The 56,776-nt window shown below is 65.5% G+C and carries 50 protein-coding genes and 2 tRNA genes (1 of these 52 cut by a window edge); 35 read left to right on the top strand and 17 right to left on the bottom strand.

Features of this window, described 5'->3' with window-relative positions:
- Together iolD and ACLMAL_RS17150 are read left to right on the top strand one after the other, a co-directional pair.
- Positions 1 to 1,636 carry the 3' portion of a 3D-(3,5/4)-trihydroxycyclohexane-1,2-dione acylhydrolase (decyclizing) gene (iolD, locus tag ACLMAL_RS17155; protein ID WP_411999967.1) on the top strand. Its footprint begins 248 nt before the window's first position, so the window shows 1,636 of its 1,884 coding nt (coding positions 249-1,884); its start codon lies beyond the left edge, outside the window; its stop codon occupies positions 1,634 to 1,636.
- 104 nt (positions 1,637 to 1,740) lie between these two features.
- The gene (locus ACLMAL_RS17150; RefSeq protein WP_411999966.1) at positions 1,741 to 2,124 is read left to right on the top strand and encodes a VOC family protein; all 384 of its coding nucleotides are present in this window, start codon (positions 1,741 to 1,743) and stop codon (positions 2,122 to 2,124) included.
- Here ACLMAL_RS17150 and ACLMAL_RS17145 read toward each other — a convergent pair.
- Positions 2,121 to 2,306 (bottom strand): hypothetical protein, encoded by a 186-nt coding sequence (locus ACLMAL_RS17145; RefSeq protein WP_411999965.1) that lies wholly within the window; start codon positions 2,304 to 2,306, stop codon positions 2,121 to 2,123. The two genes, ACLMAL_RS17150 and ACLMAL_RS17145, sit on opposite strands and share 4 nt — an antisense overlap.
- A 586-nt stretch (positions 2,307 to 2,892) precedes the next feature.
- On the opposite strand from ACLMAL_RS17145, the gene ACLMAL_RS17140 reads away from it, so the two are divergent.
- Complete coding sequence (locus tag ACLMAL_RS17140) at positions 2,893 to 3,666, top strand: TetR/AcrR family transcriptional regulator (RefSeq protein WP_411999964.1); 774 nt, start codon at positions 2,893 to 2,895, stop codon at positions 3,664 to 3,666.
- Between the two features lie 366 nt (positions 3,667 to 4,032).
- Positions 4,033 to 4,236 (top strand): cold-shock protein, encoded by a 204-nt coding sequence (locus ACLMAL_RS17135; RefSeq protein WP_040693519.1) that lies wholly within the window; start codon positions 4,033 to 4,035, stop codon positions 4,234 to 4,236.
- A 74-nt stretch (positions 4,237 to 4,310) separates the two neighbouring features.
- Here the strand turns inward: ACLMAL_RS17135 and ACLMAL_RS17130 are convergent, their stop codons facing one another.
- Positions 4,311 to 4,958: a dihydrofolate reductase family protein gene (locus ACLMAL_RS17130; RefSeq protein WP_411999963.1), complete on the bottom strand. Its 648-nt coding sequence runs from the start codon at positions 4,956 to 4,958 to the stop codon at positions 4,311 to 4,313.
- Positions 4,959 to 5,080: 122 nt separating this feature from the next.
- Between ACLMAL_RS17130 and ACLMAL_RS17125 the strand changes: the two genes are divergently transcribed.
- Positions 5,081 to 5,575, top strand: a complete 495-nt coding sequence (locus ACLMAL_RS17125) for a winged helix-turn-helix transcriptional regulator (RefSeq protein WP_411999962.1) — start codon at positions 5,081 to 5,083, stop codon at positions 5,573 to 5,575.
- A gap of 449 nt (positions 5,576 to 6,024) precedes the next feature.
- On the opposite strand, the gene ACLMAL_RS17120 is transcribed toward ACLMAL_RS17125, so the two are convergent.
- Positions 6,025 to 6,858, bottom strand: a complete 834-nt coding sequence (locus tag ACLMAL_RS17120; protein WP_411999961.1) for a DNA polymerase beta superfamily protein — start codon at positions 6,856 to 6,858, stop codon at positions 6,025 to 6,027.
- Positions 6,859 to 7,680: 822 nt separating this feature from the next.
- Here ACLMAL_RS17120 and serA point away from each other — a divergent pair.
- On the top strand, positions 7,681 to 9,279 hold the full coding sequence (gene serA / locus ACLMAL_RS17115; RefSeq protein WP_411999960.1) for a phosphoglycerate dehydrogenase: 1,599 nt from the start codon (positions 7,681 to 7,683) through the stop codon (positions 9,277 to 9,279).
- Between the two features lie 724 nt (positions 9,280 to 10,003).
- Positions 10,004 to 11,011 carry a 3-isopropylmalate dehydrogenase gene (locus tag ACLMAL_RS17110; protein WP_328404270.1) on the top strand — a complete coding sequence of 336 codons (1,008 nt, stop codon included), beginning with the start codon at positions 10,004 to 10,006 and terminating at the stop codon, positions 11,009 to 11,011.
- Between the two features lie 1,219 nt (positions 11,012 to 12,230).
- Here the strand turns inward: ACLMAL_RS17110 and ACLMAL_RS17105 are convergent.
- Entirely contained in the window at positions 12,231 to 13,427 is a 1,197-nt protein-coding gene (locus ACLMAL_RS17105; RefSeq protein WP_411999959.1) for an MFS transporter, read from the bottom strand.
- A gap of 401 nt (positions 13,428 to 13,828) precedes the next feature.
- Here ACLMAL_RS17105 and ACLMAL_RS17100 point away from each other — a divergent pair, with 401 nt between their 5' ends.
- The 4 genes from ACLMAL_RS17100 (at position 13,829) to ACLMAL_RS17085 (ending at position 16,622) form a co-directional block, all read left to right on the top strand.
- The gene (locus ACLMAL_RS17100) at positions 13,829 to 14,605 is read left to right on the top strand and encodes a fumarylacetoacetate hydrolase family protein (RefSeq protein WP_411999958.1); all 777 of its coding nucleotides are present in this window, start codon (positions 13,829 to 13,831) and stop codon (positions 14,603 to 14,605) included.
- A 116-nt stretch (positions 14,606 to 14,721) separates the two neighbouring features.
- Positions 14,722 to 16,209, top strand: a complete 1,488-nt coding sequence (gltX, locus tag ACLMAL_RS17095) for a glutamate--tRNA ligase (RefSeq protein WP_411999957.1) — start codon at positions 14,722 to 14,724, stop codon at positions 16,207 to 16,209.
- A gap of 120 nt (positions 16,210 to 16,329) precedes the next feature.
- Positions 16,330 to 16,401: transfer RNA gene (locus tag ACLMAL_RS17090), tRNA-Gln, on the top strand.
- Positions 16,402 to 16,549: 148 nt separating this feature from the next.
- Positions 16,550 to 16,622 (top strand) — tRNA-Glu (locus ACLMAL_RS17085).
- Positions 16,623 to 17,287: 665 nt separating this feature from the next.
- On the opposite strand, the gene ACLMAL_RS17080 is transcribed toward ACLMAL_RS17085, so the two are convergent.
- From ACLMAL_RS17080 to ACLMAL_RS17070, 3 genes are all read right to left on the bottom strand, one after another.
- Positions 17,288 to 17,473, bottom strand: a complete 186-nt coding sequence (locus tag ACLMAL_RS17080) for a DUF5302 domain-containing protein (protein ID WP_328404262.1) — start codon at positions 17,471 to 17,473, stop codon at positions 17,288 to 17,290.
- A gap of 173 nt (positions 17,474 to 17,646) precedes the next feature.
- Positions 17,647 to 18,147: a PPOX class F420-dependent oxidoreductase gene (locus tag ACLMAL_RS17075; protein WP_411999956.1), complete on the bottom strand. Its 501-nt coding sequence runs from the start codon at positions 18,145 to 18,147 to the stop codon at positions 17,647 to 17,649.
- A 33-nt stretch (positions 18,148 to 18,180) separates the two neighbouring features.
- The gene (locus ACLMAL_RS17070) at positions 18,181 to 18,882 is read right to left on the bottom strand and encodes an IclR family transcriptional regulator (protein ID WP_411999955.1); all 702 of its coding nucleotides are present in this window, start codon (positions 18,880 to 18,882) and stop codon (positions 18,181 to 18,183) included.
- Between the two features lie 166 nt (positions 18,883 to 19,048).
- Between ACLMAL_RS17070 and leuC the strand changes: the two genes are divergently transcribed.
- The 3 genes from leuC (at position 19,049) to ACLMAL_RS17055 (ending at position 22,007) form a co-directional block, all read left to right on the top strand.
- Complete coding sequence (gene leuC / locus ACLMAL_RS17065) at positions 19,049 to 20,473, top strand: 3-isopropylmalate dehydratase large subunit (protein WP_411999954.1); 1,425 nt, start codon at positions 19,049 to 19,051, stop codon at positions 20,471 to 20,473.
- Positions 20,474 to 20,579: 106 nt separating this feature from the next.
- Positions 20,580 to 21,188: a 3-isopropylmalate dehydratase small subunit gene (gene leuD, locus ACLMAL_RS17060; RefSeq protein ID WP_328404254.1), complete on the top strand. Its 609-nt coding sequence runs from the start codon at positions 20,580 to 20,582 to the stop codon at positions 21,186 to 21,188.
- Between the two features lie 156 nt (positions 21,189 to 21,344).
- Entirely contained in the window at positions 21,345 to 22,007 is a 663-nt protein-coding gene (locus ACLMAL_RS17055) for an HU family DNA-binding protein (RefSeq protein ID WP_328404252.1), read from the top strand.
- A gap of 75 nt (positions 22,008 to 22,082) precedes the next feature.
- Here ACLMAL_RS17055 and ACLMAL_RS17050 read toward each other — a convergent pair whose 3' ends face one another.
- From ACLMAL_RS17050 to cofC, 3 genes are all read right to left on the bottom strand, one after another.
- Complete coding sequence (locus tag ACLMAL_RS17050; RefSeq protein ID WP_412000150.1) at positions 22,083 to 23,027, bottom strand: NUDIX hydrolase; 945 nt, start codon at positions 23,025 to 23,027, stop codon at positions 22,083 to 22,085.
- A gap of 20 nt (positions 23,028 to 23,047) precedes the next feature.
- On the bottom strand, positions 23,048 to 25,210 hold the full coding sequence (locus ACLMAL_RS17045) for an RNA degradosome polyphosphate kinase (RefSeq protein WP_411999953.1): 2,163 nt from the start codon (positions 25,208 to 25,210) through the stop codon (positions 23,048 to 23,050).
- Between the two features lie 160 nt (positions 25,211 to 25,370).
- Complete coding sequence (gene cofC, locus ACLMAL_RS17040) at positions 25,371 to 26,069, bottom strand: 2-phospho-L-lactate guanylyltransferase (protein ID WP_328404247.1); 699 nt, start codon at positions 26,067 to 26,069, stop codon at positions 25,371 to 25,373.
- 31 nt (positions 26,070 to 26,100) lie between these two features.
- On the opposite strand from cofC, the gene ACLMAL_RS17035 reads away from it, so the two are divergent.
- On the top strand, positions 26,101 to 27,111 hold the full coding sequence (locus tag ACLMAL_RS17035; protein WP_411999952.1) for an NAD(P)H-dependent glycerol-3-phosphate dehydrogenase: 1,011 nt from the start codon (positions 26,101 to 26,103) through the stop codon (positions 27,109 to 27,111).
- Positions 27,112 to 27,188: 77 nt separating this feature from the next.
- Positions 27,189 to 28,289 carry a D-alanine--D-alanine ligase family protein gene (locus ACLMAL_RS17030; RefSeq protein ID WP_411999951.1) on the top strand — a complete coding sequence of 367 codons (1,101 nt, stop codon included), beginning with the start codon at positions 27,189 to 27,191 and terminating at the stop codon, positions 28,287 to 28,289.
- 154 nt (positions 28,290 to 28,443) lie between these two features.
- Here the strand turns inward: ACLMAL_RS17030 and ACLMAL_RS17025 are convergent, their stop codons facing one another.
- Complete coding sequence (locus tag ACLMAL_RS17025) at positions 28,444 to 29,049, bottom strand: DUF3515 domain-containing protein (protein WP_412000149.1); 606 nt, start codon at positions 29,047 to 29,049, stop codon at positions 28,444 to 28,446.
- 482 nt (positions 29,050 to 29,531) lie between these two features.
- On the opposite strand from ACLMAL_RS17025, the gene thiL reads away from it, so the two are divergent.
- From thiL to ACLMAL_RS17005, 4 genes are read left to right on the top strand one after another with little or no spacing between them, the layout of a single operon-like run.
- A complete protein-coding gene (gene thiL, locus ACLMAL_RS17020) occupies positions 29,532 to 30,656 on the top strand; it encodes a thiamine-phosphate kinase (protein WP_412000148.1) in 1,125 nt (374 codons plus the stop codon).
- An 11-nt stretch (positions 30,657 to 30,667) separates the two neighbouring features.
- A complete protein-coding gene (locus tag ACLMAL_RS17015) occupies positions 30,668 to 31,351 on the top strand; it encodes a uracil-DNA glycosylase (protein ID WP_411999950.1) in 684 nt (227 codons plus the stop codon).
- 40 nt (positions 31,352 to 31,391) lie between these two features.
- On the top strand, positions 31,392 to 31,652 hold the full coding sequence (locus ACLMAL_RS17010; RefSeq protein ID WP_411999949.1) for a hypothetical protein: 261 nt from the start codon (positions 31,392 to 31,394) through the stop codon (positions 31,650 to 31,652).
- A gap of 56 nt (positions 31,653 to 31,708) precedes the next feature.
- On the top strand, positions 31,709 to 32,572 hold the full coding sequence (locus ACLMAL_RS17005; RefSeq protein WP_411999948.1) for an alpha/beta fold hydrolase: 864 nt from the start codon (positions 31,709 to 31,711) through the stop codon (positions 32,570 to 32,572).
- 12 nt (positions 32,573 to 32,584) lie between these two features.
- On the opposite strand, the gene ACLMAL_RS17000 is transcribed toward ACLMAL_RS17005, so the two are convergent.
- From ACLMAL_RS17000 to rpmB, 3 genes are all read right to left on the bottom strand, one after another.
- A complete protein-coding gene (locus tag ACLMAL_RS17000) occupies positions 32,585 to 33,364 on the bottom strand; it encodes an enoyl-CoA hydratase/isomerase family protein (RefSeq protein WP_411999947.1) in 780 nt (259 codons plus the stop codon).
- Positions 33,361 to 33,867, bottom strand: coding sequence for an N-acetyltransferase family protein (locus ACLMAL_RS16995; RefSeq protein WP_411999946.1), 507 nt, complete (start codon positions 33,865 to 33,867; stop codon positions 33,361 to 33,363). The genes ACLMAL_RS17000 and ACLMAL_RS16995 overlap by 4 nt, the downstream gene beginning before the upstream one ends.
- A 91-nt stretch (positions 33,868 to 33,958) precedes the next feature.
- Positions 33,959 to 34,150 carry a 50S ribosomal protein L28 gene (rpmB, locus tag ACLMAL_RS16990; RefSeq protein ID WP_039799620.1) on the bottom strand — a complete coding sequence of 64 codons (192 nt, stop codon included), beginning with the start codon at positions 34,148 to 34,150 and terminating at the stop codon, positions 33,959 to 33,961.
- Positions 34,151 to 34,501: 351 nt separating this feature from the next.
- Here rpmB and ACLMAL_RS16985 point away from each other — a divergent pair, with 351 nt between their 5' ends.
- Together ACLMAL_RS16985 and recG are read left to right on the top strand one after the other, a co-directional pair.
- On the top strand, positions 34,502 to 36,382 hold the full coding sequence (locus ACLMAL_RS16985) for a DAK2 domain-containing protein (RefSeq protein ID WP_412000147.1): 1,881 nt from the start codon (positions 34,502 to 34,504) through the stop codon (positions 36,380 to 36,382).
- A gap of 4 nt (positions 36,383 to 36,386) precedes the next feature.
- Positions 36,387 to 38,678, top strand: a complete 2,292-nt coding sequence (gene recG, locus ACLMAL_RS16980; protein WP_411999945.1) for an ATP-dependent DNA helicase RecG — start codon at positions 36,387 to 36,389, stop codon at positions 38,676 to 38,678.
- Between the two features lie 94 nt (positions 38,679 to 38,772).
- Here recG and ACLMAL_RS16975 read toward each other — a convergent pair whose 3' ends face one another.
- Positions 38,773 to 40,185: a short-chain fatty acyl-CoA regulator family protein gene (locus ACLMAL_RS16975; protein WP_411999944.1), complete on the bottom strand. Its 1,413-nt coding sequence runs from the start codon at positions 40,183 to 40,185 to the stop codon at positions 38,773 to 38,775.
- A gap of 137 nt (positions 40,186 to 40,322) precedes the next feature.
- Between ACLMAL_RS16975 and ACLMAL_RS16970 the strand changes: the two genes are divergently transcribed.
- Positions 40,323 to 41,846, top strand: a complete 1,524-nt coding sequence (locus tag ACLMAL_RS16970) for an MmgE/PrpD family protein (RefSeq protein WP_411999943.1) — start codon at positions 40,323 to 40,325, stop codon at positions 41,844 to 41,846.
- 35 nt (positions 41,847 to 41,881) lie between these two features.
- Here the strand turns inward: ACLMAL_RS16970 and ACLMAL_RS16965 are convergent, their stop codons facing one another.
- The gene (locus tag ACLMAL_RS16965) at positions 41,882 to 42,055 is read right to left on the bottom strand and encodes a DUF1737 domain-containing protein (protein WP_328404225.1); all 174 of its coding nucleotides are present in this window, start codon (positions 42,053 to 42,055) and stop codon (positions 41,882 to 41,884) included.
- A 26-nt stretch (positions 42,056 to 42,081) separates the two neighbouring features.
- On the opposite strand from ACLMAL_RS16965, the gene prpB reads away from it, so the two are divergent.
- From prpB to ACLMAL_RS16950, 3 genes are all read left to right on the top strand, one after another.
- Positions 42,082 to 42,990: a methylisocitrate lyase gene (gene prpB, locus ACLMAL_RS16960; protein ID WP_411999942.1), complete on the top strand. Its 909-nt coding sequence runs from the start codon at positions 42,082 to 42,084 to the stop codon at positions 42,988 to 42,990.
- A gap of 5 nt (positions 42,991 to 42,995) precedes the next feature.
- Positions 42,996 to 44,132, top strand: coding sequence for a bifunctional 2-methylcitrate synthase/citrate synthase (locus ACLMAL_RS16955; RefSeq protein WP_412000146.1), 1,137 nt, complete (start codon positions 42,996 to 42,998; stop codon positions 44,130 to 44,132).
- Positions 44,133 to 44,251: 119 nt separating this feature from the next.
- On the top strand, positions 44,252 to 44,623 hold the full coding sequence (locus ACLMAL_RS16950) for a nuclear transport factor 2 family protein (RefSeq protein WP_411999941.1): 372 nt from the start codon (positions 44,252 to 44,254) through the stop codon (positions 44,621 to 44,623).
- A 49-nt stretch (positions 44,624 to 44,672) separates the two neighbouring features.
- On the opposite strand, the gene ACLMAL_RS16945 is transcribed toward ACLMAL_RS16950, so the two are convergent.
- Positions 44,673 to 45,383 carry a MerR family transcriptional regulator gene (locus ACLMAL_RS16945; RefSeq protein WP_411999940.1) on the bottom strand — a complete coding sequence of 237 codons (711 nt, stop codon included), beginning with the start codon at positions 45,381 to 45,383 and terminating at the stop codon, positions 44,673 to 44,675.
- A gap of 267 nt (positions 45,384 to 45,650) precedes the next feature.
- Here ACLMAL_RS16945 and ACLMAL_RS16940 point away from each other — a divergent pair, with 267 nt between their 5' ends.
- The 9 genes from ACLMAL_RS16940 (at position 45,651) to ACLMAL_RS16900 (ending at position 56,395) form a co-directional block, all read left to right on the top strand.
- Positions 45,651 to 46,103, top strand: a complete 453-nt coding sequence (locus ACLMAL_RS16940; protein ID WP_411999939.1) for a hypothetical protein — start codon at positions 45,651 to 45,653, stop codon at positions 46,101 to 46,103.
- Positions 46,104 to 46,155: 52 nt separating this feature from the next.
- A complete protein-coding gene (locus ACLMAL_RS16935) occupies positions 46,156 to 47,052 on the top strand; it encodes an ROK family protein (RefSeq protein WP_411999938.1) in 897 nt (298 codons plus the stop codon).
- 240 nt (positions 47,053 to 47,292) lie between these two features.
- Positions 47,293 to 48,441: a GAF domain-containing protein gene (locus ACLMAL_RS16930; RefSeq protein ID WP_411999937.1), complete on the top strand. Its 1,149-nt coding sequence runs from the start codon at positions 47,293 to 47,295 to the stop codon at positions 48,439 to 48,441.
- Positions 48,442 to 48,511: 70 nt separating this feature from the next.
- Positions 48,512 to 49,516 carry a conjugal transfer protein gene (locus ACLMAL_RS16925; protein ID WP_411999936.1) on the top strand — a complete coding sequence of 335 codons (1,005 nt, stop codon included), beginning with the start codon at positions 48,512 to 48,514 and terminating at the stop codon, positions 49,514 to 49,516.
- A gap of 19 nt (positions 49,517 to 49,535) precedes the next feature.
- Complete coding sequence (locus ACLMAL_RS16920; protein ID WP_411999935.1) at positions 49,536 to 49,796, top strand: hypothetical protein; 261 nt, start codon at positions 49,536 to 49,538, stop codon at positions 49,794 to 49,796.
- Positions 49,793 to 50,296, top strand: a complete 504-nt coding sequence (locus ACLMAL_RS16915) for a hypothetical protein (RefSeq protein WP_411999934.1) — start codon at positions 49,793 to 49,795, stop codon at positions 50,294 to 50,296. The genes ACLMAL_RS16920 and ACLMAL_RS16915 overlap by 4 nt, the downstream gene beginning before the upstream one ends.
- On the top strand, positions 50,296 to 52,824 hold the full coding sequence (locus tag ACLMAL_RS16910) for an ATP-binding protein (RefSeq protein WP_411999933.1): 2,529 nt from the start codon (positions 50,296 to 50,298) through the stop codon (positions 52,822 to 52,824). The genes ACLMAL_RS16915 and ACLMAL_RS16910 overlap by 1 nt, the downstream gene beginning before the upstream one ends.
- 182 nt (positions 52,825 to 53,006) lie before the next feature.
- Positions 53,007 to 55,391, top strand: a complete 2,385-nt coding sequence (locus ACLMAL_RS16905; protein WP_411999932.1) for a hypothetical protein — start codon at positions 53,007 to 53,009, stop codon at positions 55,389 to 55,391.
- A gap of 335 nt (positions 55,392 to 55,726) precedes the next feature.
- Entirely contained in the window at positions 55,727 to 56,395 is a 669-nt protein-coding gene (locus tag ACLMAL_RS16900; protein ID WP_411999931.1) for a hypothetical protein, read from the top strand.
- Positions 56,396 to 56,776 lie beyond the last annotated feature (381 nt).

Here is a 56,776-nt window from a genome sequence, read left to right as displayed (position 1 = left end):
GGTTGCGACCTCCTCCATCGGGCCGGGCGCACTGAACATGGTGACGGCGGCCGGTGTTGCGCATGCGAATCGGCTTCCGCTGCTGCTGCTTCCCGGTGACACGTTCACCACACGCGCGCCGGATCCGGTGCTGCAGCAGGTGGAGCATTTCGGCGACGGGACGCTCACGGTGAACGACGCCTTTCGGGCCGTGAGCCGCTATTTCGATCGAATCACCCGGCCCGAGCAGTTGCTCGCAACGCTGCCCCAGGTGGCGCGGGTCCTCACCGACGCGGCTGATGCCGGGCCGGTGACACTGGCGCTGCCGCAAGACGTCCAGGCCGAGATCTACGACTTTCCGGAGTCGTTCTTCGAACCGGTCGTGCATCGCGTGGTCCGGTCCCGCGCGGATCAGCGATCCCTGGCCGATGCCGCTGCGGTGCTGCGGGCGTCGTCGCGGCCGCTGCTGGTGCTCGGCGGCGGAGTTCGCTACTCCGGAGCGGCCGCAGAAGCGGTGGAACTCGCTGAGCGGCACGGGATCCCGATCGTCGAGACGACGGCGGGCCGCACCTTGATCCCGCATCAGCACCCCCTGTATGCCGGACCGCTCGGCGTCACCGGCTCGGCTTCGGCCAACACGATGGCCGGCGCGGCCGACCTGGTGCTCGCGGTGGGCACCCGGCTACAGGACTTCACGACGGCGTCCTGGACGGTGTTCGCCCCCGACGCCACTCTGATCACGATCAACGCGGCCCGCTTCGACGCTGTCAAACACGGCGCGCTCGCGGTCGTGGGTGATGCCGCTGCGGCGCTCCGGGATCTCGCTGTGCAGCTCGACCCGAATACGCTCGGGCAGCACGAGATTCGACGCTCAGGTGACGCCGACGCCGAGTGGCGAGTCGATGCCGACTGGACGGCACGAGCGGCCGCGGTGCGCACCGAATGGGACGCCCACATCGACACGTTGCGCGCCCCGACCACCGGCCTGCCCACCTACGCCCAGGTGGTCGGCGTCGTCAACGAGCTGAGTGGGCCGGACGACTACGTCATGACCGCCTCCGGCGGCCTGCCCGGCGAACTCGTCGGCGGCTGGCGCGCCACCGGCGGCGCACCGACCATGGATGTCGAATACGGCTTCTCCTGTATGGGATACGAGATCGCAGGCGCCTGGGGCGCGGCAATGGCACACGACGGCCTGGTCACCACCATGCTCGGCGATGGTTCCTATCTCATGCTGAACTCCGAGCTGTTCTCGGCGGCCTTCGCCGGCCACCCGCTGGTCGCCATCGTTTGCGACAACGACGGCTACGCGGTGATCGCCCGGCTGCAGGAAGGCCAGGGCGGCGAACCGTTCAACAACTTCTACGCCAACTGCCGCACCAACCACGCCGAACCACCACGAGTCGACTTCGCCGCCCACGCGCGCGCCCTGGGCTGCGCCGTATTCACGGCCACCGACCTGGACGAGGTCCGCGACGCCTACGCCGAGGCCCGCACCGCCGCCCGCGACGAGTCGCGCCCGACCGTGCTGGTGGTGCGCACCGAGCCGTGCGCATGGACCGAAGCCGGAGCCTGGTGGGAGGTCGGTGTGCCGGAGCACCTCTCCGGCCGAGCGGCGTACGAGGAATCGAAGGCGCGCCAGGTGCGGTATTTGTAGTCGGCAGTGCAGGCGGTGCCGGTCGTGCGCCCGCAACTGGCGATCGGCGGTGACACCGGACGAAAATATCCGTTCGGGTCGGTTCGGGCGGGTAGCCTCCGCCTATGGGCCCCCTTGCGGATGCCGAAGTTGTCGCTTTTGTGCCGTCGTCGGACCTGACTCGGTCCGGCAAGTTCTTTGCGGAGGTCCTCGGTCTGACGATCGTGGAGGCGACGTTGTATGCGGTGGTCGCGCGCGGTGCGGGCACGACGGTCCGCATCACCCTGGTGAACGAGCTTGCTCCGCAACCGTTCACTGTGCTCGGCTGGGTTGTGCCCGACATCGGCCGAGCCGTCGCCGATCTGACCGAACACGGGGTGGTGTTCCTCCGCTACCAGGGGATGCCTCAGGACGTCGTCGGGGTGTGGGCTTCGCCGAGTGGTGACAAGGTTGCCTGGTTCGCCGACCCGGACGGAAATGTGCTGTCCCTGACCGAGTTTGCCGGCTAGCTGGTTACCGGTGCCTGCTGAGGTGTTGTCGTCAGTGTGCACCCGACCGCCAGAATCCACAGCATGGTGAGGCCGCCGACGGAGGCCGTCGTGCCCCAGCCGTTCGCCGCATAGAAATCGGCCGGTGTGTTCCCGAAGAACAGCGACGGGACGAACGCGATGTTGATCAGGGCAAGTACCAACGCCGACCAGCCGGCCCAGCGCGGTCCGCAGTATCGCGAAGCCGAAGGTCACGAAGAACAACGTCTCGAGCAGCCGGGAGATCGTGCCGTACAAGATGTAGGTGCCGCTGACCGTGATGGTCGGATCGATCGGTTCCGGCGCTTCGATCACAGCACCGACCTCCAGGCCCATCGAGACGAAGGCGACCGTCAGCCACATCAGTCCCGCAGTGGCGGCGACGGAACCGACCCATGCGTAGTCGGTCTGCTTCAGCAGGTAGCCCAGACCCGACATGAAGGCGACGAGCAGGGTAAGCCCCGTGAGCCCGAACATGCTGCGGGTCAAGACATTCGAGTCGGGCGGCGCACCGTCGTAGACGAAGTACAGCGGCAGTTCGATCAGGGTCAGAACGGCCGCGACGAGACCGGCTATTCCGGTAGTGCGCCGTATTGCGTTGATGTCCATGTGCTCTCGCTTTCGAGGAGTCCCGGATCGGCCGCCGACATCGTCGATAGACCAGATCCGTAGATAGTATATGACTTATACTATAAGTCGCATGTTAAAGTTTGGCGATGCCTTGACCAGTGGAAATGGAGGTTCACGGCGATGTCCGGGGAGAAGCTGCCCGACCAGCTCGTGCGCATGTGGCGGCTGCCGATCGGGCCGCGGCTCGGCCGGCCCGCGGAACTGGACGTGGACCGAGTTGTCGGCACGGCGGTCACACTCGCCGACCGCGCCGGACTCCAGGGCGCGACACTGCCGAAGATCGCTGCGGCACTGGGTGTTACGCCGATGTCGCTGTACCGCCACATCGGCTCCAAAGACGAACTGAACGATTTGATGGCAGACCTCGGCTTCGGCCCGGCGACGGAACTCGCCGTCTCGCAAGGGGAATGGCGCGCGGATCTGCGGCGCTGGGCACTCGCGCAGCTCGAAGTCTTCCGCCGCCACCCTTGGTTGACCCAGTTGCCGATCAGTGGCCCGCCGCGTGGGCCCAACGCGATCGACTGGATGGACGCCGGCCTGCGCGCGTTACGCGCCACAAGGTTGGACTGGGCCGCCAAGGTCGGTGTCATCATGGTCGTCAGCGGCTATGTCCGGCAGGGTTTTGTGCTGGCGCACCAACTCGAACATGGCAGCCGAGCTGCCGGTCTCGACCAGGCGCGGGTCGAACAGAATTATGGCCGTGACCTGGCTCGTCTTGTCGATCCCGACCGATACCCGGATGCCGCACAGCTCTTCGGATCCAATATTTTCCAACCGCCGCCTGTCGTCGAGGGAAGCGACGATCACGATTTCACCTTCGGCCTCGAACTCATATTGGACGGCGTTGCCGCCGCCGTTCTCGACGCGGAGCAGGGGGAGGGCGACGCATCGTGATCCGCCGCGAATCTCATGGGTTCGGTGGCCGCGGCGAGCACACTTTCGTGGCGCCGCGCAGCCGGCGCCTGCCGCACACGGCGCGCCCACGTCCGACGCGGTAATCGTTGTGCGACCGCAACATTGCGATCTCGGACCGGTCTCGAACTAGCCCGTTTGTTGCCTCCGCCCGCCGTCAGAGCCGTTTCCGTGAGATGCGCATCGGACTCGGGTTCGCTACCACAGCGCCCAGGGAACGTCGGTTTACTCACAGTGGGAGGTGTCAGATGTGGAGGAATTCGTCGGATGATGGCATTGTTGACGTCGAGATCGGGCTTATCAAAGTGATCTGCCCGGCTCGCCTACAGGAAGTAAGAAGTAAAGAACATGGCTCAAGGCAGTGTGAAGTGGTTCAACAGCGAAAAGGGCTTCGGCTTTATCGCCCAAGACGGAGGCGGCCCTGACGTCTTCGTGCATTACTCGGCCGTCAGCGGCTCGGGTTTCCGGTCCCTCGAAGAGGGCCAGCGCGTGGAGTTCGAGATCGGCCAGGGCCAGAAGGGTCCGCAGGCCCAGGACGTCCGCGCTATCTGATCAAGCGTGACTTCTGAGAGGCTCGCACCCGGCAGGGGGTGCGGGCCTCTTGCCATATCCGGGGGCGGATCGGCTCAGGAGATTTTGGCGAACTGGACGTGGGTGACGGTGGGGGAGCTCACGATTGACGTGCATTCGTATCCGGGCAGTGTCCCGAGCTCGTCGTAGAGTCGTTCGCCCGCGCCCAGCAGGATCGGGACGACGGCCAGGTGCAACTCGTCCACCAAGCCGGCAAGCAGGAACTGCCGGACGGCCGATGCGCCGCCCGCCAACCGCACATCCGCGCCATCGGCAGCTTTGAGCGCCTGGCGCAACACTTCCTCCGGGGTCTCGTTCACGAAGTGGAACGTGGTGCCGCCCGCCATCGAGACCGAAGGCCGCTGGTGGTGGGTCATCACGAAAGTGTCGTGGTGGTAGGGCGGGTTGTCGCCCCACCAGCCGGTCCATTCGTGGTCTGTCCATGGTCCGCGGATCGGTCCGAACATGTTGCGGCCCATGATGGTTGCGCCGATTCCGACGTCGCCGGCCACGACGAAGTCGTTGTCGATGCCGGTGTCGCCGTCGGCGTCCTCGCCGCCCATCGAGCGACCGTATTTCGTGGCGAACGCCCAATCGTGCAGCCGCATGCCGCCTTCGCCGAGGGGGTTGTCGTGACCTTGGTTCGGTCCTGCGACATATCCGTCCAGGGAGATCGCGAGGTTGTGTACGCGCAGCTTCGGCATGATGACTCCTCCGTCAGGTGATTGCATTTTGCAATCGCTTGTGGAGTACTGTAAGCACAACTGGTTGTATATTGCAATCAGAAGTATCGAGATTCTTTATCGGCATGAGAAGGGAGCACCACATGCGCGACGACGGACGCTCGGGTTGCCCGATCAACGCGACCATCGAGGTGATCGGCGACCGGTGGACGCTGCTGGTGCTGCGCGACGTGATGTTCGGCAACCGGCGATACTTCCGCGAGTTGCTGGCCGGATCCGAGGAGGGCATCGCGTCGAACATCCTGTCCGACCGGCTCAAGCGCCTCGTTGCGGCCGGACTGCTCAGCCGCGAAGACACCCGCCCCGGCCAGAAAGCCGAGTACCGGCTGACCGAACCTGCCATCCAGCTGGTGCCGATCATGGCCCACCTCGGTGCGTGGGGGCTGCGGCACCGGCCGACGACGAAACGCCTCCGAGTACGCGCCGAACTGCTCGAGGAGGGTGGCCCGCAGCTCTGGAGCGAGTTCATGGACGAACTGCGCGAATCACATCTCGGTATCCCGCGGCCCGATCCGAGCGGGCCGCGGGCGACGGAACGACTCGCTCAGGCCTACGCTGCGGCGACCGCCGAATCGTAGTGCCGCACTGCTCGACTCGGACGCGGATGTTGGCGACGTGGCTTGGACGCCGATGCTGCAGGCGTGGCTTCGATGCCGATGCTGCAGGCGTGACTTGGACGCCGATGTCGTCGACGCGATTTCGGCGCCGGTCGTGCAACCTGTAAACCCCGCGTCATTAAGGAACGTTCGTCGACAGTCCGTGCGGCGACGGTGGTGGTCGGACCATCCTGCGGCACGACGTCTCTCGTTGGTCCTGACGCGACCGGCCAGTTCCGGGACCAGCTCCGACCCACCCACACACATACCGCAGCGTGCGCTGCGCACAACTAACCGAGGCGCGCCGACCTGCTCCGGCGGCGGAGCTCCAGTCGCCCCCGGCATCCCATGCCACAGCCGCCCCGGTCCGCGCTACCGCAACCGGTCCCGCTCGCACTCGCCGAACTGGATGGCATCGGAATCTGCGACCTTCAGGAGACCGGCGTTACCTCGGGTGGTGTGACCGCAACGACTTCCTTCTGGAAGAAGTCCGCGGTCACCGCGTGTACGCGCGCCAGGTCGCGGTCCGGGGTCTTCGGGAAAGCGGCTGCGGCGCGGTCGAATTCGGCGGCGATGAAGTCGGCGATCGGCGCGGGAACGGTGCCACTGCCCATTTCGCGGGTGCGTGACTCGAGCTCGGTGAGCTCGGCGACGGTCGCGATGAGATCCGCGGGCAGATCGCACTGCTCCAGTAGTGTCGGCAGATGCATGGGCGCAACGGCAGCGTCGGGATGCTCCCGCAACCAGCGCAGCGCTATCGCCGGGCGGAGCGAATAGAACACCTTCTTCAACGACCGGTGCTTGTCGAACAGCGACCATTGCCTGCTGCCCAGGTGTAGGTAGTGGCGGGCCACCTGGTTGCGATCGGCGACCTCGGTTGCCAAGGCGCGCAGCTCATCACGGAAGCGGGCGTCGCCGCGGTACGCGATCGGCGACATCAACCACTCGATCAACACGGCATTGCCCTTCACCAACAGTCGCAATGCCTTGGCCAGATCCCAGCCGTTCACATCCAGCAGACCGGCCAGCGGAGTCTCGATTACGTCCCTGGTCCGCCACGGCGACAGGTAGGTGTCGAGGTTCGCCACGTAGACGAACCGGCAGTCGTAGTCCGAATCGGGGGAGGGGAAACCCCATGCCCGGCTGCCGCTCTCGATCGCCAACCGCACCGTGACCCGATTCTCCTGCTCGACCCGATCGAGCTCGGCGTCGATGGATCCGACGACCGTCGGGTCCATGGAGTCGGGGATCGCGCGCAGAGACATCCGCCGATGCTATGTGCCGGTGATTGCGCTGTGCGGCCTATTTTCGCTCTGACCGGTTCGAAGCGCCTGCCGAGTGCTCGACCGGTTGGGTCGGGTGCTCGGCGGTGCTGCGGCCGACTTGTCGACTCGCGCTGGATATTTCACGCTGCATGTCGTCCGGCGTGTGTAATCGGCGTGTTCGTCCGAGTTTCCATCGGACGTGAACAGTGGCATTCTCAGGCAATTGCCAAGTTCCCCTTAGGTATTCGCAACATAGATCCTTTGCCAGGCTAATTATGGACATTGAAAACCAGCGTTGACCTGGTACATCGGCATAGGGGCTGCTCAGGATGTTTATGGACGGTTGTCCAGCTCACGATTGAGATCAAAATGTAACCTGGGTCACATTATTGCAGAATTCCGTAACCGGATTTAAGGGAGCCCCGATGTGCATTGTGTTAGCCAGTCAGACTGGATTTCGTTCGACGAGAGGTAAGAAATGATCCCCGTTATCATCGACACCGGTAGTGCCGCCCTGAACGGTCTTCTGAGCACTGGCAGTGCGGCTCTGCACGGCATCCTCAGCACCCTGTGGACCGGTTCTTTCGGCGGCTGAGTAAGTATGACGGTCGATTGACCCGACTTCCAGCAGGCCCCTTGCGCCCATCGGCGCCGGGGGCCTGCTGTATTTCCGGGTCGAGTCGAGCGCGGACATGCCGCTGTGCAGGCTCATCGATCGCACTGACGGCGGCCGCCTGCCGGGGGGTAAAAAGCCGCGAACCCGCGCCCACTAAGCTGAACGGCGGTAATTGCCGCCCCCTTTCTCCCCAGGAGTACTCCACCGTGAGCCAAGCAGGCCGTCCTGTTGTTCTGATCGCCGACAAGCTCGCCCAGTCGACCGTCGATGCGCTTGGTGACGGTGTCGAGGTGCGGTGGGTCGACGGACCCGATCGCCCGGCGCTGCTCGCCGCGGTCCCCGAGGCCGACGCACTGCTCGTGCGCTCCGCGACCACGGTCGACGCCGAGGTGCTCGAGGCGGGCAAGAACCTGAAGATCGTCGCGCGCGCAGGCGTCGGCCTCGACAATGTCGAGGTCCCCGCCGCCACCGAGCGCGGCGTCATGGTCGTCAACGCGCCGACCTCCAACATCCACACCGCCGCCGAGCACGCCGTCACGCTGCTGCTCGCCGCCGCTCGCCAGATCCCGGCTGCCGACGCGACCTTGCGCGAGCGCACCTGGCAGCGCAGCAAGTTCAACGGTGTCGAGATCTTCGACAAGACCGTCGGCGTCGTCGGCCTCGGCCGCATCGGCCAGCTGTTCGCCGCGCGCCTTGCCGCCTTCGAAACCAAGATCATCGCCTACGACCCCTACGTGTCGCCCGCCCGCGCCGCACAGCTCGGCATCGAGCTGCTGAGCCTGGACGAACTGCTCGAGCGCGCCGACCTGATCTCCGTGCACCTGCCGAAGACCCCCGAGACCAAGGGCATCATCGGCAAGGAAGCCATCGCCAAGACCAAGCCGGGTGTGATCATCGTCAACGCGGCCCGCGGTGGACTCGTCGACGAGCAGGCGCTCGCCGATGCCATCAAGTCCGGGCACGTGCGGGCCGCCGGCCTCGACGTGTTCGAGACCGAGCCGTGCACCGACAGCCCGCTGTTCGAGCTGCCGCAGGTCGTGGTGACCCCGCACCTCGGCGCCTCCACCTCCGAGGCGCAGGACCGCGCGGGCACCGATGTCGCCAAGTCCGTGCTGCTCGCGCTGGCCGGTGAATTCGTGCCGGGCGCCGTGAACGTCACCGGCGGCTCGGTCGGCGATTCGGTTGCACCGTGGCTGGATATCGTCCGCAAGCAGGGCGCGCTGCTCGGTGCACTGTCCAACGAGCTGCCGGTCAGTCTCGAGGTTCAGGTGCGCGGCGAGCTGGCCTCCGAAGATGTTGCGGTGCTGGAGCTTTCCGCGCTGCGCGGCGTCTTCTCGGCACTGGTCGAAGACCAGGTCACCTTCGTGAACGCACCCGCGCTCGCCAAGGATCGCGGCATCAGCGCCCAGGTGACCACCGCGTCGGAGAGCCCGAGCCACCGCAGCGTCGTCGATCTGCGCGCGGTATTCGGCGACGGCAGCACGCTGAACGTGGCGGGCACCCTGACCGAGCCGCAGCTGGTCCAGAAGATCGTCAACATCAACGGCCGCAACTACGACATGCGCGCCGAGGGCCTGAACCTGGCCGTCCTGAACTACGAGGACAGGCCGGGCGCGCTGGGCAAGATCGGCACCAAGCTCGGCGAGGCGGGGATCGACATCCTTGCCGCGCAGCTGAGCCAGGATGTCGACAAGGAAGGCGCCACCGTCGTGCTGCGCGTCAACCGTGACGTCACCCCCGACGTCCAGACCGCCATCGCCGAGTCCGTCGGCGCAGGCAAGGTCGTCCAGGTCGACCTGTTCTGATCGATCGGCCGAGGCGCGAGCGATCGTAGTTGTCCCGGCCCTGTCGAGAACCCCGATGCGCGCCGTCACCAATGGTGACGGCGCGCAACGTATGAACGGGCCCACCGAGCGGTGACTGCCTGGAGCAACGCAGCGCGGGCACAAACCGTGCAGCGACGGCCGTGGTCGGTGCGCAGTTGGTGGCGGCTTAGTTGGGTTGTTGGGGCGGTTGCCGGCTACGGCATCCGTGGGCGGTGGTCCGTGGTGCGCAGTTGGTGGCAGCTTCGCCGGGGTTGTCGGTGGTTTGCGGCTATGCACCGTCAGCGATGGCCCGTGAGTGCGGAGCTGGTAGCAGCCCCTCGCCGGATCGTGGGGTGGGCTATGTCTACGGAGCTGCGGGGTGGCTCATGGCGTGCGGAACCGGTGGCAGCCTCGCGGGGTCGTGAGGTGGTGACGTCTACGGAGCCATGAGCTGTGGCCCGTGGCGGATGCGAGCCGGCATCGGATACGTCTCGTCATCATGGCGCTTTGGCCGACCGACCCGCAGCATGACCGCGCCCGACGACGGACCGTCGTGATGCACCAAGTACGGTGATGCTGCTGCTGTTCGCTCGATGGGATACGTGCGGACGCATGGCGTCGGCCCGGGTTCGCGAAGGCATCCGAATATCAGGGCGGGCGCGTACAGCTCGCCGTGAACCCGGCGACGCCGGTGACCGGCAATACTGAACGGAGCATTGTTGTCATGAAGCTTGCTGTCATCCCCGGTGACGGAATCGGTCCCGAGGTCATCGCCGAGGCACTGAAGGTGCTCGACGTGGTGGTGCCCGGCGTCGCGAAGACCGAGTACGACCTCGGTGCCAAGCGCTACCACGCGACCGGTGAGATCCTCCCGGATTCGGTGCTGCCGGAGCTCAAGCAGCACGACGCGATCCTGCTCGGTGCGATCGGCGATCCGTCGGTGCCCAGCGGTGTGCTCGAGCGCGGGCTGCTGCTGCACACCCGGTTCGCGCTGGACCACCACGTGAACCTGCGGCCGTCGAAGCTGTATCCCGGGGTGACCAGCCCGCTGTCCGGCAATCCCGACATCGATTTCGTCGTCGTGCGTGAAGGCACCGAAGGGCCGTACACCGGCACCGGCGGCGCGATTCGGGTGCGGACCCCGCATGAGGTCGCCACCGAGGTCAGCACCAACACCCGCTTCGGCATCGAACGCGTCGTGCGCTACGCCTTCGCCAAGGCACAGGCCCGCCGCAAGCACCTCACCCTGGTGCACAAGACCAACGTGCTGACCTTCGCCGGTTCGCTGTGGCAGCGCACCGTCGACGAGGTCGCCACCGAGTTCCCCGACGTGCAGATCGCCTATCAGCACATCGATGCCGCGACCATCCACATGGTCAACGACCCGGGCCGCTTCGACGTGATCGTCACCGACAACCTGTTCGGCGACATCATCACCGACCTCGCGGCCGCGGTGAGCGGTGGCATCGGCCTGGCAGCCAGCGGCAACATCGACGCCTCCGGCACCAACCCGAGCATGTTCGAGCCCGTACACGGCAGCGCCCCCGACATCGCCGGCCAGTCCAAAGCCGACCCCACTGCCGCCATCCTGTCGGTCTCCCTACTGCTCAACCACCTCGGCAATACCGAAGCAGCCACCCGGATCGAGTCCGCAGTAGCCAAGGACCTCGCATCCCGCACCGGCACCGCCTCCACCACCGAGGTCGGCGACCGAATCGCCGCCGCAGTCTGACCAACCTCCCACCCCCCGCGCCGAAACCAGGCGCGGGGGCTGCGTGTCTCCCTCCACTTTCCGCCGAGCGGCACGCGGCAGGGAGTCCTCTCCACATTCGCCGCACCCACGTCCCGTTCGGGGTGCGTCTCCGCCGATTGGTGCACGGTGGGCTTGCCGGTGTGCCGTAGTCATGTGCCGCTCGTGAGCGTGTCGCCGCTGAGGTGGTACACGACGTTGGCCCGCCCTGCCATCTGCTGCAGCCCTGTGCCCGTAGGTGTGTCGTACTGAGCGGCACTTGGTGGTGCGTCTCTTGGTGCTTGCCACGTCCATGCGCCATTCGTGGGTGCGTCGTCGCCGAGTGGTACACCACGGCGGAGGTCTCGGTGTTTCCCGCAGCCATGTGCCACCCCGCGGCGGGTTGGAGATGTGGAACCCAACGATGGCCGGTGGTGTGAAGGTTCGGCGACGATCTTCACGCTGAAAGCTGTGGGCCTGCTTGCGCGAGTTGCGGAAAAGAAAGCCGGGTGCCCACATGACTTGCCCCGCATTGCCCGGGTAAACCCTTGGAGGGCAACGGAACTGGGCAGCGCGCTCCGGGGTTCGAAGGGTTTGTGAACGCCGCCACCGCCGGTCTTTACGCTGGAAGCCGTGTGCCTGTCTGCTCGAGTTGCGGAAGAGGAAGGCGGGGAACCCCACTCGACGTGCCCAGCATTGCCCGGGGGTCCGTGGAGGGCACCCGAAACTGGGCAGTGCCTGCCTGGTCGAGTTGTGGAAGCGGAAGTCGGGTACCCACTCGACGTGCCCAGCACTGCCCGGGTGGACCCTTGAAGGGCACCCGGAACTGGACAGCGTGCTCTGGGGTTCGAAAACCGAGCTCGCTTCTCTTAGTGCAGCGCCGCCAACTGGTAAGCGGAGCTTGGGTGGCGTGCCCCAGGTTGGGAACGTGAGGTCAGCTTCCAGCGGTGTTCTGGGCAGTGCTGGGTGCGTCGTGTGCCGTACCTGGCTTTCTCTTCCGCAGCCTGGGCAGGCAGGCACATGGCTTCCGGCGTGCGGGCTGGTTGTGGTTGCGTTCCATACACTTTCGGTATCGAGGGTAGTGAAATGGCGGCTGTCTGAGGCGGTGTGAGCCACCATTTCTCTCACGTCGATCTGAGCAGGCTGGGTGTGGTTTCCGGTGTGAGGACTGCTGGCTTTGTTCCAGTGATTTGGTTGTGCAGGTGGTGAAAGTGGTGGTCCCTCAGGGGTTTCGGGACTGTTGTTCGGTTCGGTGGTTAGTGGGGACCAGTGGGATGGCGGCTGCTGCCAGGACTGCTGCGGCCAGGTAGGCGGTGGGGAAGCCGGTTGCGGTGATGAGGGCGCCGAAGGCGGGTGGGATGGCGGCCATGGCGAGGTTTTGGCCGGTGTTCTGGATGCCCAGGCCGCGGCCGCTCCAGTAGGGGCCTGCGATTTCGGCGACGGCGGTGAAGGCAAGTCCGTTGTCGGCGACTGTGATTACCGATGCCGCGATCAACAGGGGGATGGCTGCCCACCAGGAATGTGTCCATGCGGTCAGAGCCAGGCCGGTCATGGCGAGCACGGCGGCGATGGCGACGGTGCGCAACGGACCCAGTCGGCTGCCGACTCGATCCGACCAGTGACCGGCGCCGATTCTGCCGAAGGCGCCCAGGATTTGGGTTGCGGTGACCAACGCGCCCGCGGTCGTCAACGACCAGCCGACATCGCGGTGCAGCCACAGCAACGCGAAAGTCCACACCGTGCCCTGCGGTACACACAACAGCACGGATACCGCGTGGATGCGCCACAGGGTGGAATCACCACGATAGGGATTGGCCCGATCGGCTGCTCTGCCCTCGGGGCGGGGTGGGTCGATGATCCAGATCAGGCAGCCGATGGCGGCGGCGCCCGCCATGACGGTCGGAACCAAGATGGCGACCGAAATCCCGTGTGCCGCAGCGACGGCGGGGATCGCCAGCGCGCCGACACCGACACCCAACGGCTGTGCGGTCTGCCGAATCCCCATCGCCAGACCACGCCGATGCGGCGGAAACCAGCCGACAATAACGCGGCCGCTGGCGCCGTTGGTGCTTGCGGCGCCGATGCCGCCCAGGAACAAGAGGATACCGAAGACGACGTAGTTCGACGCTGTTGCGGCGGCGGTTCCCGCCGCGAGCATCAGCAGTGGTCCGCCGACCAGCACCTTGCGCTCGCCGATGCGATCGACGATGTAGCCCCAGGCGATCAATGTGCAGACCAGCCCGACCGTGGGCATCGCCACCAGCAGGCCTGCGGTGGCCAAGGGCATGCCGCGCGCGGTCAGTGCGGGCAGCAGGAACGGAACGCCGTGGATGAAGACCGCGCTCGAGGACTGTGCGAAGACTCCGAGGCCGAGCATGGACCACCGTCGGACCTCGCGGATCTGCGTCACGGTAGCCATCGGCCTCACCTCTGAATCTCATAATGTGGAACTTCGTTCTCACTAAATGAACATCGGGTCTTACCGTACACCCGGTCGGCAACCCGATTTCGGGTTCGTGCTGTCGATCGGGTCACACGGTCGCGGTCCCCGCGCGAGCAAAATGCCGTAAGCATCGCTACTGACGCACCTGCGACGGAGCCGGTCTCACCAGCGACCGTCTGTGGCCCGGTCGCGTTCGAGCAGCCCGAAGCGCACGCGTCGCAGGGGTGAGCCTTGGCTGCTGGGCTGCAGGCCCGTTCGCTGAGTGGTTCGGCCGCTCGGTCGTGAGCCTCCTGGGTCGCGAACACGCTGTCGCAGGCGCCGCAGATCCGGTGCAGGCGCGTTCGGGCAGGTCGAAGGTGGTGGATAGACTGCGGGTCATGCGTCTAGGTCGAGTTGCCAGTCCCGATGGGGTCGCTTTCGTCAGCATCGAGGGAGAGGGAAGCGACACCGTCGCCAAGGAGATTGCGGAGCACCCGTTCGGTACGCCGACGTTCACCGGGCGGAGTTGGTCGCTGGCCGACGTGCGCTTGCTCGCGCCGATCCTGGCGAGCAAGGTGGTGTGCATCGGCAAGAATTACGCCGCACACGCGGCCGAGATGGGTGGGCCTGCCCCAGAGGATCCGGTGATCTTCCTCAAGCCGAATACCTCGATTATCGGGCCGAACGCGCCGATCATCTTGCCGCCCAGTTCCTCTCAGGTCGACTATGAGGGCGAACTGGCCGTGGTGATCGGGCGTCCGTGCAAGGACGTGCCCGCAGCGCGGGCCATGGACGTGGTGCTCGGCTACACCGCCGCCAACGATGTCACTGCCCGTGATCAGCAGCGTCACGATGGCCAGTGGACGAGGGGTAAGGGCTACGACACCTTCTGCCCGCTCGGCCCATGGATCGAAACCTCCTTGGACCCATCGAATCTGGAGATCGTGACCGAGCTGGCGGGCGAGGTTCGCCAACGCAGCCGCACTTCGCTTCTGCTGCACGACATTCCGAAGCTTATCGAGTGGGTCAGCACCGTAATGACGCTGCTGCCCGGCGATGTGATTCTGACCGGGACCCCGGAGGGCGTCGGCCCGGTGCAGGCCGGGCAGCAGGTATCGGTGACCATCGAAGGCATCGGCACTCTCACGAATCCTGTTGCGGCTAAACAGCGTTAGCGACCGGATGTCGGTCGCTCGAAAGAGTCCGTCAGCGACTACTTGTAGGTCGCTCGAAAGGGCCCGCAGACGATTGCTTGCGGGGTCGCTCGAAACAACCTCATCGAAAGAGAGCCATGACTGAAGTACGGGTCCGTTTCTGCCCGTCGCCCACCGGGACACCGCATGTCGGCCTCATCCGGACGGCGCTGTTCAACTGGGCGTACGCCCGCCATACCGGCGGAAAATTCGTCTTCCGTATCGAAGACACCGATGCGGCACGCGATTCCGAAGAGTCCTACCGCGCAATTCTTGATGCGTTGCGCTGGCTCGGCCTCACCTGGGACGAAGGCCCGGAGGTCGGCGGCCCGTATGAGCCATACCGGCAGTCGCTGCGGCGTGATTTGCATCTCGATGTGGTGGCGAAGTTGCTGGAGGCGGGAGAAGCGTACGAATCCTTTTCCACGCCTGAGGAAGTCGAGGAACGCCACCGCGCTGCGGGCCGCGATCCGAAACTGGGGTACGACAACTTCGACAGGGATCTGACGCCCCAGGCGATCGAGGCCTACCGGGCCGCCGGACGCCCGGCGGTGATTCGGCTGCGGATGCCCGACGAGGACCTCACCTGGCACGACCTCGTGCGCGGCGAGACCACGTTCAAAGCGGGCACCGTGCCGGACTTCGCGCTCACCCGGGGTAATGGCGACCCGCTCTATACGCTGGTCAACCCGGTCGACGACGCGCTGATGAAGATCACCCATGTGTTGCGCGGCGAGGACCTGCTCTCCTCGACGCCGCGTCAGCTCGCCCTTTACCGCGCATTGCGCCGCGTCGGGGTGGCCGACTTCACCCCCGAATTCGGCCATCTGCCGTTCGTGATGGGGCAGGGCAACAAGAAGTTGTCCAAGCGTGATCCGGAGTCGAATCTGTTCGCCCATCGCGATCGCGGATTCATCCCGGAGGGTTTGCTGAATTACCTCGCACTACTCGGCTGGAGCATCGCGGACGATCACGATGTGTTCTCGATGGCAGAGATGGTTGCCGCCTTCGATATTTCGAAAGTAAATTCGAATCCGGCTCGTTTCGACCAGAAGAAGGCCGACGCGCTGAACGCTGAACATATACGGTTGCTGGAGCATGGTGATTTCGCTCACCGACTGCGTGAGTATCTGACCGAACACAACCACATCGGCGCCGAAATCGATGAGAAGACGTTTGCGGCGGCGGCCGAACTGGTGCAGACCAGGATCGTGGTGTTATCCGATGCGTGGGATCTGCTGCGATTCCTGTTCGCACCCGTAGAAGAGTTCGCGATCGACCCGGCTGCGGGGTCGAAGAATCTCGGTGCGGATGCCACTCCGGTATTGCAGGCCGCTATTGCCGCGCTGGAGCCGTTGGCGCAATGGTCGACGGCCGCAATCGAGGAAGCGCTGAAAACGGCGCTCATCGATGATCTGGGGCTCAAGCCGCGCAAAGCCTTCGCGCCGGTGCGTGTCGCGGTGACGGGTTCACACATCAGTCCGCCGCTGTACGAGTCGTTGGAGCTGCTCGGCCGGGAGGTGACACTGGAGCGCTTACGGTCGGCGCAAGAGTGGACCGCAACGGTGTCAACCGAGTCGGTTTAGCCGAAAACAGGCCGCTGACCAGCCGATTTGTAGTTACCCGGGCGCTGTTTGGTACTCTCTTTCTCGGCCAGGAACACGGCCTCGGAGTCAGCCAGACACGAGGCCGAGCGCCCGGTGCATTGGGGTATGGTGTAATTGGCAACACAGCTGATTCTGGTTCAGCCATTCTAGGTTCGAGTCCTGGTACCCCAGCGGAGTGTGTTGTCGACCTCGGTTCGCGGCCGAAAGATCAACAGCAACCGGCGATTTGGTCGCCGAGCTTCGGCCGGTTAAGCTAGCCGAGCTTCCACTGATCGAAAGATCATACGGATGGTCACCACGAAAGTGGGAGATCAGTCCTGGCCCCGTCGTCTAGCGGCCTAGGACGCCGCCCTCTCAAGGCGGTAGCGCGGGTTCGAATCCCGTCGGGGCTACAACGCGCGAAAGGCCCATGCTCATGGAGAGCATGGGCCTTTCGCGTTTCCGCGTGTTTTGTGGGGGTGCAACCCCCACACCCCGCCCGGAGGGCTGCGCCCCCGGGACCCCCGGCCGGCGGGCTGCGCCTGGCCGGGCCTGCTGGGTTTGGGCGCGCTTCCGTCGCGGCTCGACCTTCGCTTCGCTTGTTGCTGGCCCTCGACTCGGCCGGTTGTAGGCCTTGGTTCCGCTGGCGGTAGCTGTTTGGACGGTCCCGCTTCGGCCGGCATCCTCGCTGGGCTGGGCTGGGCTGGGCTGGGCTGGGCTGGGCTGGGCTGGGCTGGGCTGGGCCGCGCCGGGCTGGCTGCTTGCGCTGGCCTGCTTGGCTGTAGCTGCGTGGAGGGTCCTGCTTCGGCCGATCTCCGCGCTGGCTGCTGGTCTTGGCCCTTCTCGGCTGTATCCGTGTGGAGAGAGCCCGCTTCGGCCGATCTCTCCGCTCCCTTGTTGCCAGCGCCGGCTCGGCTGGCCCTGTGGACCTTGCCCTCCGCGCCTGGCCTCTGCTCGGCCGGCCCTAGGACGTCGGTTGTCGTGAGTCGATTCGCCTCTGTTCGGGTCCTGTCGTCCTGCTCAGGGCATAAGTAAGGCCCTCCAGTCGGGTGTCTGGAGGGCCTTCTCGGGTCGGCGGTTAGCCGCTCTTGCGCCGGAACTCACGCTTGTGGCTGGCGTTACCGTGCGCCGATGTGGCCTTGGACCGTCCGTCCAGGTGATCGGACGCCTTGGCGGACTGCTGGTTCTTGCGATCCAGCGCCTCCTTGAACTTGCGCTTCACCTCTTCGGCACTGCTGCCGTTGGAACTATCCGCTTCCGCCATCGCCTGCTCCTCGTCGTCGCGGCCGCGCCGCTCGTCCTCCGGACGTACGTGCGGGGCCGATTCGTGTCGAACTCTGTGACGCTAACGCGCTTACACCGCTCTGTCAGGCAGATTTCGGTCGCGCCGCGCCGGTCTATTCCAGCTGTGTGGTCAGGCTCTCACTGGTGCGGGGATCAGTCGAGGGCGTTGGCGGTGGTGCCGCCGAGCGGCAGCGCGGGCAGGCCGAGTTTGCGGTGATCCCAGCTGCGCAGCCGCTCCGGCACCACGCGCACTGCCACGCGCTTATGCAGCATCTGCTCGACGAGGGGGCGGACGTCCTCGCTGTAGGGCCCGGTGTAGCGCTCCCACACGCTGACGCCGACCGCGTACAGCTTGTCCGCGTCGTCGATGATCTCGGCGTGGCCTTCGATCGAGACGCCGCGCAGGGTGTCGTAGGTCTGGCCGGCCTCGACCATGCAGGTGACCCGTGGGTCGCGGCGCAGGTTGACCGCTTTCTGCGACTTCGCCTTGGTCTCGAACCAGATCTCGCCGTCGATCAGCGCATACCACATGGCAGTCAGGTGCGGTGTGCCCTTGGGGCCGATGGTGGCCAGGGTCGCGATCCTGCTGCGCTCCAAGAAGTCGGTGATCTCGGTGTCGGACATCACGATCTGTGCCCGTTGGTTTGCTCCCATGGGGCAACTGTAGAGACTGATTACTAGAACGTGTTACAGGCGCTTGTGTAATGCATCGGCCGCGGCGACCAGGTCTGCTGCCCAGCGCGCGCCGGGTCGCCTGCCCATGCGATCGATCGGGCCCGATACCGACACCGCGGCGATTACGGCGCCCCCCGCGTCGCGCACGGGCGCGGAGACGCTTGCCACGCCGCTTGCGCGTTCGGCGGCGCTCTGTGCCCAGCCGCGGCGGCGCACCTCGGCAAGCGCGCGCTCGCCGAAGACTGCGTCGGCCAGGATCATGCGCTGTAGCTCGGGGTCGGCCCAGGCGAGCAGCACCTTGGCCGCGGATCCCGCGGTGAGCGGCAGTCGGGCGCCGATGGGAACGGTGTCGCGCAGGCCGACATTGGGCTCCAGGGCGGCCACGCAGACCCGTGCGTGACCATCGCGGCAATAGATCTGGACGCTCTCGCCGGTGATCTCGCGCAACCGCGGCAGGACGACCGTCGCGGCCTCGTTCAGTGGGTCGGTGGCGCCGGCGGCGAGCTCTGCGAGCGCCGGTCCCGGCCGCCACAGGCCGTTGTTGTCGCGGGCGAGCAGGCGGTGCACTTCGAGGCCGACGGCCAGCCGGTGAGCGGTGGCGCGCGGTAGGCCGGTGCGGGTGCACAGCTCGTTGAGACCGCAGGGTTGCTCCGCGACGGCGTAGAGCACTGACACCGCTTTGTCGAGGACGCCGATACCGCTATGCTGTCTCATAGAACGATACTAGCGTCTCGGATGTTGAGATCGCCAATGTTGAGGAATCGACGTGGACGGCTCATTCCATCCCCTGGCGCCGTTATCTACAAACCTGTGCAGCCGGCCCTCGCGCACTCAGCCCAGATTGCGCGGACCGGATGCTCGTCGGAAAGGGTGATCGAGAATGGCCGAACGCGCACTGACGCTGGCCGAGAAGGTGTGGGAGCAGCACGTCGTCGCTCGCGGCGAGGGTGAAGGGGCCTCGCGTGAGCCGGACCTGATCTACATCGATTTGCATCTCGTGCACGAGGTGACCAGTCCGCAGGCCTTCGACGGGCTCCGCGCCGCGGGCCGCGAGGTCCGCCGCCCCGACCTGACCATCGCCACCGAGGACCACAACGTCCCGACCATTGATATCGATCGGCCGATCGCCGACCCGATTTCGCGCACCCAGGTCGAAACATTGCGGCGCAATTGTGCGGAATTCGGTGTGCGGCTGCACCCGATGGGCGATCTCGATCAGGGCATCGTGCACGTGGTCGGGCCGCAGCTCGGCCTGACGCAGCCCGGTACGACGGTGGTGTGCGGCGACAGCCACACCTCTACCCACGGCGCGTTCGGCGCGCTGGCGATGGGTATCGGCACCAGCGAGGTCGAACATGTTCTTGCCACCCAGACACTCTCGCTGCGCCCGTTCAAGACGATGGCGATCACCGTGGACGGCCGATTGCCGGACGGTGTCACGAGCAAGGACCTGATTTTGGCGGTGATCGCCGAGATCGGCACCGGCGGCGGTCAGGGCTATGTGCTCGAGTACCGCGGTGAGGCAATCCGCGCCATGTCGATGGAGGCGCGAATGACGATCTGCAACATGTCCATCGAAGCGGGCGCACGAGCGGGCATGATCGCCCCGGACGCGACGACCTATGAATTCCTCAAAGGTCGCCCACACGCGCCGCAGGGGGCCGACTGGGATGCCGCAGTGGCCGCCTGGGAGGCGCTGAAGACCGACGAGGGCGCGGTTTTCGACGCTGAGGTGCATATCGACGCCAGCGCGCTGACGCCGTTCGTCACCTGGGGCACCAACCCGGGACAGGGTGCGCCGCTGGGCGACACCGTGCCCGACCCCGCGCAGATTGCCGATGAGACCGCGCGTGAGTCGGCGGAGAAAGCGCTGCGGTACATGGATTTGGTGCCCGGTACTCCGCTTCGTGATGTGGCGGTGGACACCGTATTCGTCGGATCGTGCACCAACGGACGTATCGAGGATTTGCGTGCGGTGGCGGGCATTTTGAAGGGACGTCACGTTGCCGATGGCGTGCGAATGTTGGTTGTACCGGGCTCGATGAGGGTTCGAGCACAGGCGGAAAAAGAAGGACTCGGCGAGATTTTCACGGCGGCGGGCGCCGAATGGCGGCAAGCGGGTTGCTCTATGTGCTTGGGAATGAATCCCGATCAGCTGGAGCCGGGTCAGCGCTGCGCATCGACCTCGAACAGGAACTTCGAGGGCAGGCAGGGCAAAGGTGGCCGTACGCACCTTGTTTCCCCGCTCGTAGCGGCCGCGACAGCGGTCAGGGGCACCCTCTCCGCACCGGCGGATCTGAACTGAGCTGCCCCCGGAGAGATCCCGCCACGGCGGGGGTCAATCCCGCCGCAGGCACTCGGATCAATCCCGTTGCCCGCCCAAATCGCCTACCGACCCAGGAGAATCAGTTATGGAAGCCTTCACAGTGCACAAGGGGATCGGAGTGCCGTTGCGCCGATCCAATGTCGACACCGATCAGATCATTCCTGCGGTGTACCTGAAGCGTGTGACCCGCACCGGATTCGAAGACGGACTGTTCGCCGCATGGCGATCGGATCCGAACTTCATTCTGAACACCGAACCCTACAAGCGGGGCAGTGTGCTGGTGGCAGGCCCGGATTTCGGTACCGGATCCTCACGTGAGCACGCCGTATGGGCGCTGTCGGACTACGGCTTTCGGGTAGTCATCTCATCCCGCTTCGCCGACATCTTCCGCGGCAATGCAGGCAAGGGCGGTGTACTTGCCGCACAGATGTCACAGAACGATGTCGAAATGCTCTGGAAGTTGATCGAGGAACAGCCCGGTCTCGAATTGGTTGTAGACCTCCAAGCGCGCACGGTGACGGCCGGAACCGTCGTGTTGCCGTTCGATATTGATGACTACACGCGGTGGCGTCTGCTGGAAGGATTGGATGACATCGGGCTCACGCTGCGGCGTAGCGACGCCATCGACGAGTTCGAAAAGGCAAGGCCAACTTGGAAACCGGCCACCCTGCCGGCACGTATTTCGCAAGCGTAATCACCCTGCGTAGATAGCTGTACACCCCTAGGGGCGGTAGCTGGACGTGTGCTAAACCACATGAATTTTGGCGTGGCACATAGACTCTTGCCCATTGTGGGTTTACCGTGGTACCTAGTCGGTCCGACGACGGGCCATTAGTCTGCGGAGGATTCAATGAACAAGGCGGAACTGATCGACGTTCTGACCGAAAAGTTGGGTACGGACAGGCGCACGGCCACCGCGGCAGTCGAGCACGTGGTCGACACCATCGTGCGCGCGGTGCACAAGGGTCAGAGCGTCACAATCACTGGATTCGGTGTGTTCGAACAGCGTAAGCGTGCGGCTCGCGTAGCGCGGAACCCGCGCACCGGCGAAACCGTCAAGGTGAAGCCCACTTCGGTGCCTGCATTCCGTCCGGGTGCTCAGTTCAAGGCCGTTATTGCGGGTAAGCAGAAGCTGACCGCGAGCGGCCCCGCCGTCAAGCGCGGCGCGAATGCGCCGGTAGCGGCGAAGAAGGCGGCCGCCAAGAAGGTGGCGGCGAAGAAGGCAGCCGCAAAGAAGGCCACCGCTACCAAGGCGCCCGCCAAGACCACGGCGAAGAAGGCAGCCAAGAAGGCACCGGCAAAGACCACCGCCCGCAAGACCGCGGTCAAGGCAGCCGCGAAGAAGGCTCCGGCCAAGGCTGCGGCCGCCAAGAAGGCTCTTGCAAAGAAGGTTGTGGCCAAGAAGGTTGTGGCCGCCAAGAAGACCACAGCGGCCAAGAAGACCACCGCGGCAAAGAAGGCGCCCGCCAAGAAGACTGCGGCGAAGAAGGCTCCGGCCCGTCGGGCTCGCTGACGCCGAGGCTCCACCGAAAACGGCCCCGGGTTAACCCCGGGGCCGTTTCGGTGTGTCAGGACCGCGCAGCGGGTGTCAGGACTTCACGATGGCATCCGACAACGAGCGGTCGAGATGGTCTGCGGCGACGAGCCGTCCGGCCGCGAAGGACAGCACCCACGCGCTGCCCTTGCGATTGCGAGCGGAGGGCAGGGTAATGCCGTCCCGGTCGGCCCACCAATTCAGCAGATCGGGAATCACCTTGCCCTGACTACACAACACCCGCACCGCGCGATCGGAAACGAGTTCGCGTGCGCGCTCGCGGGCGGCGTCGGGCGCTGCGGCATAACCGGATTCGGAAAACAGCGGCTCGACGGCGATTTTCACACCCAGTTTCTCCGCCAGTGGCGCCACCGTCTGGACACAGCGCACCGGTGGGGCCGAATAGACCTCGGATGCGCCGAACGCCAGCAGATTCGGCGCCAGCGACTGTGCCTGGCCCTGTCCGGCCCGCTCCAGCGGCCGCCCGTCGTCCGGACCGTTGAACCGGTCCCTGCTGCCCGCCTTCGCGTGCCGCACCAGCAGCAGCGTGCTGGTGGCCGCCGGTAGCCGGGCGAACGCGCGCAGTACCTGCCGGTCCATGGGATAGGACAGCTGTTCCATTACCCGGTCGAGCGAGTACCACTTCAGTAGATCGACCTCGGAATTGGCGGCGAATGCACCACCCGACACCTCGGCCGACCAATAGTCGACGCGCTTGAGTTTGCGATGCCCGGGAATGGGATATGTGACATGCCCGAGGTAGCGGCCGAGTCGGCAGTCGAGCCCGGTCTCCTCGCGCACCTCGCGCACCCCGGCGAGGACTGGCGTCTCACCCGGGTCGAGTTTGCCCTTCGGCAAGGACCAGTCCTGGTACTTGGGGCGGTGCACGACGGCGATCTCGACGGCGCCGGAACCACCCGGCGCCCTTCGCCACAACACTGCACCAGCGGCATGAATGTTGGCTGTCACTCGGGGATCCCAGAACGGTCCCCCGTCCATCTCGTATCCCGTGGCATCACTCACGGCTGATCTGGTCTCCGCAATCGCATCAGGAACTCTTGGTGGTCTCTCACTTGTTCGCCGTTCTCGCCTGCTCGTTGGGGCCTGGCATGCCAACTGCCATCGGCCTGCAGCACCCAGCACCGTGTCATCGGATGCAGTGCGGAGTCGAACACCGCGCCCATCTGCTCGGTGAGCCGTGGATCCTTCACCTGGGCCATCACTTCGACGCGACGATCGAGGTTGCGGTGCATCATGTCGGCGCTGCCGATCCAGTATTGGTCCTGGGCCTGGAAGTGCATGATCCGCGAATGCTCGAGGAAACGGCCGAGAATCGAGCGAACCTCGATATTGTCACTCATCCCGGGAACGCCGGGGCGCAGCCCGCAGATGCCGCGCACCACGATCTGCACCGGGACGCCTGCCTGTGATGCACGGTAGAGCGCATCGATCACTTGTTCGTCGACGATTGCATTGGCCTTCAACCGAATTCGCGCCGGAATGCCTTGTTGCGCCAGCTCTGTTTCGCGTTGGATCCGCTCGATGATTCCGGCCCGTACTCCTTGCGGTGCAACAAGTAGGTTGCGGTAGTTGGCCTTTCGCGAGTAACCGGTCAGCGAATTGAACAGGTCGGTCAGATCGGCGCCGATTTCCGGTGCGGCGGTGAGCAATCCGACGTCCTCGTACAGGCGTGCGGTCTTCGGATTGTAATTTCCGGTGCCGATATGGCAATAGCGGCGGATGGTCGCACCCTCACGCCGCACCACCAGACACGTCTTGCAGTGCGTCTTGAGGCCGATCAGGCCGTACACCACGTGCACGCCGGCCTGCTCCAGGGCCCGCGCCCATTTGATGTTGGCCTGCTCGTCGAAGCGGGCCTTGATCTCGACCAGCGCGACGACCTGCTTGCCCGCTTCCGCGGCATCGATGAGCGCATTCACGATCGGGGAGTCACCGGAGGTGCGGTACAGGGTCTGCTTGATCGCGAGTACCTGCGGATCGGCGGCGGCCTGCTCGATGAAGCGCTGCACACTGGTGGAGAACGAGTCATAGGGGTGGTGCACCAGCACATCGCCCTCGCGCAGCGCCGCGAACACGTTGCGCGGGGTCTCGCGCTCACCGAAGGCGGGCGGGGTCGCGGGCACATACGGCGCGTCTTTGAGGTTCGGCCGGTCGACGCCGTAGACCTGCCACAGGCACGACAGATCGAGCAGGCCGGGCACCTGGATGACATCGCCGGCGTCGACCTCGAGCTCACGCAGCAGCAGATCGAGCATGTGCTCGGTCATATCGTCGGAGACCTCGAGTCGCACCGGCGAGCCGAAGCGCCGCCGCGCGAGTTCGCGTTCCAGCGCCTGCAGCAGATCCTCGTCGCGGTCCTCGTCGACCTCGAAATCGGCGTTGCGGGTGATGCGGAACGCGTGGTGCTCGACGACCTTCATGCCGGGGAACAGCAGATCCAGATGCGCCGCGATGAGCCCCTCCATCGGCAGGAATGCCGCGATGAGGGAACCGGAGTCGCTGCGTCGCACCCGGACGAACCGATCGACGTTGTCGGGCACCTTCACCCTGGCGAAGTGTTCGCCGCCGGTGGCGGAATCCCGCACCGTCACCGCGAGGTTCAGGCTCAGCCCGCTGATGTAGGGGAACGGGTGCGCCGGGTCCACCGCGAGCGGGGTGAGCACGGGGAAGACCTGTTCTTGGAAGTGGCTCGAGAGGCGCTGGCGCTCATCGTCGTCGAGGTCGGTCCAGCCGATGATCGCGATGCCCTCGGCGGTCAGGGAGGGCAGGACGGAGTCGAGGAAGGCGCGGGCGTGCCGGTCGGCGATCTCCTGGGCCCGCGCGGCGATCATCTCCAATTGCTCGGAGGGCGAGCGGCCGTCCGCCGAGCGGACCGAAAGTCCGGTCTCGGCGCGGCGCTTGAGGCCTGCGACGCGGACCATATAGAACTCGTCGAGATTCGAGGCGAAGATCGCCAGGAATTTCGCCCGCTCCAGCAACGGCAGCGACTCGTCTTCGGCAAGGGCGAGCACCCTGGCGTTGAAGTCGAGCCAACTCAGCTCGCGATTCAGGTAGCGATCACGTGGCAACCGCTCGGCCTGCGAGTCCTCCGAAGGAGGTGTCGCGGCGGGCGGCGGCGTGGGCAGCAGTTGCTGCGACTTGACGGTTTCGGTATCACTCATGCCCGCGCCTCGCTGGCGCTCGGCTCTGACATGCGCGATGCGCGCTCATAGATGGTTCGCTCGCTTCGCTCACTCACGCACACGATCATCCCCTACAAAACCGACCGTGTGCAGCCGGACATCGTGATTGATATGAGCATCACCCTGTTGTGGCGATCATCTAGCACACGCGTCGAACCTGCTCGTGAACGTGACCTGGCCAGCCGATGTCGCACAGGACGGCCCGGGTGGCGTCCCCGGCTCCGAGATCGACAGCGAGATCGAGATCGTCGGCGGTGTCGACGTCCAGCCGCAGCCCCGGCCATTCGCCGCGCAGATCGACTGCGCCCGCGGCGATGTGCCGGCGGGCGGAGTCGGGTCCGAAGCGCGGATCGAGTGCGGTGGTGGCGGCGCGGACCAGTAGTGCCGCGGTGCCGGTACCCGCGTGGTCGACGACGATCGAGCGCACGCCCGGCGGCGCGGTCGCCAGCATGTCCGACAGTTCCTCCGGGCGCAAGGCGGGCAGGTCTGCCTGTAGGGCCAGTAGATCGATCGGACCGTGCCGATGCCGCAGCGCGCTCGCGGCGTCGGTCAGCGCGGTGTTCAGGCCGTCCGGATCGGCGGGATCGATCGCGTCCCGGCGTGGCTCGGGATGCACGGTGGCGCCGAGGGTGCGCGCCAGGTCGGCGACTGCGGGGTCAGGGGTGACGACCGTGACCGAGACGACCTGCGCCGCGGCAGCGGCAGCGGTCACGGTGTCGGCGAGCATGGCGAGCACCAGCCGCGCCCGATGCTCCGGGCGCAGCCGATCGGACAGGCGGCTCTTGGCCCGGTCGAGGCTTTTCACCGCGATCACGGCGTGCACGGCGTGCGGACGCATGCGTCCAATCCTTCCATGGCATATTGGGCAGATGACGAGGGCTGCGGTGCTGGGCGCGGGATCATGGGGGACCGCGTTCGCGAAGGTGTTGGCGGAGGCGGGCACCGAGGTCACGATCTGGGCCAGGCGACCCGAGGTGGCCGAGGCGTTGGCAACCGATCATCGCAATCCGTTCTATCTGCCCGGCGTGCAGCTGCCCGCCGTCGCGGCTACCGATGATCATGTGCGCGCGCTCGCGGGTGCGGAGATCATTGTGCTTGCCGTGCCGTCCCAATCCCTGCGCGGAAATCTCGAGAAGTGGAACGATGCGATCGCGACAGCGGTGTCCGATCACGATGCCTCGTTACTCAGCCTGGCCAAGGGCATCGAAACCGGCACGCTGTTGCGGATGAGCCAGGTGATCGGTGAGGTGACCGGGGCCGAGGCGAGCCGGATTGCGGTGCTGTCGGGTCCGAATCTGGCCAAGGAGATCGCCGCGGGACAGCCGGCGGCCACCGTGATCGCCTGCACCGACGCCGCGCGCGCGGTGGCGCTGCAACAGGCCAGCGCGACCGGATACTTCCGTCCGTACACCAACACCGATGTGATCGGCTGTGAGATCGGCGGTGCATGTAAGAACGTGATCGCGCTCGCCTGCGGTATCGCGTCCGGAATGGGATTGGGCGACAATTCGATCGCCAGCCTGATCACTCGCGGGCTCGCCGAGATCATCAGGCTCGGGGTCGCACTCGGCGCCGAACCGGTCACTTTCGCCGGGCTTGCCGGTGTCGGCGACCTGGTCGCGACGTGCACTTCGCCGCTGTCACGTAACCGGTCGTTCGGGCATGTGCTCGGCGCGGGTGGTTCGATGGAGGGCGCGCAGGCAGCCACGCATGGGCAGGTCGCCGAGGGTGTGAAGTCGTGCTCATCCATTCGTGCGCTCGCGGTGGCGCACGACGTCGAGATGCCGCTGACGAACGCCGTGCACCAGGTCTGCCACGAGGGCATTTCGGTCAGTGCGGCGGTGGGTACCCTGCTCGGCAGACGGATCAAGCCGGAGTAGTTCCGAGCGCCGCGTTGACCTCGGAGGCGTCCGGGCAGAAGGTGGGCGCGGCCGCGGTAACGGGTACGGTTCGGTGCATGACGAACCGGATCAGGGTGGCTGTGGTGTTCGGCGGGCGCAGTAACGAGCACGCCGTCTCGTGTGTGTCGGCCGGCAGTGTGCTGCGCAACCTGGATCCGGAACGGTACGAGGCGGTGCCGATCGGCATCACCGCCGAAGGCAGCTGGGTGCTCGGCAGCTCCGATATCGCCGCCCTCGGGTTCAGCGGCAGCAACGCCCTGCCGTCGGTGGACAGCACCGGCACCGCGCTGACCTTGGCCGCCGACCCGAGCCGGTCCGGCGCACTGGTCGCGCTCGACGATCCCAGCGCCGCATTGGGTTCGGTCGACGTGGTGTTCCCGATCCTGCACGGCCCGTTCGGCGAGGACGGCACCCTGCAGGGCATGCTCGAGCTGACCGGCATCCCATACGTCGGGCCCGGCGTGTTGGCCAGTGCGGCGGGCATGGACAAGGAATTCACCAAGAAACTGCTCGCCGCCGAGGGCCTGCCGATCGGTGTTCAGGCGGTGCTGCGACCCGGCACTGCCACAGTCAGCGATGCGGACCGGGCGCGACTGGGGCTGCCGGTGTTCGTCAAACCCGCGCGCGGTGGTTCCTCGATCGGCATCACGAAGGTCACCGACTGGAGCGAGCTGGACGCCGCCATAGCGACGGCACGCACGCACGATCCGAAGGTGATCGTGGAGGCAGGCATCGTCGGACGCGAAGTCGAGTGCGGCGTACTGGAATTCCCGGACGGCCGAATCGAGGCGAGCGTGGTCGCCGAGATCCGGATGCCCGACGTCGACGTCGACGTACCCGACTTCTACGACTTCGACACCAAATACCTCGACGACGTCTGCGAATTCGACGTCCCCGCCAAGCTCGACGACGACGTCTCCGACAGCATCAGGGAACTCGCGGTTCGGGCTTTCCGTGCATTGGACTGCCAGGGCCTGGCCCGCGTCGACTTCTTCGTCACCGCGGACGGCCCCGTGATCAACGAAATAAACACCATGCCCGGCTTCACCTCGATCTCCATGTACCCCCGAATGTGGGAAGCAACCGGAATCGACTATGCCTCGCTGGTTTCCACCCTGATCGAAACCGCACTGGCCCGAGGTACCGGCCTGCGATAGCCGCTGCCCGATCCCACACCCCTGTCGCCTGACACCCGTCACACACAGGGTGTGCAGCTACACCCCGGGTGTGCGGATGCCATCCGACCAGGTTGTGTCGTAGGACCTACCAACCGCGAGAACCGCGGGGCTCGGGCAGTTATCGGAACTGTACTCAATTCGGCAGCGGGCCCGGATCGATCGTTTTTGCCGGGAGACCGGCGGTGATGGCGTCCGAAACTGCTTGCAGCGGTGTCGGGCCCGAGCCGTCGGGGATGGTCAATGCGATGTAGGTTTCGCGGTCGACGGCGAACCAGGTGCTTGCCTTGCTTGCTGGGTCGCGGGCCTCGAACCATTGGACGCCGTTCACGATCTGCAGGGCCGAGGCGCGGTTGAATTCGAGCGGACGGTCAAGGCCGCAGCGCAGCACGATCGGGTCGCCGCCGTCGCTGCGCTGCCAGGCGCGGGTGGCGGGCGGTGCGGGCTCCACCAGTTGGGACTTGGTGTAGTCGCCCAGCTCGACGGGCAGCACGGGCAACAGCGTGGTGCACGCGGTGCCGTCGGCGGCGGGTGCGGGGACCGGACCGAGTACCAGGGGTTCGCGCTCGGTCGGCGTATTGCGGGCCAGGACTGCGGCCACCAGGATGGCGACGATCAGCACGACTGGCAGTGCGACGGCGGTGGCGATGAGTGCGGGCGGGTAGGGGCGAGCGTTGGAGGATGATGCGCTGTCGCTGTCGCTGGTCGTGCCCTTGTCGCTGGCTGTCGTGTCGCTCTCGATGCCCGATGCTGCGTCGGCTTCAACGTTGGCGGCGGTCCGCTCGGGTGTGCCCGCCGAGGCATCGGCTCTGTGCGAGTTGGTCTCGGACGGTTCGGACTGCGAAGGGTCGACCTGCGACCGGTCAGGGTGCGAGGAATCGGCCTGCGCCGGGTTGGCCTGCGAGGAGTCGGCCTGCGCCACTTCGCCGGTCTGCGCCGGTTCGGTGTGTCGGGAGTCGGCCAGCGACGGTCCGGTCTCCGGCGAGTCGGCCTGCGACGAATTGGTCTCCGACGAATCGGGCTTCGACGAATTCGCCGCCATGTTCACCGGTCCTTCCTAGTCGGGATCGCGCCGGTCGGCGTGCCGCGGGAATTCCCGCCGCGGGTGCTACGCACCGGCCCAGTAGTACTCGATTGCCCTGGAAAGAGTACCGTCGTGGCGATTCCAGCCAGCAGCATGTCGGGAAGGGACCGGTCATCAGCGAGAGCACGGGGCCGAAGACGGTGCGTGAGCTGGGGGAGTTCGCGCTGATCGAGCGGATCAACGCGGGCCGGGTGCAGACGCGTGCGGTGCTGCTGGGACCAGGTGACGATGCCGCGCTGGTCGCGGCGCCGGACGGGCGGTTCGTGGTGACCACCGACATGCTGGTGCAGGGTCGGCATTTTCGGCTCGATTGGTCGAGTCCGCACGACATCGGCCGCAAGGCGATTGCCCAGAACGCCGCCGACGTGGTCGCCATGGGCGCGGTGCCGACCGCATTCGTGGTTGCGCTCGGCTGCCCGGCCGACACCCCGGTCGAGGTGATCGACGGGTTGACCGACGGGATGTGGGCCGAGGCGGCCAGAGCCGGTGGGTCCATCGCGGGCGGCGATCTGGTCCTCAGCCCGGAGATCGTGCTGTCGGTGACGGCGTTCGGTGATCTGCGCGGTCGTGCACCCCTCACCAGAGCCGGTGCCCGGGTAGGGGATACGGTCGCGGTGGCGGGCCGCCTCGGCTGGTCGGCGGCGGGCCTCGCGGTGCTGACCACGGCAGTCGATCCGACCATCGAGACCTTTGCCGATGTGGTTGCGGCGCACCGGGTTCCGCAGCCGCCGTATGCCACGGTGCTGGACGCGCTATCGGACTCCGCCGGTGGGCACGACGCGGGCGAAAGCGGACCCGATGCGCCACCGGAGGACGGAGTGCTCGGGTCGAACCACGAACCGCCGCAGTCCCGTGGCGCGGCGGTATTCGGGTCGGGTGTCATCGGATCTGCCGGGCACCGCACCAGGACCGCGCCGAATGCGCTCACCGATGTGTCGGACGGATTGCTCGCCGATCTGGGACACATTGCCGAGGCGTCCAGGGTCGCCATCGATCTGCACTCCGCCGCCTTGCGGGACGCCGCGCTCGAGGAAATCGCCCGACAGCTGGATGCCGATGCGGCGCAATGGATTCTGACCGGCGGCGAGGACCACGCCTTCGTCGCCACCTGGCCGCAGGAGCGGTTTCTGCCCGCCGGCTGGGTGCCGATCGGGCGGGTGCTGGCAGGTCACGGCGTCACCGTCGACGGTGCGCCGCGGCCGGGCGCGGGAGGCTGGGAATCCTTCAGCGGGGTGGACTCGGCATCCGACGCCGCGACCGGATAGGTTGTCCGGTCATGGGCGCGAAACCATTGACGGAAATCATGGATCCGGGTTGGGCGCAGGCTCTCGGACCGGTGGAGGAACAGATCTCCACCATGGGCGAATTCCTGCGTGCCGAGAACGCTGCGGGGCGTGGCTATCTACCGGCGGGCGAGAACGTGCTGCGCGCCTTCCAGCGTCCGTTCGACGCAGTGCGCGTGCTCGTCGTCGGCCAGGACCCCTATCCGACGCCCGGGCACGCGATGGGGCTGAGTTTCTCTGTCGCGCCGGATGTTTCGCCGGTGCCGCGCAGCCTGGCCAATATCTTCTCCGAGTACACCAAGGACCTCGGTCACCCGACACCGTCCTGCGGTGACCTGAGCCCCTGGTCGGATCAGGGTGTGCTGATGTTGAACCGAGTGCTGACGGTGTCGCCGGGCCAGCCCGCCTCCCATCGCGGCAAGGGCTGGGAGGCGGTGACCGAGCAGGCGATCCGCGCGCTGGTTGCGCGCGACGAGCCGCTGGTCGCGATTCTGTGGGGCAAGGACGCCTCGACACTGAAGCCGACGCTGGCCGAGGCCGAGGTGCCTTACATCGAGTCCGCGCATCCGTCTCCGCTGTCCGCGTCTCGCGGATTCTTCGGTTCCCGCCCGTTTTCCCGAGTGAACGAACTGCTCGACGAACTGGGCGCCGAACCGGTGGACTGGCGCCTGCCCTGATTGCGGGCGCTGACGAGGAAAACAAGTGAGGAGCTCTTTTATGCAGACCAGAACTGTCCGCGGCGCACTGCGCGGCACCATCGCCACCCTGGCCCTCTGTGCGGCCTTGGCAGGCGGGACTGCCGCGGCAAGTTCGGCGCCGTTGGCGCTCGAGCCCGCCGCGGCCGCGGACACCACCGCGGCGCCCGTCGGCGAGGAAATGACCTCTACCGGTTCTTCCACCATCTCCTCCTCGGTGAACGCCACGGTCGCGTGCTTGCTCCAGCGCACACTGAGCGCATCGGGCAAGTGGGACTGCTGAGGTCCATTCACCGGGGCTCGATCAACCCCTCGGATTAACTGTGCGATCCTCGGATCGTGAGTAATGCGAACTATCTTCTCGATCCGGTCCGGCTGCGGCTGCGCGGGTCGGGTGGAATCGAGCTGGCCGCCGACCGGTTCGGCCCGGCCGACGGTCCGCTCGTCCTGTTCCTCCACGGTGGCGGGCAGACCAGGCACTCGTGGAAGCAGACGGGTGCGAAGCTGGCCGCCGCCGGGATGCAGGTCGTCACTCTGGACGCGCGCGGCCACGGCGACAGCCAGTGGGCGCCCGACAGCGATTACCGGCGCGAAACGATGGTCGCCGACCTTGTTTCGGTGCTGGAGCAGTTGGGCGCCCCGGCTGTAGTCGTGGGTGCGAGCATGGGTGGGATCACCGGACTGTTGACGACCGCGGTCCCCGGTGGCGCGGCGATCAGCGCGCTCGTCCTCGTAGATATCGTCACCCGCCCCGAGCATGACGGGGTCGCGCGGGTGATCGACTTCCTCGGCAAGCATCGCGACGGTTTCGACACCGTCGAGCAGGCATCCGACGCGGTCGCCGAATACATGCCGCACCGTCCGCGGCCCAAGAACTCCGACGGGCTGCTGCGGAATCTGCGTGAGCGTGACGGTCGCTGGTACTGGCACTGGGATCCCGACATGCTGAAGAATCGCGTCGAGGATGCAACGGACATGACCGACGAGATGGAAGCCGCCGCGCGCGTACTGACCATCCCGGTCTTGCTCGTGCGGGGCATGCAGTCGGATGTGGTCAGTGCCGAGGGCGCGGCCGCTTTTCAGGATTTGGTGCCACACGCCCAGCTGGTCGAGATCGGCGGTGCGGCGCACACGGCCGCCGGTGACGACAATGATGCCTTCACCGACGCCGTCGCGAAATTCGTCTTGGCCTCGACGCCCTAGCCCGGCCCGGCGCTACACGTAATTGGGCTTGCGCTTCTCGACGAACGCGTCGACGCCTTCCCGCCCGGCGGGGCCGTTGGCGGCCGCGGTGATGGCATCGCGTTCGTAGTCGAGCTGCTCGCTCAGCGTCGCCGAAGACGATTGCACCAGAAGTGATTTGATGCTCGCATAGGTCGATCGCGGTCCGCGAGAGAGACTACGAGCCAGGTTCAGTGCATCGGCACGCACGTCGTCGTCGGCAACCACGCGACTGAGGATGCCGAGGCGCACGGCTGTTTCGGCGTCGATAACCGCATCGGTGAGCAGGATTTCGCGAGCCCGCCCCGCGCCGACGATGCGCGGCAGCGTCCACGACATGCCGCCGTCCGGGCTCAGTCCGATACCGGGGTAGGCCGGCCGCAGTTTGGTGCTCGGGCCACCGAGCGCGATGTCGGCGAGGCAGACCAGGCTCATCCCGGCGCCCGCCGCCCAGCCCTGGACCCCGGCGACCACCGGCACCACCGTCTCGTCGAGCGCGCGGACGAATTCGTGCAGATCCGTTGCGAGACCGTGGATATGCGCAGCGCGATCCTCGGCCGCCGCGAAGCCGCGCACATTGCCGCCGGCGCAGAAATTCGCACCGGTTCCGGTCAACAGCACCGCACCCACATCGGAACCGAGGGTCCGCAAGGCGGCCGAACCCGCGGCGATACCCGCGAAATCCATGGAGGTGCCGTTGGCTGAGGTGGCGATGGTGATCTGCAGCACGCCGTCGACAGTGGTGACGTACTCGGTCTCGGTGGAGGAGGTCATGACTGCACACTATCGCGCGGAAAGCGCACCATCCGAACCTCGAACGAGGGCGTGAACGCTTCGACCCGGCGTGTGCCGTCGAGTTCGAAGCCGTGCTTGCGGTAGAAGCGCTGCGCGCGCGGGTTTTCCTCGAACACCCACAGCGAGCACAGTGTCTGCGGGTCGAGAACCGTGTGAATGAGCTCGTGCGCGAGGCCGGTGCCGTACCACGGGGACCGGACATACAGCGCATTCAATTCGGTTGCGGGCACCGGAGGCCGGTCGCGGGTCGGGCCCGCGCTGACGAAGCCGATCACTTCGTCGTCGACGAGCGCGACGTGGGTATGTCCCGGGTATGCGATCCGATTGCGTTCCCACTGTGCCGTCCGTCGTTCGACGTCGAAGGCGGCGAGCACGTGCGCTGGTACCAGGTCCTGGTAGGCCTCGCGCCAGCAGGCGATGTGGCACTCGGCCAGGCTGCGGGTGTGTTCGGCGGCGAGCGGGACGATCTGCCACTGGGTCATGATCACCATGGTCGCCGAACGGCCCTATCTATGACTACGCCCCGGATCACCCAAAGGGTGCCGGGGCGTGTGTCGGTATGGTGCGGCTGAATCAGCCGCGGGCGACCTTGCCTGCCTTGAGGCAGGAGGTGCACACGTTCATGCGGCGGGTGTTACCCGGCGCAACCTGGGCGCGAACGGTCTGGATGTTCGGGTTCCAGCGACGGTTGGTACGCCGGTGCGAGTGCGAGACCGACTTCCCGAAGCCGGGGCCCTTGGCGCAGACGTCGCAGACGGCAGCCATAGTCGCGAACTCCTTCATGTCATGTGGGGACTGCTGCATTGCGGCAGCATGTCCGGAAACAATGTCAAATGCCTTGCCGACTGATGTCGGCCAGCGCAAACCGGCGACGGCCGCGCGAGGCAACCCTGCAAGATTAGCTGCCGGGCCCCCGATCCGCCAAACCGGGCGGCCGGAGCACGCACGGCAACCACCGTCGGGCGCGGCCCAGTGTAGTGATTCGGTGTCCCGAATCCGCTGTCGGTATCGCCCGCTAACCTGGCGTGCGGGTGGTACGCGGGTCACGCAGTGCGGTGGCCGATCGCGGTATCGACGAGGTGGAGAGAGGTGAAGGTGCCCGGAGTGCGGGACACGATGAGCGATGGCCGGACCTTCGTCCGCCCGAGTGCTCTGGACGGCACAGCGCTACTGCGCTGGGGCCGGGTCTGCCTCGCGGGCCTGGAGCGGCGCCGCGAGGAGATCAACGCGCTCAATGTTTTCCCGATCGCCGATTCCGACACCGGCACCAACATGCTGGCAACCATGCGCGCGGCAATGCAGGCCGCCGACGCCGCGGTGGTTTCCGCGCATTCGTATCGCGCGCCGGGGAGCGCGGTATCCGCCCACGATGTGGCCGCCGCGATGGCGCGTGGGGCGACACTCGGGGCCCGCGGCAATTCCGGAATCATCCTCTCGCAGGTGCTGCGCGGCATCGCCGAAGCGGTGCACGGCGGACCGCTCACGGGACGCACGCTGCGCGAGGCTTTGGCGCGGGCCTCCGCTCTGGTGCGCGAGGGACTCAGCGTCCCGGTCGAGGGCACGATTCTCACGGTGCTGGATTGCGCGGCCGGTTGCGCCGCGGCGTGTTCGAATCCCGCTCTTGCCGAGGTGGCAGTGGCGGCGGCCGATGGAGCCGCCGAGGCGCTCGGCGCCACGCCCTCGCAGCTCGGGGTGTTGCGCGAGGCCGGGGTGGTCGATGCTGGTGCGCGCGGACTTGTGGTGCTGCTCGACAGTTTGGTCTCGGTCACGCTGGGGGAGACGCCTGCCAGGCCGGAGTACGTTCGCGGTGAAATCGGCGGGGTGTCCGGCGTGGACGTGCCCGACGTCGCGGAGCCAGGGCCACATTTCGAAGTGATGTATGTGCTCACCGAGACCGACGAGCGGCAGGTCGTCCGCTTGCGTGCGGCGCTGGCCGAGTTGGGGGACTCCGTCGTTGTGGTCGGTGACGGCGGTGGGTCGTGGTCGGCGCATGTGCACTGTGCGGATGCAGGCGCTGCGGTCGAGGCGGGCCTGGTCGCAGGCACCTTGAGCGCCATCAGGATCGAAAGCTTCGCGATCACCGCACAGGTCGGTCATACGCATGCCGACATTGCCGCGGGTGTCGACGGCGTCGCGCATGCCGTCGCACCGGCCGCCCACGCTGGACTCGTCGCCGACACCGTTGGACACCGTGGAGTTGTTCCGGACCGTGGAGTTGCCCGGGATCGCGCAGTTGTTCGGGACGGTGGAGTTGCTCGGGACGGCGCGGTTGTTCGCGACGATGGCGCTCGGCACGCCGCGATCGATGCGCGCGGCGGTCTGAACGCACGCGGTGAGCCGGCGGACCGCGGGGTGCTCGCTGTTGCTGCGGGAGCGGGAGCCGCCGCGCTGTTCGAGGCCGCGGGCGCGGTGGTGCTCGGCGGTGACGGCCCGGTCACCAGCGCCGCACTGCTCGCCGCGATCCGGCGGCTGCCCAACCGTGAGGTGCTGGTGCTGCCCAATGGTGCGCTGCCCGCACACGAATTGGTCGCCGTCGGCGTTGCGGCCCGTGACGCACACCGCGACGTGCTGCTGCTGCCGAGCGGATCCATGGTGCAGGGACTAGCGGCGCTGGCCGTGCACGATCGTGGCCGGATCGCGGTCGACGACGCCTTCGCGATGTCCGAGGCGGCCGCGGCCACCCGCTGGGGTTCGCTGCGCGCGGCCACCGGCCGCGCGCTCACCATGGTCGGCACCTGTGAATCCGGTGACGGGCTCGGGTTGGTCGGTCACGACGTGGTGGTGATCGATCGGGATGTACGGACAGCGGGACTGACCCTGCTCGACCGGATGCTGGGTTTCGGCGGTGACCTGGTCACCCTGCTGATGGGCCGGTCGGCGCCCGCCGGGCTCGCCGACGAACTGGCCGCGCACATCGTCGAGGGCTTCCCCGGTATCGAGGTCACCGTGTATTCCGGTGGGCAGCAAGGAGATCTGGTGCAGATAGGGGTGGAATAGATCCATGGCGACATTGAGCGATCGGCTCGACCACCTGCTCGGCGTGAAGGCGGCCGAGCCGCTGGCCGACGCGTTCGACATGCACACGGTCGAGGACTTGCTGCGGCACTACCCGCTGCGCTATGCGACCCAGGGCCAGCCCCTCACGCAGGAAGAGCCCGAGGAGGGCGCGCATATCACCGTCATCGGCCGGGTGACCAAAACCGAACTGCGGCCGATGAAGAACCGCAGGGGCAGGCTGCTCAAGGTCGTCCTCGACACCGGCTCGGTGCGTCCGATCGAGATCACCTTCTTCAACGGAGACAAGGTGAGTTACCTTGTCCGCGAAGGAGTCCGGGCGATGATGTCGGGCACCGTGCACTGGTGGCGGCCGGACCGGTGGAACCTTTCGCATCCCGATTATCTGATCCTGCCGGAGAAGGAAGACGGCTCGGTCGAGAACCTGACCTCGGTGCGCGGCGGCGGTGCCCTGCGCGGTCTGGCGCAGAGCGCGAAAGGCGCTGGAGGCGTGGATGTCTCCTTCTTCGAACGGGAATACATTCCGGTGTATCCCGCGACCGCTAAGGTGCAGAGCTGGGATCTGCTCGCCTGTGTCCGGCAGGTGCTCGATCAGCTGGACCCGATCGACGATCCGTTGCCGACCGACCTGCGCGCGGATCGAGGGCTGCTGAAGGTGTCCGAAGCGCTGCGGCTGATTCATCTGCCGGAGAGCAAGACCGACATCGAGCAGGCAAGGGAGCGTTTACGTTTCGACGAGGCGCTGGCATTGCAGCTGGTGCTCGCCGAACGTCGGCACGAGGTGGAGGGACGCGCGGCGCGGCCGTGCCCGCCACGATCCGACGGCATTGCCGCGGTCTTCGACACCCGCCTGCCATTCGAACTGACCGAAGGGCAGCGGCAGGTGATCTCGGAGATCTCCGCTGACCTCTCGCGTACCCATCCCATGCACCGTTTGCTGCAGGGCGAGGTGGGTTCGGGCAAGACGATCGTCGCGCTGCACGCGATGCTGCAGGTGGTCGACGCGGGCCAGCAGTGCGCGCTGCTGGCGCCGACGGAAGTGCTTGCCGCTCAGCACTATCGGTCATTGCGCGCGATGCTCGGCGACCTCGGCACCGCAGGCGAGCTTGGCGCCGCGGAGCGCGCCACCAAGGTCGTGCTGGTCACCGGTTCGATGTCGGCGGGCACGAAGAAGGCCGCGCTGCTCGACGCGGTCACCGGCGAGGCCGGCATCGTGATCGGCACCCATGCGTTGATCCAGGACGCCGTGGAGTTCTTCGATCTCGGCATGGTGGTGGTCGACGAACAGCACCGCTTCGGTGTCGAGCAGCGGGATGCTTTGCGCGCCAAGGCGAAAGCCGGCTCCAGTCCGCACCTGCTGGTGATGACCGCGACGCCGATTCCGCGCACCATCGCCATGACCACACTCGGTGATCTGGAGACCTCCACTCTCACCCAACTGCCGAGGGGACGTTCGCCGATCATCTCGAAGGTGGTGCCGCGCAAGCAGCATCCGAGCTGGGTCGATCGGGCCTGGGAACGGATCCTCGAAGAGGTCGCGGCGGGTCGGCAGGCCTATGTTGTCTGTTCCCGGATCGGTGACGACGAGGACGCCGCCCGCGCGGGCAAGTCCCGCAACGGCCGGTCGAAATCCGGCGACAAGCCCGAACCCGAGAAGGAGGGCCCGACGACGCAGGCCGCGGTCGAGGTGTTCGACACGCTGCGCGCCGGCCCGCTGTCGGGCGTCCGCGTCGGCCTGCTGCACGGCAGGCTGCCGTCGGATGAAAAAGACCAGGTGATGCGTGCTTTCAACGACGGTGACATCGATGTCCTTGTCTGCACCACCGTCGTCGAGGTCGGCGTCGACGTCCCGAATGCCACCGTGATGGTGATTCTCGATGCGGACCGATTCGGCGTCAGCCAGCTGCACCAGCTGCGCGGCCGTATCGGCCGCGGCAAACATGCCGGTCTCTGCCTGCTCGTCACCGACGCCAACCCCGGCGGCACCGCCATGGCACGGCTGAATGCGGTGTCGGCCACCACCGACGGGTTCGAACTCGCCGTCCTCGACCTACGCCAACGCCGCGAAGGCGACGTCCTCGGCGCTGCCCAATCCGGCACCGCCCGCTCCTTGCGACTGCTCTCGTTGCTCGACGACCTCGAAGTCATTACCGCCGCACAGGATTTGGCCAGGAAAGTAGTGGCGGCCGATCCCGGCCTGGCAAAGCACCCGGGCCTGGCAGGCATGATGCACGCCGCGGTCGATGGCGAGCGCATCGAATACCTCGCCAAATCCTGATCGGCCCCACTCTGAGCGGTGGCCGCACCGAACTCCCTGAAATCTCCATGCTCCGAAACGGTTTCGGCCGAATCGTGTGGGGTGCGGCCGGCGGTCAGCGCGCCGAGCGGGGATACGGGAGGTCTGTGCTGGTGTGTTCGGTGACTGCAAGGGGGCTCCCGATATTGGGGAAGGCACGCTGGGGACAAGAGGGGCGTTCACAGACCTTGCAGCCCGCGCCGATCGGTACCCCGGTGGTGGGGTCGTCGAGGTCGAGGCCGGTCGAATACACCAGGCGGTCGGCGTATTCGATATCGCAGCCTAGCCCGATTGCGAAGTTCTTTGTGGACGTACCGAATCCGTGCGGCGCGGTCATGGTGGTGCGGGCGATCCACAGGTAGCGGCGACCGTCGGGCATCACGGAGATCTGCCTCGAGATGCGGCCCGGGCTGGCGAACGCCTCGTGCACCACCCACAGCGGACAGCTGCCGCCGACTCTGGAGAAATGGAATGCGGTGGCGGACTGACGTTTCGAGATATTGCCAGCGCGATCGGTGCGGACAAGGAAGAACGGCACGCCGCGCTGACCCTGGCGCTGCAGGGTGCTCAGCCGGTGGCAGATCGTTTCGAAACCGACCTCGAACCGCAGGCTGAGCAGGTCGATATCGTAGTGCAGCTCCTCGGCCGAGCGCAGGAACCGGCCGTAGGGCAGCACCAATGCGCCGGCGAAGTAGTTGGCAAGTCCGATGCGTGCGAGCGCGCGGGATTCGCCGGTCAGCGAGGGGGTTTCGGCCAGCACCGCGTCCAGCTCTTTCCCGAAGAGCAAGAATCCGAGCGTGGTAGCGATCTGGAAGGCACGCTGCCCGGGTCGCAGCCGTCGAGCCAGCGTCAGTGTGCGGCTTTCCGGGTCGTAGTGTCGTTTCGGGATCGACGAGTCGGCGCCGTCGCCGCGCACGAGAACCGTTACACCTGCGCGCTCTTCGGCCACTCTGGCGAGTTGCCGATCGAGCGAGCCGATGGTCATGCCGCATTCCTCGAAGAGCTGTTCGGCAGCATGATCGAGTTGCGGAATGTGATTGTGATGGTCGTAGAAGAAGTCGCGCACATCCTCATAGGGCATGGGCGTGCCGGTTGGGGCGGCCACCCGCGCCGAGAGCAGGTCGAGCTGGTCGGTCGCGGCGCGCAATCGCCGGTGCATCGAGACGACGATTCTGGCCACCTCGGGTAGCCGGGTCGCCAGTTCCTCCACCTCGGTCAGCGGCGCGCTGTCGCCGCCCGCGGCATCGACCAGCACTTCGTGCAGGTCGGAGACCAGCCGCGCGTCCGAGTCGGCGGCGAAGAACTGCACGTCGAGGTCGAAGGTGGAGTTGAGTTTCAGCAGTACCGGGATGGTGAGTGGTCGCTGGTCACGCTCGAGTTGGTTGAGGTAGCTGGGCGATAGATCGAGCGACTTCGCCAGGGCTGCCTGGGTCATTCGCCGTTCTTCGCGCAACCGCCGTAGTCGGGCGCCCGCGTACATCTTGCGCACGTGCAAGATGGTAGCGGCCGGAATTCGCAAACATCGCAAAATATGCAAATCTCGCCCGCAAAATTCTGCTGTTGCAAGGTGTTCTGCATCGAATCGGTCCTGCGTAGCGTGCGAAGTGACACTGAACCGGAGGATGCATGAAGACTCACACTGTACGCGCACGCAGCGCCGCCGAGGACTTTCCGCGCTCGGAACACCTTGCCACCAAGATTGCCGAGGTCGCCACCGACCCGGTCGAGGTGACCGCCGAGGTGAGCGAGATGATCGTGAACCGACTCATCGACAACGCGGCGGTCGCCGCGGCTTCGCTGCTCCGCCGTCCCGTCACCAGTGCCCGGCTGCAGGCGACCGCACAGCCGTACACCCCACGACCGGGGCGGTTGGGAGCCGCTGTGTTCGGCGTGCCCACAGCGCACCGGGCGTCGCCGGAGTGGGCGGCGTGGGCGAACGGAGTCGCGGTGCGCGAACTCGACTTTCACGACACCTTTCTGGCCGCCGAGTACTCGCACCCCGGCGACAACATCCCGCCGATCCTCGCGGTCGCCCAGCACACCGGCCGCTCCGGCGCCGAGCTGATACGCGGCCTGGCGACCGGGTACGAAATCCAGATCGACCTGGTGCGGGGAATCTGCCTGCACGAGCACAAGATCGATCATGTGGCGCATCTCGGGCCGTCGGCCGCCGCGGGGATCGGCACGCTGCTCGGACTGGACGCAGAGACGATCTATCAGGCGATCGGGCAAGCCCTGCACACCACGACCGCCACCCGCCAGTCACGCAAGGGCGAGATCTCGAGCTGGAAGGCCTACGCGCCCGCCTTTGCAGGGAAAATGGCGGTGGAGGCCATCGACCGGGCGATGCGCGGCGAGGGCGCGCCCGCGCCGATCTGGGAGGGCGCCGATGGTGTCATCGCCTGGCTGCTCGGTGGTCCGGATGCCGAATACTTGGTGCCACTGCCGGGGCCCGGTGAGGCCAAGCGCGCGATTCTGGACAGCTACACCAAGGAGCATTCCGCCGAGTACCAAAGTCAGGCGCCCATCGACCTGGCCCGCCGAATGCGCGGCCGCATCGGCGATCTCGATCAGATCGCCTCGATCGTGCTGCACACCAGCCAACACACCCATGTGGTGATCGGGACCGGCTCCGGAGATCCGGAGAAGTTCGATCCGCAGGCCAGTCGGGAGACCCTCGATCACTCGGTGCCCTACATCTTCGCGGTAGCGCTCCAGGACGGCGCCTGGCAGCACGAGCGCTCCTATGCGTCCGAGCGCGCGCAGCGGCCCGACACCGTCGCGCTGTGGCGCAAGATCTCCACCACCGAGGACCCGGGATGGACGCGCCGCTATCACGCCACCGATCCGAACGAAAAGGCGTTCGGGGCACGGGCTGTGGTGACTCTGAAGAGCGGCGAGACCATCGTCGACGAACTCGCGGTCGCCGATGCGCACCCCTTCGGTGCGCGGCCGTTCGCCCGCGAGCAATACGTCGCCAAGTTCCGGTCGCTGGCCGAGGGCGTGCTGACCGCAAGCGACCAGGATCGCTTCCTCGACGCGGCGCAGCGGACCCCGGAACTGGCGGCGGGTGAACTGGATCAGCTGACGTTCACCGTCTCCGACGCCGTGCTCAACCGTGCGCCTGCGACCGGCGAGGGGATCTTCTGATGTCCATGATCACCGCTGCCGCGTCGATAGCACCATCAATACCCCCAGACCAGCGCCTGCGCGGCGATCACATTCTCGCCGTTATAAGTAACGGCGGGGGGACCCTGCAACCGATAGCCCTGATCGAGCAGGTCGCTGACCCGCTCACAGAATGCCGCGTCGTCGACGCCGGTGATCAGTCGGTAGCGCAGGGGTTGGTCGTCGGTCATACCGCTAGCTTAAAGCGGTGTGCGCGGTGAGCGGACCGATTGCCGCCGCGACGAGCGCGGGACAGAAGCGTGTTGCCCTGCGCGCGGGTCTCGGGTCCGGCCGTATCCAGCGGTGGCCCGGAGCTTTCAACCCGTTGGTGGCCAAGCTGATCCAGGAGATCGGCTTCGAAGGCGTCTATGTGTCGGGCGCGGTGATGTCGGCGGAGCTCGGCTTGCCGGACATCGGTCTGACCACCCTGACCGAGGTGACCGCGCGCGGCAGGCAGATCGCCTCGGTCACTGATCTGCCGGTGCTGATCGATGCCGACACCGGCTTCGGTGAGCCGATGAACGCCGCACGCACCGTCACGCTGCTGGAGGACGCCGGGCTGGCGGGCTGTCACATCGAAGACCAGGTCAATCCGAAACGCTGCGGCCATCTCGACGGCAAAGCGGTTGTCACCGCAGACGAGATGGTTCGCAGGATCCGCGCGGCCGTCGCGGCTCGCCGCGACCCGAACTTCGTCATCTGCGCGCGTACCGATGCACGCGGCATCGAGGGACTGGACGCGGCCATTGAACGGGCTAGCGCATATGCGGATGCCGGGGCCGACCTGATCTTCACCGAGGCGCTGGCCGATGCCGCCGAATTCGCGAAATTCCGTGCGGCGGTAAATGTTCCGCTACTCGCCAATATGACCGAATTCGGCAAATCGGAATTGCTCTCGGCCGGGACGCTGGAAGACCTCGGCTACAACGCCGTGATCTATCCCGTCACCACGCTGCGTCTGGCGATGTTTGCGGTGGAACAGGGTTTGCGTGAAATCGCGGCCACCGGAACACAATCCGATCTGGTCGGGCGGATGCAGCACCGAGCGCGGCTCTATGAATTGCTCGAATATCAGAAGTACAACGACTTCGATTCCGGAATCTTCAATTTCACCGTGAGCGAGTGATCGACATGACCGAGATCAAGAAGGGCCTGGCCGGAGTGGTTGTCGACACCACAACCATCTCCAAGGTGGTGCCCGAGACCAACTCATTGACCTACCGCGGCTATGCGGTGCAGGATCTGGCGCGACACTGCGGCTTCGAGGAGGTCGCCTACCTGCTCTGGTACGGCGAACTGCCCGACGCTGCCCAGCTCCAACTGCTCAGCCAGCGCGAACGCGCACAGCGGCGGGTAGATCGTTCGATCCTGTCCCTGATCGAGAAGATGCCGGAATCCTGCCATCCGATGGATGTGGTGCGGACGGTGGTCAGTTACCTGGGCGCGGAAGATCCCGAGGAGGACCTCGGCGATGCGCCCTCGCAGCGGGCGCTGCTGGCCAAGGCACTGCGGTTGACCGCGGTGCTGCCTACGGTGATCGCCGCGGACATGCGCCGCCGCCGTGGGCTGGATCCCATTGCGCCGCATTCGCAGCTCGGATTCGCCGAGAACTTCCTGAATATGTGCTTCGGGCGGGTTCCCGACCCGCGCATTGTCCGTGCTTTCGAAATCTCACTGATTTTGTACGCGGAGCACAGTTTCAACGCCTCGACGTTCGCCGCCCGAGTCGTCACCTCCACCCGATCGGACATCTACAGCGCGATCACCGCGGCCATCGGTGCGCTCAAAGGTCCGCTGCACGGTGGCGCCAACGAGGCTGTCATGCAGGCCATGCTGGAAATAGGTGATCCCGACCTGGCAGCGGCATGGTTGCGCGCCAAGCTCTCCGGCAAACAGAAGGTGATGGGTTTCGGGCACCGGGTCTACAAGAATGGCGACTCCAGAGTGCCGACCATGCGCGCCGCCTTGGAGCTGGTGGCGGAGGTGGCCGGCGGTCAGCGTTGGCTGCGCATGTACACCGAGCTGGAGCGCGCGATGGCCGAGGCCACCGGCATCAAACCCAACCTGGACTTCCCGGCGGGACCGGCCTACTACCTGATGGGTTTCGATATCGAGATGTTCACGCCGATTTTCGTGATGAGCCGTATCACCGGGTGGACTGCACACATCGCTGAGCAGTCGGCAGCCAACGCTCTGATTCGACCGCTGTCGCTGTACACCGGCGTGGCGCAGCGGGAGTTGCTCGTCGGAAGTGAGGTGCGCCGGTAGGCGTCCCGGGGCGATCTCTCCGAACCACATCCGAACCAAGCAAGCGTTTGGTGTAATCGGGGAGATCGAACCGAGTGATGCGGTACGGCCGTGTCGGCGCGAGAAAGCGAGTGAGCCGAATGTCGAGTCCCGACGAGATCGTCAGTGCCATGTGCAGGAGCTGGTCGGATCCCGACCCGGACAAGATCAGCGCCTTCTTTGCCGAAGACGCCGTCTACCACAATATCCCGATGGAGCCGGTTCACGGGCGCACAGCCATCCGCGACTTCATCGCAGGCTTCCTCACCACCTTCGACGCCATCGACTTCGACATCCACCATCAGGTCGTCAACGGCAACGTTGTCATGAACGAGCGCACCGATACGTTGCGTGGCAACGGCCGCGACACACCGCTCCTGGTGATGGGCGTCTTCGAGGTGACCGACGGTGCCATTACCGCCTGGCGCGACTACTTCGACATGGCAGCCATCAACAGGGCGTTCGGCTTGTAGGTTCGACGTCGGGACCGGCAGCACTACGATGGGCTGCCGTTTCGACCGATCAGTGCGGGTCTGCGGCGCGCGGAGACGCCGCGGGCAACTCGAAATGCCGGGCGAAAGCCTCGTCGATCAGTTCCGAAGCGGCGCGGGTGACGATGAGCCGTGCGATGGCCAGATCGGTCTCGAGCCTGGCGCGATCCTTCGGCGTCCGTTCGGATTGCTCATAGGTTTGCCCCGCCAGTCGGTAGAACAGTTCCGTGGCATACCGGTCGGCGATCCGATCGCAGTCCGCTCGGAGCCGCTCGACCAGATGGAAGGTGTCCGTCGCAGGTAATCCGGAGTCGGCGAGCCGGGTGGCCAGATCACAGGCCCGCGGGTTCGTGAGCCGATAGGCCTCGAGCGGGTCGTCGCTGGTGGCGAGGGCCTGCTTCGCGTACTCGGGAAGGTCGGGATAGTTGTCTTCGGACTGCGGTTCCGCCGAAGCGGCCGGTTCCGGGCTGTCCTGACTGCTGACGCCGAGGACGTCGGCAAGCCCGTCGCCACGATCCCAGGCCTCCAACAGCTCGCGGATCCCATTGAGCTTCATGCCGCGACCCAGCAAACGGCTGATCGTCTGCAGCCGGTCGAGATGGTCCGACCCGTAGTAACCGATCCGCCCGCGCACCTCAGGGGAGGGCAGCAGCCCTCGTTCGTGATACACACGGACACTGCGCACGGTGGTGTCGGCTGCCCGTGCCAGTTCGTCGATTGTGAAGTGTGATTCTGCAGCCATGTTTACCAGGAAACCATAATCGGGGCCCCCTCGAAAATGGACCGTTCAATAACGCGCCGTCAAAAAACGGTATCGCAGGGTTGCCACCGTGTCAACGTGCCGTTACTTAGTGGCGCAAAGTGTTGCCTATAGGGCCAACGGCGCGCTAACCTGCGTCTACCAGCTGTCGCGGCTGGGTTCCGGGGACTGTCGAGCAGCCCTGATGACATTCCGATCCATGGGGCACGCCTCTCTGTCGGCGTACCCTCGGCATCCCCGGAGATGGCTATGAGCATTACGCGTATCGCGCCGCGGGCGACGGCAACCCCTGCGCCGGCAAAGATCTCACCGATCAAGACCAAGTCGACCCAGCGCCCACCCTGCGCGGACGGGCCCGACGACTGGGACATGGACGCCGGTAGCCCCGACTCCTGGCGAGCGGCGGTTCGGACCTGTTTGGCCTGCCCGTTGCTGGCGCAATGCAAGGAGACGGTGCAGGCGCTCGTCGAACGCGGTGACGGCCCCCGCGCGATGATCTGGGCAGGCGTTGCCTACGACAACTCCGGCACCATCGTCGAGAACCTGGAGCGACACCGGGCGACTCCGATCAATCACAACCGGCCGATGCAGATCATTCGCAACGGGCCGCGGCCGCTGCGGTCCGCGCCCGCGCTGGCCGCGCCGCGCAGGCACATCGTGCTCGGTCGACCGCTGATATCCACTGGAACCGATGGTCTGTGAGTATGCTGCGTGGACCTTTGACGGCGAATCTTCCTTTGGTGGTTGGTGACTCATGACAATTCTGGCATTGGAGATCGGACCGACGCGGTTCGCGGCGAGCGCTCTTGGTGAAGAGGTCGGCGCCGACGAGGTTCGGCAGATTCCGGTGCCGGACCGTGGCGCATGGGAAAGGTGCCGGGAGCTGCTGATCGAGGCTGCCGCGGGCAGCGAGGTCACTTCGCTCGGCATCGCCTCGTCCGGTCCGATCGATATGGAGGCAGGCGTGGTCGCGCCTGCCGAGGTTCCCGAGTGGCGGACGGGATTCGCCATCGTCGAGGCGGCGCGGAAGTTGTTTCCCTCGGCCGCGGTGCAGCTCGGCATCGACGGTGTGTGTCTGGCGCTCGCCGAGCAGAATTTCGGTGCTACGAACGCGGTGCCCGACGCGCTGGTGATGTCGGTATCCGACCACATCTGTGGCGGGGTCATGATGGGCGGATTCATCGTAGTGGGGCGGACCGGCAACGGCGGACACGTCGGCCATGTACTGATCCCGGGTTTCGATGACCCTTGCAGCTGCGGAGGCCGCGGCTGCCTCGAGGCGGTGGCCGGTGGCGCGGCGGTGCTGCGTTGGGCGCGTCAACAGGGCTGGACCGGAGCGTCGTTGCTGGACCTGGTCGAGGCCGCCAAGGTTGGTGAGGGCATTCCCGCGGCCGCGGTGGGGCGCGCAGGTACGGCGCTCGGCCGCGGCATCTCCTCGGTGGCCGCGCTACTCGACCATGATTTCGTGGTCCTCGGCGGCACGATGGCCCAAGCCGGTCCCGCACTGTGGAAACCGCTCGGGGAAGCTGTCGCCACGCATGCCAGGCTCAGCTTCCTGACCGGACTGCGGGTCGTGCCGTCGGAGCTGCGCGACGTCGGCATTCTGGTCGGTGCCGGGGTGCTCGGCGCGGCAGCAGCAGCCCAGGGCTGACGGCTACCTCGGGCTTCTCCGCCTCAGCGGCGCGACAATCCGTCCAGCCACTCCTTTTCGGATGACCTTGCGCGACAGCGAAGTTCGCTAACTATTAGCTGTCGGCTGGGTCCAAGTTACGGTTGATTGCGCCGCTAAACAACGGTACATTGCCTAAGTCACATGATGTCTCGTATGGGTCAGGAGGTCTGGCCCATCTGAGTCGTCGAATCTGGACGAACGGCTGGTACTGACAATGCGATGCGAAGTGACGCAGTGATTCCGTGGTTAACGGTCGAGACTTTGGCGCCGGATGTCATGTCGGTGGCCTCGGTCGGCGACGCGCCGCGAGATTTCGCGGGTTGGCAGCGGGCACTGCAGCGTTCGCTGTCGAAAATGCCCGCGCTCTACGACAAGCTGACGACCGCGACGATTACCGAAGCCGTTCAGACCGCGCGTGACCACGCCGAAGACATCGACATGGCGATACCGACGGGCGCCGGTCCATTCCGGCTCCTGATGCGACCGGTGTTCGGTCCGGCAGGGGATGTACACGCGGTCCGGCTGTGGCTCGGACCCGCCGCGGAGCAGGTGCCCGAGCTGCGTCCGGCGGTCGGCGCCATCTGGGACCTCGGCAGCCAGACCATCGAACAGCCGAGCGGTATCACGCGGCTGCCCGGTATCGCGGCCGAACAATACGCGCCGAGGATGTCCATCGCGGAGTTGTTCCACCGGATCTCGACTTTCGATCGGCACGCCGAGGTGCTCGATTTGCTCTACGACCCCAAGCCCGGCGACAAGCTGCAATTCGACGTGGCCGTCGCCTACGGTGCCGCACGTCCTGGGCAATGGCGGATCACCATCCGCGCCCGCGACGACGACCGGACGCGCGGCGCGTGGTGGTTGATCGAGGACGTCACATCGGACAACGTGCCGTCGGCCTGGCCGACGCTGGAACGCGTCGGGTTACGCGAAGCTCACCGTCGTGCCGGAACGCATCTCGCTGTTGTCCAGCTCGAGCACACCAGCATTTCGCACTGGCTCACGGATCCGGCGCCCTGGATTCGGTGGGACTACCTGTTTCGACCTGTGGACGTGTTCCATCCCGACGATCGTCCACGGTTGGTCGAGCTCGGCAGTCGACTCTGGTCTGGAGACTCCGTCGGTGTCACCGTGCGTGCGCTCGACTACGGCGGTGGTTACACCCCGACGGCGTTGCTGCTGTATCCGTATCCCGGCTACTCGAGCAGGCAGCTGGCCATCGCTCAGCTAGTTCGGGTCGGGCATAACGTCCCGCTGATGGAGCCGCATCGTCAGGCGATGGAACCGGGGCAGCGGAGTACGCCGATCGGTTACGACGATCAACTGCGCAACTGGCTGAGTGGCCGGATGAACAGGAGCCCAGCGTGATCCCCCGCTATTCCCACTGCTGGGAACGAGATGGCGGTTGGGATTGCCTGTGCTCTCTACCATTTCGAGAGTGAAGACAGTGGCTCGGGGTCAGGCGAATTCGGGTGAAGCGCTGCTTCGCCAGATGGCTGTCCGCCGCCGCCGTGAGAATGTGATGGTCGCCGTGCTGGCCGTGCTGGCCGTGCTCGGCGGCGGGCACGCGATCTTCAGTGTCTTCCAGGAGGATCCGCCCGGACCGTCCGACGACTCCACGGTCACTATTGTCGGCCACGCAGCATTGGTCGGGTCGTTCGGCGAACAGTTCGTGATGACCTATCTGACCGCTGTCTCAGGGCAGCAGGAGAAGATCGGTGAGTTCGCCGGCACGGGCGGTCAGATCACATTGCCGTCGACCCCGCGACACGTGTCCGATCCGGTCATTGTCTACACCTCGCGCGAGCGGTCCGGTGGTGGTGTCGAAATCTGGGCCGTCACAATATCTGTTCGGGTAGCCAAGGGCGCGGTGGCTACTGCCGCTGACGCGCGGCAGTACTACCGGGTCGCGGTCTCGCTGTCCGATGGGCAATTACGAGCACTGTCGATTCCCGCGGTAGTCGAGCCGCCTGCCAAAGGTCCGGATCTGTCCTTGGCGTATTCCTCGCCATGTGCGGCGGATACGCCACTCTCCCAAGTGGCGGCGGGTTTTCTCGGGGCGCTCCTGGCCGGCTCCGGCGATGTTGGTCGATACATTACCCAGGCCTCGGGGATCACGGCGCTGAAGCCGTCCCCGTTCACCACGGTCGAGCTTGTCTCGGTTACCACCGACGATAACAACTGTGGCAACGGACCTGCGCAGGCGAAGGTGCTGGCCACCGTCAACCCGAAGGGTGATGGGGGCGCTTGGGCCTCGCTCGCCTACCCGCTGTCGATGATCCGCAGCGGTGGGCAATGGCAAGTGCAGTCCATCGATCCTGTACCGGCACTGACGAATCCGTTGACTCTGGTCGGTGGACAGGATTCCCGCGGTGTAGGTAGCGGTACCTCGACCGCGCCGCCCTCGACGTCGGTGCAAATCCCCCCGGCGAAACAGAATTGATCAGAGAAGAGGCAGTTCGATGGGCAGTTTTGGCGTAATCCTCTATAGCGTGCTGATCTGGTTTCGCTGGGTGGGCACGATCGGGCTGACAATCGTCATCATGTTCTACGTGGTATCCGTGACGGCCACTTCGAAAGTATCCCTGGTGAAGATCGTCGGGGTCGTCGGATCGGGTTTGGTCGGGGTGGCTCTGTTCTGGATGTTGCCAACGGCCGTCAACTACGTGCGTTCGGACACGAACGTCATTCTTCCTGACCATCCGATCGGCAGCTATCGGTGACCAAGGTGATCAAGGTGTTCACGCCGATCAAACGTGTTCCCACGGTGATCGGCAAGTCGACGAACGGGCAGAAGCTGCCGTTCGGCCCGTACACCTTGCCCCAGGTCGCCGCCGCGATCGTGCTGCTTGTCGTTACATCGGTGTTCGCCATGACTTTTCCGGTCAATCCGGCGGTCACGTTCGCTACCGGGCTGATCATCAGCATCGTGATCGTCTTCGCCATCGGGTTGGTGCCTTACACCGGTGTGCGAATGACTTCGCGGGCGCTGTGGATGATTCGGCTCATTGTCATGCGTAAACCGGTCTCCGCATCCGGTATGCCGATCAACGCCGAATCGGCGCGGAATGCCGTGTTCGTCGACGAATCGGTGGTCCTGGTCCTGCCCAGCCGGCAATCGGCGATCGAGGCGTCACCAGGAGTGCTGGCTGATGCTCGGTTGCTCGAGCTGGTGGCGGCGGGCAGTAGTGGTGCCGGCGCGGCATCGGAAGGGCGGAACTGATGGCCTTCGGACGAGATTTGCAGCCCACCGCGGCGATTCGCGGGAATCTGCAATTCACCAATTCGGGCTTGGTCACCGCGACCTATTTCATCAGCCCGCTCGGTTACGGATTGCGCAAGGCCGCCGACAAACATGACGTGCGGAGCTCCCATCACGCCCTGATCAACAGCCTGCCGAATGGTTCACTGCTGCTCGGCATTCAAGCGGGGCTCAACACCCTCGATGTGCTGACCAAGATGGTGGAGGGAGTCGACCTCGACGAATGCGAGGACTACGCCGACGAAGTGGTCGCCTCCTTCGAGCGGGTGCGCGCGATCGAGCCGCAGACCCGGATCTTCTTGCTCTCGATCCCGGTCGGAGCCACCAATCCAGGGATCTCCGCGATTTCCCGGGTGTGGCGCGGCAGTACCTCGACGATCGACGCGACGGCGATCGCGCGCGCCGACCTGGACGGCTACGACGAGAAGGCGAATGAGATCCTCTCGCGAATCGGTAGCGACTTCGACCCGGTCCCGGTGCCTGCGGCGCTGTTCCAGTGGTTGTGGGAGCACTACTTGTCGCGTGGCGCCGCGGGCGATCCGGTCGCACCCACGCGAGCAGGTGTCCTCGACGATGCGACCGCGGCGGTGTTTCGCTCCGCGGCACTCGATGAAGGCGCGCAAGCCGAAAGTAATCGTCGGATCCGGCCGTCTTTCATTCCAGTGATCAAGGTGGTCCAGCCCGATTTCGAGTATCGGCCTTCCTATCAGGCGATGCTCACGCCACATTCGTTTCCGTACGGGGGCATGATGTTTCCCGGCGGCAGTGAATTCTTGAACATTCTCGATGGGTTTCCCGACGTCACCATCGACTGGGGGATGCGGGTATCGATCAAGCCTGCTGACCAAGTGCTGAAGAACAATGAGCTGAACCTGCGGCGCCTCGGTGAACAGATGGATCAACGGGACCAGGAGATCTCGTTCGCGCAGAATACGCTGACGTCGAAGGCACAGATGCTCGGTGAGTACAACCAGCATTTCGAGGTGAACAGCGGCGAGTCGGAGGTGTCGTTCACCACCGTGATCGCCATCGGCGGCGCTACGCGTGAGATCACGATGGACGCGGTCAACTCACTGAAACGCCGATACAAGCGTTTTCAGGTCGAAATGATAGCGCCTGTCGGCACACAGGTCGACCTGTGGTCGATGCTGGTTCCCGGCAGCCCGCCTCGGCGGGCTTTCGACGATTTCGCGCACATCATCCCCTCGGACATGTGGGCCGGGTTCGTCCCGTTCACTACCAGCCAGATCGGTGACGACAGCGGTCCGGTGATCGGGGTCAATCTGATGTCCGGCAACTTCGAGCCGATCCACTTCGGCATCATGGAGGCCGCGCTGCACGACTTCTCCGCGTCATTCGCGGTGACCGGCGAACTCGGGTCGGGCAAGTCGTATTTCCTGAAGCTCATGGCGGTGCTGGTCCACGACATGGGTGGTCAGTTCCTCGCCATCGACCGCAGTCAGGTGGGTGAATGGGCACATTTCGCGTCCGCCATCGATGACGCCGTCGTTATCGATCTGTCGAACCCGACGGTGTCGTTGGATCCGTTGCGCCTGTTCCATCCCCGGATCGCGGGCGAGCGCGCACTGGACTCGATTCTGCCGCTGCTCGACCTGTCGCCGACCTCGGGCGCGGGCGCCGCGATCAGCAACTTGCTGGCGCCCAAAGGTATAGCCGAACACGGCATTCGGAGCCTGCTCGATCTCTTCCACACCGTCCAGCGGCTTCGTGACCAATCCGGGAGCGCGGAGGAGTATGCCGACCTCGCCGCCCGGCTCGGCACCATTGTCGAACGGGTGCCGGTGCTGTTCGACCCCAAGTTGCAACCATTGCGGCTCAGCGCCGCCGCGACCGTCGTGCGTAGCCACGGCCTGGCATTGCCGACGGCCGAGGAACTCATCACGCCGCACCTCTACAACCGATTGCCACTGACAAAGCGACTCGGCACAGCGCTCTACGAGCTGGTCGGCGTCGCGGCCAGGGAGGCGTTCCTCAGCGATAACGGCAGGTTCGGACTGCTGGTCGGCGACGAGGCGCACCATTTCACGCAGACCCAGGTCGGCTCCGCGGTGACCTCCGATTTCAGCCGCGACGGTCGTAAGCACTTGGCCGCGATCGGCTTGGCCTCCCACGATCCCGCCACCGACTTCCAAGGTGCGGCACACAATCTCATCCCGAACCGGTTCATCTTCCGCCAGCGCGATGAAACGCTGGCGCGCAACAGTTTGGAATGGCTCGGCGTCGATCTGGAGGAAGCGCCTTTCCTGCTGCAGATCTTGCGTGAAGAGACCTCCCCGCCGGTTGGTGCCGGACGCCAGGTGCCCGATGAACGGCGCGGCGAGATGTTCATGCGAGACGCGCTGAACCGGATCGGTCGCGGCAAGGTGCTCGGGCCGGCCCGCCTCGACCGGGCTGCCGCGATCACCAGCACGCCGACCAGCGGCAGCGACGGCCGTAACGAGTTGTCGCGACGACAGACTGTCTCATGACCGGCAGCGGCGGACGGGGCTCTCGATTGCAGAGCTTCAGGGTGTATTGGTCGCAAGGACGCTGGGAGCACTGGGATACGGAGCAGTGGACTCCGTGGGCGGTGTATCGCAGGGGACGGAACTGGGTTGCCGCGACTCGTCGTAGGCGCTGGACGGCATGGGTTCTCGGGATTTTCCTCGGTTTGATCGTGCTTCCCGGAATTTTCGGCGCGATAACGATCGCTACCGCGCAGAGCACTGGGACGGCCACGGCGCCGTCGGTCAACACCGGGCTCAGCTGGACCAATGTGCGGGACAGCGACGGCGTACCTGTTGCGAACTATCCGTTCGTCACCGACCACGGTGGAATACTCAGTCCGCTGAATTCCGTTTTGTATTTTTCGATCAGTTTTGTAGTGGTGGTCTGGACGAACGTCGAGAACCTCGGGATCTGGGGTTGGGGATTGGTCATGGAACTCCGGTTTCTTGATCCGTTCACTGGGATACTGCATAGGATATCCGTTAATCTGAACTCGGTGATCGGTACTCCGGTTCTGTTCATCCTGTGTGGAACGGTCGGCGGCAGCGTTGTCGCGTATTCCGTAATCAAGGGTCTGCCCGGAAGGGCGACATCGCAGATCGTGATGATGCTCCTGGTCGCCATTGCTGGACCTCCGTTCCTTGCGGATCCTCTTGCGGAAGTGATTTCACCCAATGGGGTGCTTGCTCAGAGTCGTAATGTGGGTATCGAGGTCGCGGCCGGTTTGAATGGCGATTCGAATCCGAATCCAGATCAGTTGATCGCCGCCATGCAAAAGAGTATGGCCGATAATTTCATTCGGCTCCCTTTGCAGTTAATTAACTTCGGGCATGTGACGGACGTCCGACCGGCGTGCAAGGCGGCGTGGTCGGCCGGTGCGATGGCCGGAGATGAGGGTCGGATCAAAAGCGGCATGAAATCGTGTGATTCTGCTGCATATGCAGCCACTCAGAATCCCACTTTCGGTCAGCTCGGTGGTGTTATTCTGATGTTGTTCCTCTCGATTCTGCAAGTTATATTCAGAGTCAAGAGATTATTCCAAGTCGTTGTCTTGGTATTCTATGCCATCGCCCACTCTTTTGTTGCGGCGGTTGGATTTCTTTCGTTCGGGCTGATATACGGTGCGCAGAACCTGCTGATCAAGAGCCTGGTCCACTCTGTTTTCGCTGGATTCAAGGTGGGAGCGATCTGCGGGCTTCTCGGCCTCCAAATGCTTGTCCTCAATGCCGTATTTCTACAGGCTAACGGGCAGGTCATAATGGTTATCGCTCTGGCGGCGGCAGTTGAGAGCATCTTCAACAAAATGTCCAACGATATGAAGGAGAACTTCGACAGGGGTAGCGCCAAGGTGGCGAATTGGCTCGGGGTTGCAGCCCAAGGCTCCGGTGGTGGCGGAGGTGGCGGAACGGCCTTGGGATTGGGGACGTCCGGTGCTGCAGGTAAAGCGCACCCAGGTTTGCTCTCCCGGATCAACACTGACGTCAACACGCTCGGCGGCTCGATATTGATGCAAAATCTCGCGGGAAACCCGGGCTTTTTGAGGAGGGGCTCGAGGGAGGAAGCCAAGCAGCGCAAGGAGAAGCTGAAGTATGTGGGCAAACCATCGTGGGAGATGTCGAACCGGCAATCTATGGAGAAATGGCCCGTGCTTGCCGATGCTGCTCGTATGAATTTCACCGTATTCGGTGGCAAGGAAACAATCAGAGGCGTTACAACGGGAATTCGCGGAGTTCTCGACAGGAACGGCGCTTTGTCCGAGGTTCCCGGAGCGTTCTTGGGGGCGAAATGGCGTAATATGGCGATGGTTGACGCGGGTCATCACGCCTGGCAGGTCGCCGAAGCGAACGCGAATGAGGGGGCTTATCAATTCGAGCATCTCGGCTTCGTTACGTCGGCGATGCAACAGGCGCACCTGGCGGCCGAGAACATTGTCGATAACGGTGACCACTCGCAGCTGGCACACTATCGGGCAGCGGCCAACCTTGGGGTGCTGGAACAGGCGGTATTTGCATATAAGAGGGAGAACGGTTATCCGGTCAACCTCAGACAACCTGGGGAGCTAGCTTTCGTCGCACAATATTGGAATCGGGGTGACGGCGCTTGGGGTACTGAGGAGAGAATGGCCCATATCCGAACCTTGGCGGATTTGGGGAACAGCAAGATTGATCGGACCGTAAATCCGGATGGGACCCTGACTGCCGGCGCTGAAAAAGACATGACACGGCTGAGCCTAGCAGGGCTAACCGACATGACCCCTGAACAGGCGCAACGAATCGCAAAGGGGCTTCAGTCGGATACCGCAAAGAATATATCGGCAGCCATGAGCGTACTTGCGGATAATCCCGAAAATCGCCAGAACTACCGGGATCTACGTTGGGAGGTCTGGGATGCTGGCCAGCTGTCTTCGGCACTGAAGGGCGTCTCGGTGGGGGACAAGCTCCCACCCCCTGACATGAGTGTGGACCTAACCAACCACGACCCACTGATGACTCCGGTGGGTGATTTGATGCGGGCGAACCCCCATCTTCGCGGTCGGCGGCGTCCATGAGGCTGCCCAGTCTTCGTACCATCAGCTTCGCTGCTGCCGGACGCCGACGTGGACGAGGGTCCGCGACATCGTTCGTTGTTCGTCTCGTCAGCCTCTGGGTTCTCCCGGGCTGGGCAGTCATCCTGTTGGCGTTCGCCTCTACCGGCGTCACGGTGCTGGCTATGGTGGCGATCCTCGTGGTCAGTGCCATAAACTCGCCCGCTTCCGCCGACCTGTATTACCAATGCGATAGTGCGGTGGGCCCGGACCCGGCGAACACCGTGACAGTGGCAGTCTCCGCCCCGGCACGGGATAGACCACGGGCAAGCGGATCCAGCAGCGGCACGAGCACTTCTGTGGCGCCGACGACCAATCCTTACGCGGAGCTGACGATCGCGCCCGATGACACCAACGCCTCGGCTTGGCAGCGCGCGTGTGTTTCGGCGATGAAGTCCGCGCCCTATCAGCTCGAGCCACTGCTGACCGGCAATGACGGTATGGCTGCCGAGTGTGCTCGCGAACTGGCTCTCGGCGGGCTGTCCGCATCGAGTGTTGTCGGCGGGGCGGGTTCGGATGGTTCGACCGGTCCGATCGATTCCGCCGCGATGACGAGGTCGCTGATCTATCAGGCATCGGCCGCAGCATTGACCGGTCGCTGCGAACGATCCGTCGGACTCGCGTCCGCGCCGAGTGCCCCGGTGGCTCCCTTGGCTGGGGGAGGCGCGGTGCAAAGTACCGGGGCCGCCGTAGAGGCGTGCGGCAGACCGATCACCGGAACCGTTGTGACCCTGCCGAATGCTCTTGCGGAGCAGGGTGTGTGTGGTCAGCGAGTGGATCTGTCCGCGGTGTCGGCGGGAGATCTGATTTTCTGGGACTACCGTGACAGCGCCCCGACGCACGTCGGCGTCGCCACCGGCGGTACTCAGCTAGTCACGATCGATCCGATATCCGGAAGGTTTGTGCAACAGTCGATGCCGACCGCGAACGATGTCCGCGCAAAGCGGGTGCTGGGAGGCGGAATGTGACGAGTACGGAAGTGTGGCCGCCACCGGATTCCGAGGTCGGCGGCGAAGAAGACGGGGAAAATGGGTCGTCTGGTCCGGTTACGCCGTGGTCTGCGCAAACGGGGCACAAACAGGGCCGTCCGCGTCTAGGCGCGCCGGTCGCGCCTGGTGCACCGATCAATCCGACGCAACCGGGTGTGACGACGCCGCCGGGTCGCAACGAGACACCGTTGGGAGCGCCTGGTCAGGGTGGTGTGAAGCCTGGTACATCCGCTACCGCGCCCGCCACCGGTGCCCCACCGACTACACCGCCCCCTGGTCAGTCCGCGCCTGCCGCGGCCCCACCCGCTCCTGCTGCTGCCCCTGCTGCGGCACCACCCTCGGGTGGTCGCGCGACCCATG

The sequence above is a fragment of the Nocardia sp. CWNU-33 genome (assembly GCF_046764895.1).
Lineage (GTDB): Bacteria > Actinomycetota > Actinomycetes > Mycobacteriales > Mycobacteriaceae > Nocardia.
Note: the sequence above shows the minus strand (reverse complement) of the source record. Positions and strands in the feature narration are given on the sequence as shown.

Bases quoted from the DNA above. Each gene is read 5' to 3' on its own strand.
- ACLMAL_RS17150 (WP_411999966.1), top strand. From the start codon at position 1,741: ATGGGCCCCCTTGCGGATGCCGAAGTTGTCGCTTTTGTGCCGTCGTCG.
- ACLMAL_RS17140 (WP_411999964.1), top strand. From the start codon at position 2,893: ATGTCCGGGGAGAAGCTGCCCGACCAGCTCGTGCGCATGTGGCGGCTG.
- ACLMAL_RS17135 (WP_040693519.1), top strand. From the start codon at position 4,033: ATGGCTCAAGGCAGTGTGAAGTGGTTCAACAGCGAAAAGGGCTTCGGC.
- ACLMAL_RS17130 (WP_411999963.1), bottom strand. From the start codon at position 4,958: ATGCCGAAGCTGCGCGTACACAACCTCGCGATCTCCCTGGACGGATAT.
- ACLMAL_RS17125 (WP_411999962.1), top strand. From the start codon at position 5,081: ATGCGCGACGACGGACGCTCGGGTTGCCCGATCAACGCGACCATCGAG.
- ACLMAL_RS17120 (WP_411999961.1), bottom strand. From the start codon at position 6,858: ATGTCTCTGCGCGCGATCCCCGACTCCATGGACCCGACGGTCGTCGGA.
- ACLMAL_RS17110 (WP_328404270.1), top strand. From the start codon at position 10,004: ATGAAGCTTGCTGTCATCCCCGGTGACGGAATCGGTCCCGAGGTCATC.
- ACLMAL_RS17105 (WP_411999959.1), bottom strand. From the start codon at position 13,427: ATGGCTACCGTGACGCAGATCCGCGAGGTCCGACGGTGGTCCATGCTC.
- ACLMAL_RS17100 (WP_411999958.1), top strand. From the start codon at position 13,829: ATGCGTCTAGGTCGAGTTGCCAGTCCCGATGGGGTCGCTTTCGTCAGC.
- gltX (WP_411999957.1), top strand. From the start codon at position 14,722: ATGACTGAAGTACGGGTCCGTTTCTGCCCGTCGCCCACCGGGACACCG.
- ACLMAL_RS17080 (WP_328404262.1), bottom strand. From the start codon at position 17,473: ATGGCGGAAGCGGATAGTTCCAACGGCAGCAGTGCCGAAGAGGTGAAG.
- ACLMAL_RS17075 (WP_411999956.1), bottom strand. From the start codon at position 18,147: ATGGGAGCAAACCAACGGGCACAGATCGTGATGTCCGACACCGAGATC.
- ACLMAL_RS17070 (WP_411999955.1), bottom strand. From the start codon at position 18,882: ATGAGACAGCATAGCGGTATCGGCGTCCTCGACAAAGCGGTGTCAGTG.
- leuC (WP_411999954.1), top strand. From the start codon at position 19,049: ATGGCCGAACGCGCACTGACGCTGGCCGAGAAGGTGTGGGAGCAGCAC.
- leuD (WP_328404254.1), top strand. From the start codon at position 20,580: ATGGAAGCCTTCACAGTGCACAAGGGGATCGGAGTGCCGTTGCGCCGA.
- ACLMAL_RS17055 (WP_328404252.1), top strand. From the start codon at position 21,345: ATGAACAAGGCGGAACTGATCGACGTTCTGACCGAAAAGTTGGGTACG.
- ACLMAL_RS17050 (WP_412000150.1), bottom strand. From the start codon at position 23,027: ATGGACGGGGGACCGTTCTGGGATCCCCGAGTGACAGCCAACATTCAT.
- ACLMAL_RS17045 (WP_411999953.1), bottom strand. From the start codon at position 25,210: ATGAGTGATACCGAAACCGTCAAGTCGCAGCAACTGCTGCCCACGCCG.
- cofC (WP_328404247.1), bottom strand. From the start codon at position 26,069: ATGCGTCCGCACGCCGTGCACGCCGTGATCGCGGTGAAAAGCCTCGAC.
- ACLMAL_RS17035 (WP_411999952.1), top strand. From the start codon at position 26,101: ATGACGAGGGCTGCGGTGCTGGGCGCGGGATCATGGGGGACCGCGTTC.
- ACLMAL_RS17030 (WP_411999951.1), top strand. From the start codon at position 27,189: ATGACGAACCGGATCAGGGTGGCTGTGGTGTTCGGCGGGCGCAGTAAC.
- ACLMAL_RS17015 (WP_411999950.1), top strand. From the start codon at position 30,668: ATGGGCGCGAAACCATTGACGGAAATCATGGATCCGGGTTGGGCGCAG.
- ACLMAL_RS17010 (WP_411999949.1), top strand. From the start codon at position 31,392: ATGCAGACCAGAACTGTCCGCGGCGCACTGCGCGGCACCATCGCCACC.
- ACLMAL_RS17000 (WP_411999947.1), bottom strand. From the start codon at position 33,364: ATGACCTCCTCCACCGAGACCGAGTACGTCACCACTGTCGACGGCGTG.
- ACLMAL_RS16995 (WP_411999946.1), bottom strand. From the start codon at position 33,867: ATGACCCAGTGGCAGATCGTCCCGCTCGCCGCCGAACACACCCGCAGC.
- rpmB (WP_039799620.1), bottom strand. From the start codon at position 34,150: ATGGCTGCCGTCTGCGACGTCTGCGCCAAGGGCCCCGGCTTCGGGAAG.
- ACLMAL_RS16985 (WP_412000147.1), top strand. From the start codon at position 34,502: ATGAGCGATGGCCGGACCTTCGTCCGCCCGAGTGCTCTGGACGGCACA.
- recG (WP_411999945.1), top strand. From the start codon at position 36,387: ATGGCGACATTGAGCGATCGGCTCGACCACCTGCTCGGCGTGAAGGCG.
- ACLMAL_RS16970 (WP_411999943.1), top strand. From the start codon at position 40,323: ATGAAGACTCACACTGTACGCGCACGCAGCGCCGCCGAGGACTTTCCG.
- ACLMAL_RS16965 (WP_328404225.1), bottom strand. From the start codon at position 42,055: ATGACCGACGACCAACCCCTGCGCTACCGACTGATCACCGGCGTCGAC.
- ACLMAL_RS16955 (WP_412000146.1), top strand. From the start codon at position 42,996: ATGACCGAGATCAAGAAGGGCCTGGCCGGAGTGGTTGTCGACACCACA.
- ACLMAL_RS16950 (WP_411999941.1), top strand. From the start codon at position 44,252: ATGTCGAGTCCCGACGAGATCGTCAGTGCCATGTGCAGGAGCTGGTCG.
- ACLMAL_RS16945 (WP_411999940.1), bottom strand. From the start codon at position 45,383: ATGGCTGCAGAATCACACTTCACAATCGACGAACTGGCACGGGCAGCC.
- ACLMAL_RS16940 (WP_411999939.1), top strand. From the start codon at position 45,651: ATGAGCATTACGCGTATCGCGCCGCGGGCGACGGCAACCCCTGCGCCG.
- ACLMAL_RS16935 (WP_411999938.1), top strand. From the start codon at position 46,156: ATGACAATTCTGGCATTGGAGATCGGACCGACGCGGTTCGCGGCGAGC.
- ACLMAL_RS16930 (WP_411999937.1), top strand. From the start codon at position 47,293: ATGCGAAGTGACGCAGTGATTCCGTGGTTAACGGTCGAGACTTTGGCG.
- ACLMAL_RS16920 (WP_411999935.1), top strand. From the start codon at position 49,536: ATGGGCAGTTTTGGCGTAATCCTCTATAGCGTGCTGATCTGGTTTCGC.
- ACLMAL_RS16910 (WP_411999933.1), top strand. From the start codon at position 50,296: ATGGCCTTCGGACGAGATTTGCAGCCCACCGCGGCGATTCGCGGGAAT.